Annotated in this window: 55 protein-coding genes (1 of these 55 only partly in view); 32 read left to right on the forward strand and 23 right to left on the reverse strand. The window is 56.9% G+C overall.

Annotation, left to right across the window (positions count from 1 at the left end; translation table 11 throughout):
- The first annotated feature begins 146 nt into the window (after window positions 1–146).
- Window positions 147–560 carry a c-type cytochrome gene (locus tag ACN0RL_RS08935; RefSeq protein WP_417515855.1) on the forward strand — a complete coding sequence of 138 codons (414 nt, stop codon included), beginning with the start codon at window positions 147–149 and terminating at the stop codon, window positions 558–560.
- A 60-nt stretch (window positions 561–620) separates the two neighbouring features.
- Here ACN0RL_RS08935 and rep read toward each other — a convergent pair whose 3' ends face one another.
- Window positions 621–2,639 (reverse strand): DNA helicase Rep, encoded by a 2,019-nt coding sequence (gene rep / locus ACN0RL_RS08940; RefSeq protein ID WP_417515857.1) that lies wholly within the window; start codon window positions 2,637–2,639, stop codon window positions 621–623.
- 143 nt (window positions 2,640–2,782) lie between these two features.
- Between rep and ACN0RL_RS08945 the strand changes: the two genes are divergently transcribed.
- From ACN0RL_RS08945 to rmf, 4 genes are all read left to right on the forward strand, one after another.
- Window positions 2,783–4,519, forward strand: coding sequence for a putative bifunctional diguanylate cyclase/phosphodiesterase (locus ACN0RL_RS08945; protein WP_417515859.1), 1,737 nt, complete (start codon window positions 2,783–2,785; stop codon window positions 4,517–4,519).
- A 49-nt stretch (window positions 4,520–4,568) separates the two neighbouring features.
- Window positions 4,569–6,941: a Tex family protein gene (locus ACN0RL_RS08950; RefSeq protein ID WP_417515861.1), complete on the forward strand. Its 2,373-nt coding sequence runs from the start codon at window positions 4,569–4,571 to the stop codon at window positions 6,939–6,941.
- Window positions 6,942–7,009: 68 nt separating this feature from the next.
- Entirely contained in the window at window positions 7,010–8,563 is a 1,554-nt protein-coding gene (gene gshA / locus ACN0RL_RS08955; protein WP_417515863.1) for a glutamate--cysteine ligase, read from the forward strand.
- A gap of 89 nt (window positions 8,564–8,652) precedes the next feature.
- Window positions 8,653–8,868 carry a ribosome modulation factor gene (gene rmf, locus ACN0RL_RS08960; RefSeq protein ID WP_417515865.1) on the forward strand — a complete coding sequence of 72 codons (216 nt, stop codon included), beginning with the start codon at window positions 8,653–8,655 and terminating at the stop codon, window positions 8,866–8,868.
- Between the two features lie 6 nt (window positions 8,869–8,874).
- Here rmf and ACN0RL_RS08965 read toward each other — a convergent pair whose 3' ends face one another.
- On the reverse strand, window positions 8,875–9,318 hold the full coding sequence (locus ACN0RL_RS08965) for a flagellar basal body-associated FliL family protein (protein WP_417515867.1): 444 nt from the start codon (window positions 9,316–9,318) through the stop codon (window positions 8,875–8,877).
- 114 nt (window positions 9,319–9,432) lie between these two features.
- Here ACN0RL_RS08965 and ACN0RL_RS08970 point away from each other — a divergent pair, with 114 nt between their 5' ends.
- Both ACN0RL_RS08970 and rsd read left to right on the forward strand, forming a co-directional pair.
- A complete protein-coding gene (locus ACN0RL_RS08970; protein WP_417515869.1) occupies window positions 9,433–9,939 on the forward strand; it encodes a disulfide bond formation protein B in 507 nt (168 codons plus the stop codon).
- A gap of 102 nt (window positions 9,940–10,041) precedes the next feature.
- Window positions 10,042–10,521 carry a sigma D regulator gene (gene rsd, locus ACN0RL_RS08975; protein WP_417515871.1) on the forward strand — a complete coding sequence of 160 codons (480 nt, stop codon included), beginning with the start codon at window positions 10,042–10,044 and terminating at the stop codon, window positions 10,519–10,521.
- A 91-nt stretch (window positions 10,522–10,612) separates the two neighbouring features.
- Here the strand turns inward: rsd and ACN0RL_RS08980 are convergent, their stop codons facing one another.
- From ACN0RL_RS08980 to ACN0RL_RS08990, 3 genes are all read right to left on the reverse strand, one after another.
- A complete protein-coding gene (locus tag ACN0RL_RS08980) occupies window positions 10,613–11,326 on the reverse strand; it encodes an FKBP-type peptidyl-prolyl cis-trans isomerase (protein ID WP_417515873.1) in 714 nt (237 codons plus the stop codon).
- 147 nt (window positions 11,327–11,473) lie between these two features.
- A complete protein-coding gene (locus ACN0RL_RS08985; protein ID WP_417515875.1) occupies window positions 11,474–11,857 on the reverse strand; it encodes a DUF4124 domain-containing protein in 384 nt (127 codons plus the stop codon).
- The gene (locus ACN0RL_RS08990) at window positions 11,854–12,411 is read right to left on the reverse strand and encodes a TIGR02444 family protein (RefSeq protein ID WP_417515877.1); all 558 of its coding nucleotides are present in this window, start codon (window positions 12,409–12,411) and stop codon (window positions 11,854–11,856) included. Before ACN0RL_RS08990 ends, ACN0RL_RS08985 begins: the two co-directional genes overlap by 4 nt.
- Before the next feature lie 46 nt (window positions 12,412–12,457).
- Between ACN0RL_RS08990 and ACN0RL_RS08995 the strand changes: the two genes are divergently transcribed.
- The gene (locus tag ACN0RL_RS08995) at window positions 12,458–14,437 is read left to right on the forward strand and encodes an ATP-binding cassette domain-containing protein (RefSeq protein WP_417515879.1); all 1,980 of its coding nucleotides are present in this window, start codon (window positions 12,458–12,460) and stop codon (window positions 14,435–14,437) included.
- An 8-nt stretch (window positions 14,438–14,445) separates the two neighbouring features.
- Here ACN0RL_RS08995 and ppx read toward each other — a convergent pair whose 3' ends face one another.
- The gene (gene ppx / locus ACN0RL_RS09000) at window positions 14,446–15,972 is read right to left on the reverse strand and encodes an exopolyphosphatase (RefSeq protein ID WP_417515881.1); all 1,527 of its coding nucleotides are present in this window, start codon (window positions 15,970–15,972) and stop codon (window positions 14,446–14,448) included.
- Window positions 15,973–16,183: 211 nt separating this feature from the next.
- Between ppx and trxA the strand changes: the two genes are divergently transcribed.
- Window positions 16,184–16,510, forward strand: coding sequence for a thioredoxin TrxA (gene trxA, locus ACN0RL_RS09005; protein WP_008169901.1), 327 nt, complete (start codon window positions 16,184–16,186; stop codon window positions 16,508–16,510).
- A 67-nt stretch (window positions 16,511–16,577) separates the two neighbouring features.
- Here trxA and ACN0RL_RS09010 read toward each other — a convergent pair whose 3' ends face one another.
- Both ACN0RL_RS09010 and ACN0RL_RS09015 read right to left on the reverse strand, forming a co-directional pair.
- The gene (locus ACN0RL_RS09010; RefSeq protein ID WP_417515883.1) at window positions 16,578–17,702 is read right to left on the reverse strand and encodes a molybdate transporter family protein; all 1,125 of its coding nucleotides are present in this window, start codon (window positions 17,700–17,702) and stop codon (window positions 16,578–16,580) included.
- A gap of 44 nt (window positions 17,703–17,746) precedes the next feature.
- Window positions 17,747–18,631, reverse strand: a complete 885-nt coding sequence (locus ACN0RL_RS09015; protein WP_417515885.1) for a substrate-binding domain-containing protein — start codon at window positions 18,629–18,631, stop codon at window positions 17,747–17,749.
- Between the two features lie 117 nt (window positions 18,632–18,748).
- Between ACN0RL_RS09015 and ACN0RL_RS09020 the strand changes: the two genes are divergently transcribed.
- The 7 genes from ACN0RL_RS09020 (at window position 18,749) to ACN0RL_RS09050 (ending at window position 24,287) form a co-directional block, all read left to right on the forward strand.
- Window positions 18,749–19,447, forward strand: a complete 699-nt coding sequence (locus tag ACN0RL_RS09020; protein WP_417515887.1) for an ABC transporter permease — start codon at window positions 18,749–18,751, stop codon at window positions 19,445–19,447.
- Complete coding sequence (locus ACN0RL_RS09025) at window positions 19,444–20,187, forward strand: ATP-binding cassette domain-containing protein (RefSeq protein WP_417515889.1); 744 nt, start codon at window positions 19,444–19,446, stop codon at window positions 20,185–20,187. Before ACN0RL_RS09020 ends, ACN0RL_RS09025 begins: the two co-directional genes overlap by 4 nt.
- Window positions 20,188–20,218: 31 nt before the next feature.
- On the forward strand, window positions 20,219–21,028 hold the full coding sequence (locus ACN0RL_RS09030) for a substrate-binding domain-containing protein (RefSeq protein WP_417515891.1): 810 nt from the start codon (window positions 20,219–20,221) through the stop codon (window positions 21,026–21,028).
- A 77-nt stretch (window positions 21,029–21,105) separates the two neighbouring features.
- Window positions 21,106–21,975, forward strand: a complete 870-nt coding sequence (locus tag ACN0RL_RS09035) for a formate dehydrogenase accessory sulfurtransferase FdhD (protein WP_417515893.1) — start codon at window positions 21,106–21,108, stop codon at window positions 21,973–21,975.
- On the forward strand, window positions 21,968–22,555 hold the full coding sequence (gene mobA, locus ACN0RL_RS09040) for a molybdenum cofactor guanylyltransferase MobA (RefSeq protein ID WP_417515895.1): 588 nt from the start codon (window positions 21,968–21,970) through the stop codon (window positions 22,553–22,555). Before ACN0RL_RS09035 ends, mobA begins: the two co-directional genes overlap by 8 nt.
- Entirely contained in the window at window positions 22,552–23,043 is a 492-nt protein-coding gene (gene mobB, locus ACN0RL_RS09045; RefSeq protein ID WP_417515897.1) for a molybdopterin-guanine dinucleotide biosynthesis protein B, read from the forward strand. The genes mobA and mobB overlap by 4 nt, the downstream gene beginning before the upstream one ends.
- Window positions 23,040–24,287, forward strand: a complete 1,248-nt coding sequence (locus ACN0RL_RS09050; RefSeq protein WP_417515899.1) for a molybdopterin-binding protein — start codon at window positions 23,040–23,042, stop codon at window positions 24,285–24,287. Before mobB ends, ACN0RL_RS09050 begins: the two co-directional genes overlap by 4 nt.
- A 12-nt stretch (window positions 24,288–24,299) precedes the next feature.
- On the opposite strand, the gene ACN0RL_RS09055 is transcribed toward ACN0RL_RS09050, so the two are convergent.
- From ACN0RL_RS09055 to ACN0RL_RS09070, 4 genes are read right to left on the reverse strand one after another with little or no spacing between them, the layout of a single operon-like run.
- The gene (locus ACN0RL_RS09055; protein WP_417515901.1) at window positions 24,300–24,776 is read right to left on the reverse strand and encodes a DUF6505 family protein; all 477 of its coding nucleotides are present in this window, start codon (window positions 24,774–24,776) and stop codon (window positions 24,300–24,302) included.
- Window positions 24,773–25,477 carry a biotin/lipoate--protein ligase family protein gene (locus ACN0RL_RS09060; RefSeq protein ID WP_417515903.1) on the reverse strand — a complete coding sequence of 235 codons (705 nt, stop codon included), beginning with the start codon at window positions 25,475–25,477 and terminating at the stop codon, window positions 24,773–24,775. The genes ACN0RL_RS09055 and ACN0RL_RS09060 overlap by 4 nt, the downstream gene beginning before the upstream one ends.
- 48 nt (window positions 25,478–25,525) lie before the next feature.
- Window positions 25,526–26,374, reverse strand: a complete 849-nt coding sequence (locus tag ACN0RL_RS09065) for an Mrp/NBP35 family ATP-binding protein (protein WP_417515905.1) — start codon at window positions 26,372–26,374, stop codon at window positions 25,526–25,528.
- A gap of 49 nt (window positions 26,375–26,423) precedes the next feature.
- Window positions 26,424–28,403, reverse strand: coding sequence for a 4Fe-4S binding protein (locus tag ACN0RL_RS09070; protein ID WP_417515907.1), 1,980 nt, complete (start codon window positions 28,401–28,403; stop codon window positions 26,424–26,426).
- A gap of 145 nt (window positions 28,404–28,548) precedes the next feature.
- Here ACN0RL_RS09070 and ACN0RL_RS09075 point away from each other — a divergent pair, with 145 nt between their 5' ends.
- The 9 genes from ACN0RL_RS09075 (at window position 28,549) to ACN0RL_RS09115 (ending at window position 36,022) form a co-directional block, all read left to right on the forward strand.
- Window positions 28,549–29,127, forward strand: coding sequence for a DUF3305 domain-containing protein (locus tag ACN0RL_RS09075; protein WP_417515909.1), 579 nt, complete (start codon window positions 28,549–28,551; stop codon window positions 29,125–29,127).
- A complete protein-coding gene (locus tag ACN0RL_RS09080; protein ID WP_417515911.1) occupies window positions 29,127–29,855 on the forward strand; it encodes a DUF3306 domain-containing protein in 729 nt (242 codons plus the stop codon). Before ACN0RL_RS09075 ends, ACN0RL_RS09080 begins: the two co-directional genes overlap by 1 nt.
- Before the next feature lie 108 nt (window positions 29,856–29,963).
- Entirely contained in the window at window positions 29,964–30,575 is a 612-nt protein-coding gene (locus tag ACN0RL_RS09085) for a TorD/DmsD family molecular chaperone (protein ID WP_417515913.1), read from the forward strand.
- A 41-nt stretch (window positions 30,576–30,616) separates the two neighbouring features.
- Complete coding sequence (locus tag ACN0RL_RS09090; RefSeq protein WP_417515915.1) at window positions 30,617–30,808, forward strand: twin-arginine translocation signal domain-containing protein; 192 nt, start codon at window positions 30,617–30,619, stop codon at window positions 30,806–30,808.
- Window positions 30,809–30,898: 90 nt separating this feature from the next.
- The gene (locus tag ACN0RL_RS09095; RefSeq protein ID WP_417515917.1) at window positions 30,899–33,784 is read left to right on the forward strand and encodes a molybdopterin-dependent oxidoreductase; all 2,886 of its coding nucleotides are present in this window, start codon (window positions 30,899–30,901) and stop codon (window positions 33,782–33,784) included.
- Window positions 33,785–33,799: 15 nt separating this feature from the next.
- Window positions 33,800–34,408 carry a formate dehydrogenase FDH3 subunit beta gene (gene fdh3B, locus ACN0RL_RS09100; RefSeq protein ID WP_417515919.1) on the forward strand — a complete coding sequence of 203 codons (609 nt, stop codon included), beginning with the start codon at window positions 33,800–33,802 and terminating at the stop codon, window positions 34,406–34,408.
- A gap of 84 nt (window positions 34,409–34,492) precedes the next feature.
- Window positions 34,493–35,665 (forward strand): formate dehydrogenase subunit gamma, encoded by a 1,173-nt coding sequence (locus ACN0RL_RS09105; RefSeq protein WP_417515921.1) that lies wholly within the window; start codon window positions 34,493–34,495, stop codon window positions 35,663–35,665.
- Window positions 35,662–35,790 carry a hypothetical protein gene (locus tag ACN0RL_RS09110; protein ID WP_417516106.1) on the forward strand — a complete coding sequence of 43 codons (129 nt, stop codon included), beginning with the start codon at window positions 35,662–35,664 and terminating at the stop codon, window positions 35,788–35,790. The genes ACN0RL_RS09105 and ACN0RL_RS09110 overlap by 4 nt, the downstream gene beginning before the upstream one ends.
- Window positions 35,783–36,022 carry a sulfurtransferase TusA family protein gene (locus tag ACN0RL_RS09115; RefSeq protein ID WP_417515923.1) on the forward strand — a complete coding sequence of 80 codons (240 nt, stop codon included), beginning with the start codon at window positions 35,783–35,785 and terminating at the stop codon, window positions 36,020–36,022. The genes ACN0RL_RS09110 and ACN0RL_RS09115 overlap by 8 nt, the downstream gene beginning before the upstream one ends.
- 12 nt (window positions 36,023–36,034) lie before the next feature.
- Here ACN0RL_RS09115 and ACN0RL_RS09120 read toward each other — a convergent pair whose 3' ends face one another.
- The 4 genes from ACN0RL_RS09120 to moaB are packed head-to-tail and all read right to left on the reverse strand — an operon-like array spanning window position 36,035 to window position 38,555.
- A complete protein-coding gene (locus ACN0RL_RS09120; protein WP_417515925.1) occupies window positions 36,035–36,484 on the reverse strand; it encodes a molybdenum cofactor biosynthesis protein MoaE in 450 nt (149 codons plus the stop codon).
- Between the two features lies 1 nt (window position 36,485).
- Complete coding sequence (gene moaD, locus ACN0RL_RS09125; protein WP_417515927.1) at window positions 36,486–36,746, reverse strand: molybdopterin converting factor subunit 1; 261 nt, start codon at window positions 36,744–36,746, stop codon at window positions 36,486–36,488.
- Window position 36,747: 1 nt separating this feature from the next.
- A complete protein-coding gene (gene glp / locus ACN0RL_RS09130) occupies window positions 36,748–37,959 on the reverse strand; it encodes a gephyrin-like molybdotransferase Glp (protein WP_417515929.1) in 1,212 nt (403 codons plus the stop codon).
- A 23-nt stretch (window positions 37,960–37,982) separates the two neighbouring features.
- Complete coding sequence (gene moaB, locus ACN0RL_RS09135) at window positions 37,983–38,555, reverse strand: molybdenum cofactor biosynthesis protein B (RefSeq protein ID WP_417515931.1); 573 nt, start codon at window positions 38,553–38,555, stop codon at window positions 37,983–37,985.
- 363 nt (window positions 38,556–38,918) lie between these two features.
- Between moaB and rho the strand changes: the two genes are divergently transcribed.
- The 3 genes from rho to ACN0RL_RS09150 all read left to right on the forward strand — a co-directional run bounded on the left by rho (window position 38,919) and on the right by ACN0RL_RS09150 (window position 42,931).
- A complete protein-coding gene (rho, locus tag ACN0RL_RS09140) occupies window positions 38,919–40,181 on the forward strand; it encodes a transcription termination factor Rho (protein WP_417515933.1) in 1,263 nt (420 codons plus the stop codon).
- A gap of 256 nt (window positions 40,182–40,437) precedes the next feature.
- Window positions 40,438–41,925: a 4-hydroxy-3-polyprenylbenzoate decarboxylase gene (gene ubiD / locus ACN0RL_RS09145; protein WP_417515935.1), complete on the forward strand. Its 1,488-nt coding sequence runs from the start codon at window positions 40,438–40,440 to the stop codon at window positions 41,923–41,925.
- Window position 41,926: 1 nt separating this feature from the next.
- Complete coding sequence (locus ACN0RL_RS09150) at window positions 41,927–42,931, forward strand: 2Fe-2S iron-sulfur cluster-binding protein (protein WP_417516096.1); 1,005 nt, start codon at window positions 41,927–41,929, stop codon at window positions 42,929–42,931.
- An 84-nt stretch (window positions 42,932–43,015) separates the two neighbouring features.
- Here ACN0RL_RS09150 and ACN0RL_RS09155 read toward each other — a convergent pair whose 3' ends face one another.
- The 6 genes from ACN0RL_RS09155 to ACN0RL_RS09180 form a co-directional block, all read right to left on the reverse strand.
- The gene (locus tag ACN0RL_RS09155) at window positions 43,016–44,257 is read right to left on the reverse strand and encodes a heme biosynthesis HemY N-terminal domain-containing protein (protein ID WP_417515937.1); all 1,242 of its coding nucleotides are present in this window, start codon (window positions 44,255–44,257) and stop codon (window positions 43,016–43,018) included.
- Window positions 44,254–45,345: a uroporphyrinogen-III C-methyltransferase gene (locus ACN0RL_RS09160; RefSeq protein WP_417515939.1), complete on the reverse strand. Its 1,092-nt coding sequence runs from the start codon at window positions 45,343–45,345 to the stop codon at window positions 44,254–44,256. Before ACN0RL_RS09160 ends, ACN0RL_RS09155 begins: the two co-directional genes overlap by 4 nt.
- Before the next feature lie 8 nt (window positions 45,346–45,353).
- The gene (locus ACN0RL_RS09165; RefSeq protein ID WP_417515941.1) at window positions 45,354–46,166 is read right to left on the reverse strand and encodes a uroporphyrinogen-III synthase; all 813 of its coding nucleotides are present in this window, start codon (window positions 46,164–46,166) and stop codon (window positions 45,354–45,356) included.
- Window positions 46,147–47,088 (reverse strand): hydroxymethylbilane synthase, encoded by a 942-nt coding sequence (hemC, locus tag ACN0RL_RS09170; RefSeq protein ID WP_417515943.1) that lies wholly within the window; start codon window positions 47,086–47,088, stop codon window positions 46,147–46,149. Before hemC ends, ACN0RL_RS09165 begins: the two co-directional genes overlap by 20 nt.
- A gap of 113 nt (window positions 47,089–47,201) precedes the next feature.
- Window positions 47,202–47,978: a LytR/AlgR family response regulator transcription factor gene (locus ACN0RL_RS09175; RefSeq protein ID WP_417515945.1), complete on the reverse strand. Its 777-nt coding sequence runs from the start codon at window positions 47,976–47,978 to the stop codon at window positions 47,202–47,204.
- Window positions 47,975–48,943, reverse strand: a complete 969-nt coding sequence (locus ACN0RL_RS09180; RefSeq protein ID WP_417516098.1) for a sensor histidine kinase — start codon at window positions 48,941–48,943, stop codon at window positions 47,975–47,977. Before ACN0RL_RS09180 ends, ACN0RL_RS09175 begins: the two co-directional genes overlap by 4 nt.
- A gap of 184 nt (window positions 48,944–49,127) precedes the next feature.
- Here ACN0RL_RS09180 and argH point away from each other — a divergent pair, with 184 nt between their 5' ends.
- Window positions 49,128–50,537 (forward strand): argininosuccinate lyase, encoded by a 1,410-nt coding sequence (gene argH, locus ACN0RL_RS09185; RefSeq protein WP_417515947.1) that lies wholly within the window; start codon window positions 49,128–49,130, stop codon window positions 50,535–50,537.
- On the opposite strand, the gene ACN0RL_RS09190 is transcribed toward argH, so the two are convergent.
- On the reverse strand, window positions 50,534–52,990 hold the full coding sequence (locus ACN0RL_RS09190) for an EAL domain-containing protein (protein WP_417515949.1): 2,457 nt from the start codon (window positions 52,988–52,990) through the stop codon (window positions 50,534–50,536). The two genes, argH and ACN0RL_RS09190, sit on opposite strands and share 4 nt — an antisense overlap.
- A 118-nt stretch (window positions 52,991–53,108) precedes the next feature.
- Here ACN0RL_RS09190 and ACN0RL_RS09195 point away from each other — a divergent pair, with 118 nt between their 5' ends.
- From ACN0RL_RS09195 to lysA, 3 genes are all read left to right on the forward strand, one after another.
- Window positions 53,109–55,979 (forward strand): class I adenylate cyclase, encoded by a 2,871-nt coding sequence (locus tag ACN0RL_RS09195; RefSeq protein ID WP_417515951.1) that lies wholly within the window; start codon window positions 53,109–53,111, stop codon window positions 55,977–55,979.
- A gap of 70 nt (window positions 55,980–56,049) precedes the next feature.
- The gene (gene lptM / locus ACN0RL_RS09200) at window positions 56,050–56,205 is read left to right on the forward strand and encodes an LPS translocon maturation chaperone LptM (protein WP_417515953.1); all 156 of its coding nucleotides are present in this window, start codon (window positions 56,050–56,052) and stop codon (window positions 56,203–56,205) included.
- Window positions 56,192–56,265, forward strand: the start of a protein-coding gene (gene lysA / locus ACN0RL_RS09205) for a diaminopimelate decarboxylase (protein ID WP_417515955.1). The gene runs 1,177 nt beyond the window's last position; only the first 74 of its 1,251 coding nucleotides appear in the window; its start codon is at window positions 56,192–56,194; the stop codon falls past the right edge of the window. Before lptM ends, lysA begins: the two co-directional genes overlap by 14 nt.

The following is a 56,265-nucleotide window of genomic DNA, read 5'->3' on the forward strand; positions in this document are numbered from 1 at the left end:
TGAAAGAGTCTCCACGCTTACGTAATGGCAATAAAAATGGTGGAAATCAATTTATGATTTTGCTATTCGGTTTTTTTGCCGGGGTTCAGTCGCTATAATGCGGCAACCAAAGATTATAACGCTCAAATGCGAGGTGCATTGTGAATATGAAGAGAGTCCTGGCTGTCGTATTGCTTGGTTTTGGCATTACTGCCGGCACCGTTCTGGCAAGTGTAGAAGACGAAATCCGCGCGCGCATTCAGCCGATTGGCGAAGTGTGCCTGCAGGGTGAAGAGTGTGGTGAAGCCGCTGCTGCGACTGAAACCGCCAGCGCCGGACCCCGTTCAGGCAGCGAAGTTTACGATGCTGTGTGCATGGCTTGCCACACCACAGGCGCAGCAGGTGCACCGGTGATCGGCGATACTGCTGCCTGGGCACCGCGTATTGACCAGGGCATGGAAACCCTGTTTAGCCACTCTATCAATGGTTTTAACGCTATGCCCGCCAAGGGTGGCTGCGCCAGCTGTCCGGATGAGGAAATCCAGGCTGCGGTGGAGCACATGGTGGCAGAGAGTCAGTAATCCAAGGGCTCTTGTCGTCAAAACCCCGCCGCGCGCGGGGTTTTGCGTTTATAGCGCCTTTTACAAACCCAGGTCACCAAGAAGCGCGCTCAGTGTCGCCTTGCCTTTTTTCTGGTTGGCCTCAATATCCAGATCTCCGGTGCCCTCCCAGCGCACGTCGTCTTCGGGAAGCTCATCCAGAAACCGGCTGGGGATGGTTTCGATCTTCTCTCCATATTGTCTGCGCTGGGCGGCGTAGGTCAGGGTCAGAGTCTCTTTTGCGCGGGTAATGCCCACATACATCAACCGCCGCTCTTCTTCGATATTACCTTCCTCAATGCTGGACCGGTGTGGCAGGATTTCTTCTTCCAGCCCCAGAATAAATACATGCGGGAACTCCAGCCCCTTGGAAGCATGAAGCGTCAGCAGCTGTACCTTGTCGCTGTCGTCCTCCTCTTCCCGCTGCTCCATCATGTCGCGCAGGATCAACTTGGTGATGGCGTCCTCTATACCCAGCTCATCAGCTGTGCCCTTGCCGTCGTCCAGCATCCGCTGGATCGAATCCACGAGGTACCAGATATTCTCCATGCGCCGCTCGGCCTGTTTCGGGGTGCCGGAGTTCTGGTGCAGCCATTCTTCGTACTCAATGTCGGTGAACAGCTGCTTGATGACCGGCACGGGGTTTTCGCCGTGCAGCCGCTCGCAGGTGGCGTCGACCCAGTGGGCAAAGCGCCGCAGCCGATCCAGACCTTTCTCTGTTACATGGGTTTCTGCGCCCATGTCGCTGAGTGAACGGAAAAGGCTGACGTTGCGAGCTCGAGCATAATGGCTCAGCTGCTCGAGGGTGCGTGGACCGATTTCGCGCCTCGGTACATTCACTACCCGCAGGAAAGCAGCGTCGTCGTCGGGGTTAATCAACAGGCGCAGATAGGACATGGCGTCCTTGATTTCATTTTTCGAGAAAAACGACTGGCCACCTGAGATGCGGTAGGGGATCTGGTAGGCCTGGAGTTTCATTTCCAGTAGCCGGGCCTGGTGGTTACCGCGGTAAAGCACGGCAAAGTCCCGGAATTCCAGCCCTTTCTTCAACTTCTGGTCGAGAATTTCGGTGGCCACCCGCTCGGTTTCGGCGTCTTCGTTGCGGCACCGGACAATCCGGATCTCGTCGCCTATGGTGTGGTCGCTCCACAGTGCTTTTTCGAACACGTGGGGGTTGTTGGCGATAACGGTATTGGCGCTGCGAAGAATGCGTGAAGTGGAGCGGTAGTTCTGTTCCAGTTTTACAATTTTCAGGCTCGGGAAATCTTCCTTCAGCTGGGCCAGATTTTCCGGCCTTGCGCCTCGCCAGGCGTAAATCGACTGGTCGTCATCACCCACAACCGTAAATGCAGCGCGCTCGGCAACCAGCATTCTCACGAGTTCGTACTGACAAATGTTGGTGTCCTGGTACTCATCCACCAGCATGTAGCGGATTCTCTTGCGCCATTTTGCAAGCACCTCCGGGTTGCTGCGAAACAGCTGCACCGGGAGCAATATCAGGTCGTCAAAGTCGACGGCGTTGTATGCCTTCAGGTACTCGCTATAATGCTTGTATACGATGGCAATGCGTTGTTCCCGCTCATCCGTGGCTTTACTGTATGCTTCTGTTGGCCCGCGCAGGGCATTCTTCCAGGACGAGATGGTCATCTGGACATCGTTGAGTTCATCGCCGGCATCGGCACTGGCCTCCCGAAGCATCAGATCTCGTAACAGGGCTTTTGCGTCTTCAGCGTCAAAAATTGAGAAGCCCGGATGGTAGCCGAGATGAGCATGCTCCTCCCGGATCATGTTCAGCCCGAGATTGTGAAAGGTGGATACGATCAGCCCGCGGGCCAGCTTGCGGTCGACAATCCGGCTCACCCGGTCTTTCATCTCACGGGCCGCTTTGTTGGTAAAGGTAACGGCCGCGATGTGGCGCCCCGGAATGCCAAGTTCTTCAATCAGATAGGCGATTTTCCGGGTGATTACGCTGGTTTTACCACTGCCGGCACCAGCCAGCACCAGAAGCGGGCCATCGGTGTAGCGAACAGCTTCATTTTGTCGCGGATTAAGTTTGTTCACAAATGTACTGCCAGAATGGATTGAGACGGGGGAACTTTCGGCAAGACAATAGTCTACACCAGCCCGGCTGTACCTTGTCGATCTATCGGCTATCCTTTTAAAAGAACAGACTTATTGCACACCCACACATGGATTTATGCTTGATGACATTGCCATTGGAAACGGTCGGACATGACCAGCTTCGCGTTCTGCTCCTGACGCCTGATTATGCCGATTTTCTTTGGCTTAGTTCACTGCTGACTGGTGATCCTGAATTGAGCCCGGACTCAACCTGGTGTCCGGACCTGGTGGATTGCGACGATCTTATCCGCAACGCGAAGTTCGATATCGTTGTCTGGAACTGCGTGTTTCATGGCGGGTCAGAAACCGCTTTTTTGCAGTATCTGGCTGTTGCCAGTGGCGGGCGCCCCGTTCTCGCGTTGAGTGCCGAAACGCCGCGAGAGCGCGCGGCGGAGTTGCTTTCTGGTGGTGCGGCAGATTATGTGAGCCGCCAGGAGCTTGATTGCTGGAGCTTTCGCAGGGCAGTCAAGTGCCTCTGGTATCGCGAGCAGCTGGCTAATTCAGCCCACAGCCAGCTGGGCCGGGGAGTCGCAAGCGGCTTTATTAACCGGGACCTGTTCTTCGACAGGCTTCAGCAGGCACTGCTCAGGGCTCAGCGGGGTAGCTATCGGCTGGCGTTGTTACACCTGAATATCGATGATTTCCGCAGCATCAATGAGTCCTTTGGCTACCAGAAAAGCGATCAGCTGATGATCATGGTAGCGGCTCAGGTTCGGCAGGGGTTGCGTCGTGTCGATTCCCTGATGCGTATAGGCGGCGACGAGCTCGCAATCATCATTGAAAAAATAGAAGACTCTCTCGATATTACCCAGATCATACGTAAAGTCGTCAGCGCTCTGGATGAGCCGGTAACGATTGATGGCCAGAACGTTGTTGTCAGCGCAAGTCTGGGTGTGGCCACCTACCCGGAAGCCGGAGAAAGTCCCGAAAACCTCATGCGCAGAGCTAACCGTGCCATGTTTGAAGCCAAAAGGGACCCGGGCACCAGTTACCGTTTCTACGATCGCCAGCTGCATATTTCCGCCGGTTACCAGCTCCGGCTGGAGGCCGACCTTCGTAATGCGCTCAGAGGCAACGAGCTGGAGCTGTATTATCAGCCAAGAATTGATCTGGCCAGCAATGAAGTGCGCGGCGTTGAGTGCCTTCTGCGTTGGAATCACCCTGAACGTGGCCTGGTGGGGCCGGACGAGTTTATACCGGTTGCCGAGCGCAGTGGCCTGATTGTTCCTATTGGTTACTGGGTGATCGAGCAGGCTTGCAAACGGCTGCAGGAGTCCGCTGAGCTCGGATTTCCCGGGCTGGTTTTCGCCGTTAATCTCTCGTTCCGGCAATTCCACGATCGCAAGATGACCGAGACTATTTTCCGCATTATCTTCAATGCCAACGTCGATACCAGTCTGCTGGAACTGGAGCTGACGGAAAGCGCCATGATGCACGATCCTGAATACGCACAACGCTGCCTGCGTGAGCTAAATCAGCTGGGTATCAGCTTTGCACTAGATGATTTCGGCACGGGTTTTTCCTCTCTGAGCAATCTGCAGCACCTGCCGATCTCGCTGGTTAAGATTGATAAGTCGTTTGTGCAGGCTCTGGGCGAATCTGCGGACGCCGAGCATATTATCCGGGCGATTATCAGCCTGGCGCACAGCCTCCAGATCAGTGTGGTTGCCGAGGGCGTTGAGACGGAAAGCCAGCTGGAGTTTCTGCGCCAGCAGCACTGCGATGAGATTCAGGGCTACTATTTTGCCCGCCCCATGCCATGGGCCGACCTTGTGCAATTCCTGAACAAGCGCGGTCAGGCTGCTTGCCTGCAACTGTAACCCGCTGTACCTTTGCTGCTTTATCAGAAACGCATCAGACAGAGGTTGCATGAACAGTATCTCCAGGCGCATAGCTGACGAACTCGGCGTACGCGAGCAACAGGTTAATGCCACCGTCGCCCTGCTGGACGAAGGTTCCACAGTTCCGTTTATTGCCCGATACCGCAAAGAGGTGACCGGCTCGCTGGATGACAGCCAGCTCCGCATGCTTGAGGAGCGCCTGCGCTACCTGAGAGAGCTGGAAGACCGTCGCGGCACCATCCTCAAGAGCATCGAAGAGCAGGGCAAGCTGACCGACGAATTGCGTGCCAGCATCCTGAGTGCGGATGCCAAGAATCGCCTGGAAGATCTTTACCTGCCTTTCAAACCCAAGCGCCGTACAAAAGCCCAGATTGCCAGGGAGGCGGGGCTGGAGCCGCTGGCTGACGCCTTGTACGGCGATCCGGACCTGGCACCCGAAGCGACGGCGGAAGGTTATATCAACGCGGACGCGGGTGTTGCAGATGCCAAAGCCGCGCTCGACGGCGCACGATATATCCTGATGGAGCGTTTTGCTGAGGATGCGGAGCTGTTGGGCGAACTGCGGGATCTGATATGGCAGCAGGGGCAGTTAAAAGTCACCGTGATTGAAGGCAGGGAAAACGAAGGCGCCAAGTTCCGGGATTACTTCGATCATGTAGAGCCCTTGAAGAAAGTGCCTTCGCACCGGGCGCTGGCGATACTGCGTGGTCGCAACGAAGGCATTCTTGCCTACACGCTGGTTGTGGGTGATGCCGATGATGACCGCCGCCAGCCACATCCTGCTGAACAGCGCATTGCTGCGCGCTGGAATATCCGGGACAAGGGTCGGGCCGCTGATAAATGGCTGTCAGAGGTTGTTCGCTGGACCTGGCGAGTAAAATTGTCGACGCAGATTGAGACAGATCTCGTGTCCCAGGTGCGTGAAGCGGCGGAAACCGAGGCCATCAACGTGTTTGCGGCCAATCTCAAAGACCTGCTGTTGCTGGCGCCCGCCGGACCACGTCCGACTCTGGGGCTGGACCCCGGCCTGCGTACCGGTGTGAAGGTGGCTGTTATTGACGGCACTGGCCAGGTTGCCGGCCATGGCGCCATTTTCCCCCATGCGCCCAAGAACCAGTGGGACAGCTCCATCGAAAAGCTTGCGGCCTGGTGCCGTGAATATCGTATTGAGCTGGTTGCCATCGGCAACGGCACAGCGTCCCGTGAAACCGAGAAGCTGGTGGGAGATCTGAGCAAGCGCTATCCGGAGCTCAAGCTGGCGCGCATTGTGGTGAGCGAGTCCGGTGCATCGATTTACTCGGCATCAGAGTTTGCCTCTAAAGAGCTGCCCGATCTCGATGTGACCATCCGCGGCGCCGTGTCCATTGCCCGCAGGTTGCAGGATCCGCTGGCTGAACTGGTCAAGATCGAACCGAAATCCATCGGCGTTGGCCAGTATCAGCATGACGTATCCCAGGTTCAGCTCTCCCGTAGCCTCGATGCCGTTGTTGAGGATTGTGTCAACGGTGTCGGTGTCGATCTGAATACCGCCTCCACGCCGTTGTTGGCAAGAGTGTCGGGGCTCAATCAGACCATTGCGCAGAATATTATCGAATACCGCAACCACAATGGCATGTTCCGTAACCGAAAACAGCTGTTGAAGGTCTCCCGGCTGGGCGAGCGCACGTTTGAACAAGCGGCCGGCTTCTTGCGCATCGCCGGCGGCGAGAACCCGCTGGACAGGTCCTCGGTGCACCCTGAAGCTTATGGGGTGGTAGAGAACATTGCAGCAAAGAACAATCGTAAGGTTGAAGGGATTATTGGCGATGCGGCGTTTTTGCGTGGTCTGAATCCACAGGATTACGTAACAGAACAATTCGGTGTACCGACCATCCGGGATATTCTCTCCGAGCTTGAGAAGCCTGGCCGGGATCCGCGCCCGGAGTTCCGCTTTGCGAGTTTTGAGGAAGGCGTGGAAACCCTTGGCGATCTCAAGCCCGGCATGGTTCTGGAAGGCTCTGTTACAAACGTCACTAATTTCGGGGCGTTCGTCGACATCGGCGTTCACCAGGATGGGTTGGTGCATATCTCGGCGTTGTCCAATACCTTCGTGAAAGACCCCCGTGAAGTGGTCAAGGCCGGGGATATTGTGAAGGTCAAGGTTATGGAGGTGGACATCCCCCGGAAACGGATCGCGCTGACGATGCGCATGGATGACCAGCCCGGTGAAAAAGCGGATTCAAAGCGGTCTGCTCCCGGGCGTGCAGCGAGTGGCCAGAGTGCCGCTAACCGCAGTGGACGGTCGGAGGGTAAGCCTTCAGCCAGGTCATCAGTGCAGGGCCAGAACAAGGGTGCCGATCAGGGCGCTATGGCCGGGGCGCTGGCTCAGGCGTTTGCGTCGGCCAGCAAAGGCAAACGTTAAGCGGTTTCAACTATTTCCATCAGCCGGTGTTGCTCACGAAGCGGCGCCGGTTGCAGCAGGAGTCAATCATGGCCGAATCCCGGCATTCTTTGTTCCGCCAGTTCGCTGCCAGCGACTGGAACGGGTTTCTGAAAGGGGTAGAAAAAGAAGGTTTGCGCGTTGACCGCAACGGTTTTATCGCGCAGACCCCACACCCTGAGGCTCTGGGTGCTGCGCTTACGCATCCGTCTATCACAACGGACTATTCCGAGGCCCTGCTTGAGCTGATTACACCGGTGTGCAGTAGCACAGCCGAGATGTTGGGGTCCCTGCGCAACATTCATCGCTTCGTTCAGCAGAATCTGGGAAATGAGGTTTTCTGGCCGGCCAGTATGCCTTGTGAGCTGGATGGCGACGCCAGCATTCCTATCGCGGAGTACGGCTCGTCCAACACGGGCCGGTTGAAGCATGTTTATCGTCAGGGGCTGGCGGTACGTTACGGGCGCATGATGCAAAGCATAGCCGGTGCTCACTACAATCTTTCGTTACCTGACAGCTTCTGGGACACTTGGCAGAGCGCGCTGGGTGACCAGCAAAGCATGAAAGATTTTAAATCCGAGCAGTACTTCTGGCTGATTCGCAATTTTCGCCGCCGAAGCTGGTTATTGATGTTGTTGTTTGGTGCTTCCCCGGCTCTGGATGCAAGTTTTGTTGACGGTGTGCGGCACAACCTCGGGCGATTTGATGAGCGCAGCTGGTATGGTGAGTATGCTACCTCGTTGCGTATGGGCGACCTGGGTTATCACAACAACGCCCAGTCGTCTTTGAACATCTGTTTCAACAAGCTCAGCACCTACACTCAGACACTGGACAGAGCCATTCATACCAATTGGCCGGCCTATGAAGCACTGGGCACCAAGCGTGACGGTAAATTTATCCAGATCAATACCAGCGTGTTACAGATTGAGAATGAGTACTACAGTGCGGTACGTCCCAAGCGCACTGCTCAAAGTGGGGAAAAGCCGATTCACGCACTTCACTCCCGCGGGGTTGAATATATTGAGGTGCGCTGTCTGGATCTGGATCCCTTCTCGCCTGTAGGCGTCAGTGAAGCGCAGGTCGACTTCCTGGATCTCTTCCTGCTGGATTGTTTGCTGTCTGAGTCGCCGCGAATCGACGATGCGGAATGCAGCATGCTGGACGACAACTACAAAGATGTTGTCGCCAAAGGACGTAATCGCGAACTTACACTGTGCCAGGGCGGTGAACGTACTCCCATTGGTGATGCAGCTACCGCCATACTGGATCGTCTTGAGCCGCTGGCGGAAATGCTGGATGGCTGGAACGGCGGTGATGTATACCGCAAGGCACTCTCGGCTCAGCAAGGTGTTCTGTCGGGTGATAGGCAGGTACCTTCAGCCCGGGTTATAGATGCCATGCAGTCCGCCGGGCTCGGTCATCGGGACTGGACCATGGAGATGGCGTTCAAACACCAGAACACACTCCGGAATGAAAGCATGGATGCCGGCGTTAAAGCTGACTTTATGGCGGCGACCAGGGGCTCTCTCGAAGAGCAGAAGCAAATTGAGGCCTCGGACACCCAGGAATTCGGTGATTTTCTTGCGCAGTATCTGCGCTCCTGACGGGCGTGTTTCACATAAGCCTAACAAACGTTTGTCACTTTCTGACGCTGGTGGTAACGTCATGTCCATCAGCATAAGGGAGAAGTGGTATGGCAAGGGATATGAAGCTCGGCTGGGATGTTGAGGCGCTGAACAAGGCCTACCGCCAAGGCTACATGGCAGCATCCATGGGCATGGATAAAACCCGCTGCCCGTATCGCGGCGAAGTTGTTGTAGCGGCCTGGGAGGCCGGCTGGGATGATGCAGGTGACGCTATCCGGGAAAAGCGCGCCTTGGATGATGACCTGTTTTCCCGGATTGCCTGAAGCCCACTATTTCTGCACGACAAACTCTGTAAACAGCACGCCGGTAATATTTTCACCGGTTTGCTGTTCCTCCAGCACCCCGTTTATTCTTGATTGCGCTTCTTCGCGCAGAGCCTTCTGGCCATCCAGTGTCGTCAATGTTGCTGTGTCTGTCTGTTCACCAAACAGCATTACAAGCTCGTGGCGAAGCCTCGGCATATGGGCTGCAACGGCAGTGCGGGTGGTCTGTTTTGAGGCTCTCAGGGTGACTGCTGCTTTCAGATAAGTCAGCTTGCCGCCCGGGCTGCCAACGTGGGTTACGAACGCTGGCTCCATGGCAATATAGTCTGTGATGCCTGCTTCTTCAGTCGTTTCCTCTTCAGCGTCGGCGGTTTCTTCCGCCCAGACCGTGGGGAGCACTGAAAACAGCAGGAATAAGCTGAACAAAACGAATTTTGGCTGAGGTGTCATAAGCTTGCAGTTAGTCATGGTTTAGGGTTTAGTGACAAAATCAGCAGCGTTTCCGCCGGATAAACCGAGAATAGCAGGCCCGGCGGAGCATTTGTGGAAAACCGGGGAAACTTTGTGAAAGGAAGAGCAATTTTTGCAGTTGTTTTTGTAGTCTGCGCCGGGTTGTTGGGTGTGGCATTTTACATGGAGCATGTGATGGGGCTGGAACCCTGTCCTTTGTGCTGGTTGCAACGCTTCGGCTTTATGGGGGTGGGTCTGGTGAGCCTGGTGGCAGCGTTGCATGGCCCCGGGCCGTTGGGGTTGCGCCTGTACGGGCTGCTGCTGGCCGTAACGGCTGGTGCGGGCCTGGGCATGGCAGGGCGCCAGCTGTGGCTGCAGAACTTGCCAGCTGATCTGGTGCCCGCCTGCGGCCCCTCTGTAGATTATATGCTTGAGGTACTGCCCTGGGCAGAAGTGCTTTCTACAGCGCTGAAAGGCACCGGCGATTGTGCTGCTGTGGTTTGGCGTTTTCTGGGGTTGAGCATTCCGGGCTGGACAGCCGTCTTTTTCACGCTGCTGGTGATTGTGGGCCTGGGCATGCTTTTTCACCGGGGAAAACCAAAAGGCTGGATCGCTGGCTGAAACGGTTGCGGCAGGCAGCGGGCATGGGGTAACTTAATCCTCACTTAACAAATATCAGCATCAGGTCTGAATGGCCGGATTAGCAAGCGGAGAACAGGCGTCATGTTGGAAAATTGCCGAAATGCCAAAGAGCGTTGGGGTGGCGTCAGCGAACTTATCGATCGTTGGCTCAAAGATCGCCAGGAGCTGCTCGTTCACTACTGCGATTTATCCGGAGAGAGTGATTTTTCGCAAACAGAAGCCTTGAAGCAAAAATTCGTCCGGCTTTGTGAAGTGCTGGTGGATTATGTCTCTACAGGTCACTTCGAGATATACGAACAGCTGGTCAGAGAAGCCCGGGAATTCAATGATGGCGGGCTTGAGCTGGCGGCAAAGGTTTATCCGCGCATTGCGCAAACCACAGAAGTGGCGCTCAATTTCAATGACAGGCTGGGTGAAAATGAGCTTTCTGAACAGGATGTAAAAGCGCTGTTTGATGAGCTCTCCCGGTTGGGTGAAACGCTGGAAAGCCGCTTCGAGATGGAGGATTTTCTGATTGAACACCTCCACAATGTGCATGCCGACAAAGTAGCGCCCGCCTGAATCTGGTCTGAGCGGATATTAAAAAGCCTCAGCAGCGGTGACGCTGGCTGAGGCTTTTTTACGACTTCAGGCAGGCTGAAGCAACGTCTTCTTAGTTGGTGCCCGGGTTGATGGCCAGCAGCTCCACGTCAAAAACCAGAGTCTCGTTCGGGCCGATAGCACGGTTGCCACCCGGGCCGTAGGCCAGATCTGACGGGATATAGAGCTTGTAACGGGCACCTTCGCTCATCAGTTGCAGGCCTTCGGTCCAGCCCGGAATAACCTGGTTCAGGGCGAAAGTTACAGGCTCGCCGCGTTCACGGGAGCTGTCAAAAACCTCGCCGGACAGCAGTTCGCCGGTGTAGTGAACCTGTACAGTGTCAGTGGCACCTGGTTGCTCACCGTTGCCTTCTTCCAGTACTTCATATTGAAGGCCGGATTCCGTTGTCTCGATACCATCGCGCTCGGCATTTTCCGCAAGGAAGGTTTCTCCGGCATCCAGATTTTTCTGGGCCAGTTCTTCTATCTGTTTGCCTTGTTCTTCCTGCAGGGATTGCTGGTATTCCATCAGAGCCTGCTGAATTTCTTCACGGCTCATGCGTTTGGTTTCTTCATCGCCGGCGTGGCCATGCTGAATACCCTGAAGAAACTGATCCATCTGCAGATTCGGCAGGTCGTTATTCATCCGCTCGCCGAGTACCAGGCCCATACCATAGCTGACCTTCTGGTCAGTGGAGTCCAGCTTAGGGTCTGCCGGAGCCTCTGGAGGAGTTGAACAGCCGGCAACCATGCCGGTTATCGCCAGTGCAAGCAGCGTTTTTTTCATTACAGCATCCTTTTGGTTCAGTAAGGAGTGGGCAATAACCCACGTATTGTGTTTTTCAGAAGGGAAAAGGTAGCGGGTTCAGAGCGCAGATTCCACTGAACATCTGTTAAGGCGCAACAGTTATCCCGAGCAATCGCCGAAATGCGCTCAGCTTCCATTGCTTCCAGCGCTTGGGCCGAGATAAAAGGGCGCACTGTATGGCGACTGCCAGTCGGTCTCCGGATTGGGTGCTCTGGCAGGAGGTCTGTTCTTGTCAGCCCTTTCAATGGCCAGGGTGTTCCAGGGGCCTTGTTCTGGCGGTTGGTCAGCGTAATGCCAGTTGCCATCGGTATCCTGCCACTTGAACACGATATCCGGGCCGTCTGTCGGAATCGGGGACGGTACCAGCCCTTCAAAGGCAGGTATTTCAGGCTGCGTGTCTTCTGCAACCGGCTCAGATGCCTGGTCAGGGTCATTCAGGCCAAAGAACATCAGCAGTAACAGCAGACCGAGCGCGGGAAATGAGAGCCGGACGAGCCATTTGATCATCATGGCTGTGTGTGTCCCTGTTGAAAGGCGATGAGAACATCGCACAGTGTGCTCAAAAGCTGCCTGGTGGTCACAGTTGTACCGGATACCGGTGCAGCAGCAGCGAGATTGGGGCGGATCAGATTTTCACGTTCATCCATGTTGCTCTGTTCCGGGTTGGGCGCAGTCAAAGCCTGCCAGGCCAAAGCCAGCTCAATGCGTTCTGACTCCAGTTCAAGACTGGCCAGATTTGTGCGCAAACCGTTGTATGGAGCTTGCGCTTTTGGCAATGACATGCGAATCATGCGCAAGCTGCCGGTTACACGATCGCGCCACTCTGTTACCTTAGCGTCCTCGATTCCGGTGTACGCCCTGCCGTTCAGTGCAAGCCATCCGGCGCATAAAATTCGTGTTACGCTCCAGCCCTCATTTTGAAGAGCCAGACAGGTTTCCTGCGCCGTCGACTGCTGCCAGAATGTCAGTGCAAACTGCCAAAGTGGATTGTCGGGTTCCACGTGCGCCGGCAACTCCATGGCTTTTAAAGGTAAATTCGGGTTGGCTTCCAAGCTGACCGACATGAGCACTGAACCATCCCTGACCATTTCACGTTGAATATATGACGACATGTTAACGATAACCGATCTCAGTTTACAACGGGGTGGCGTCTGGTTACTAGATTCCGTCGCTCTGACGGTGCAATCCGGCCAGCGAGTCGCAATTGTAGGCGCCAATGGTGCCGGTAAAACCAGTCTCTTCCAGCTGCTGCTCGGGCAGTTGTCGCCAGAGCAGGGCAGTGTGTCACTTCCCGGTGGCTGTCGCATTGCTCATATGGCCCAGGAAGTTGAGGCAACAGCGCGAAGTGCCAGAGACTTTGTTCTCGACGGCGATCTTGACTTGCGTCGACTGGAACGGGAACTCCAACAGGCTGAAGCCCGGGGCGATGACAACGCGGTTGCCCATATCCATGGTGAGCTGGATGTACACGAAGCCTGGTCTGCCGGCAGGCGCGCCGAGTCTTTGCTGCGCGGGCTGGGTTTTCAGAATGGGGACCCGGACCGGCCTGTTTCGGCATTTTCAGGTGGCTGGCGGATCCGGTTGAATCTTGCTCAGGCACTGATGCGGCCTGCGGATCTGTTATTGCTGGATGAGCCTACCAACCATCTTGATCTGGATGCCTGCCTTTGGCTGGAAAACTGGTTGCGCCGTTTTGAGGGCACTCTGCTGTTTATTTCTCACGACCGTGATTTCATGGACCGGGTTGCAACCCACGTGGTTCATTTTGACAGGCGTAAGCTGGAGCTTTACACCGGTAACTATTCCGCGTTCGAAGTCCGGCGCAGCGAGCGGCTGGCCCAACAGCAGGCAGGCTTCGAACGTCAGCAGGCGAGAATAGCGGAAATCCAGCGATTCATTGACCGGTTCAAAGCCCAGGCTACCAAGGCGCGACAGGCGCAGAGTCGGGTAAAGTCACTGGAACGGATGGAAAAGATTGCCCCTGCTCATATTGATTCACCCTTCAGCTTTGAGTTTCCGGTTTCGGACAAAGTATCCAACCCGCTGCTTTCCATAAGGCACGGTCAGGCCGGGCACGGTGAAACCGTTATTCTCGATAATATCAACCTGACCCTTCTGCCAGGCAGCCGTATTGGTTTGCTTGGACCAAACGGTGCAGGAAAATCCACCTTGATGGATGCGCTGCTGGGGCAGGGTGAAGATGGAGCAGCAAGCACGCTGCTGTCCGGAGAGCGAACCTGTGGCGAGCATTTGGCCATAGGCTACTTTGCCCAGCATCAGCTGGAATCCCTTGATCTCGACGCAAGCCCGTTCCTGCATCTGCAACGGTTGTCGCCCCGGGCTTCTGAGCAAAGCGTTCGAAACTTTCTGGGCGGTTTTGATTTTCATGGTGATGAGGCTTTAAGCCCCATTCGCTCTTTTTCCGGTGGTGAAAAAGCCCGTGTTGCTCTGGCGGTTATTGCCTGGCAGAAGCCTAACCTGCTGTTGCTAGACGAGCCGACTAACCATCTTGATCTCGAAATGCGCCAGGCTTTGACTATGGCTCTGCAGAATTTCGAAGGCGCCATCGTGGTGGTTTCCCATGACAGGCATCTATTGCGAAACACCGTTGATGAATTCTGGCTGGTTAACGACGGTCGGGTCGCTGAATACCAGGGCGATCTTGAAGATTATGAACGCTGGCTGGCGGATCGCCGCAAGGACGACGCCGAGGCGCCGAAACGGCAGTTGACCGGGAACGGCAGTGCCGATGCCAGCATGACAGCTTCCGGGCCAGAAACCGGCGTCGGAGAGAGTGCTGAAGACCGGAAGGTGCGCAAGCGCGCAGAGGCGGCTCTCAGGCAGAAGCTGAGCCCATTCCGGAAGAAGCAGGCGGCACTGGAAAAGCAGATGGAATCATTGAACGAAACTTTGAAAGGCCTGGAGTCAGATCTTGCCGATCCGGATTTGTATGGTAATGAAGCCAAAGCCCAGTTAAAGGAGCTTTTGGGTAAACAGTCCAGAGCCAAAGCCCAGCTTGAGGATATCGAAGCACAGTGGCTCGATGTCAGCGAAACGGTAGAAGCGATGGAAGAGGAACTGGCGGGTTAACGAATTCGTTAGCCGCCGGCCAGTTCAAGCACAAAATTCTGTTTGGCCAGGTAGTCCTGTTCGTTCATCAGATCCGCAAGCGTCAGTGGGCGCTCATCAAACCAGCCCTCGGGAAAGGTCAGTAAAAGGCCGTTTTCCCTGGGCTGAAGCGTGAAGGCCGGCGGCGGCTCCATGTTCCGGGAGTGCTGAATCAACACAGCAAGCCGAACCAGTATGCAGAGGTGTCGCAAACGCTCCCTGTCATTCGGATCTATTCCATCAAAGATGGAAGCGATAAATTTTCGCCTGTGGCCACGCACCAGAACTGCCAGCTCCAGCTGGGCCTGTTGTGTGAAGCCCGCCATGTCGGAGTACCGAAGCAGATAGGCGCCGTGCTTGTGATACTGGCTGTGCGATATGGTCAGGCCAATCTCATGCAGCCGGCAGGCCCAGCGCAGGACCTCCTCGTCAGGAACCGTATCAATGCCCCAGTGGCTTGCAATCTGTTCCCACGCTGCAATTGCCGTTGCTTCAACTGCAGCGCCCTGGCTCGGATCCAGGTGGTAGCGTTCCTGAAGAGCCGAGATACTTCGTTCCCGCACATCTTCGTGCTGGATCCGCCCGGCAATGCCATACAGCAAGCCTTCTCTCAGTGCGCCGTCAGTGAAGGTCATATCCTGTATGTTCAGAGACTGAAAAGCCCCCATGAGGATAGCGAAACCGGCAGGAAAAATATTCTGACGATCCGGGCGTAGCCCCAACTCGCCCAGTTTTTCAACGCTGCCCATATCCACGAGCCGCCGGCGCAACTCTTCCATGGCACTCCAGGTAATTGTGCCATCGGTTATCTTGAGAGTCGCCAGCACCGTGCTGATGGCTTTGATTGAGCCGGACGCACCCACTGCGCTTTGCCAGCCCACTGAGCGGTAATGCCTGCGGATACTCAGGAGCTCCTGTTCGGCATGGGTGATGGCATTGTCCATTTGTTTACGAGTGATCCGGCCATCAGCAAAATACCGGTTCCTGAAAGAGACGCAGCCCATGTGCAGACTTTCCAGCTCCTGAGGCTCAAAGCGCTGGCCGATGATCAGCTCCGTACTGCCACCACCGATATCGATCACCAGGCGGCGCCCCGAGTCATCAGACAAGGTATGCGAGACGCCCAGATAAATCAGCCGGGCCTCTTCCCTGCCAGCAATAACCTCCACCGGATACCCCAGCACCTCCTCGGCCCGGGCTATGAACTGGCTGGCATTGCGTGCCACCCGGAGCGCGTTGGTGCCGACTATCTGAACACCTTCCGGTGGTGTGCCATTGAGGCGCTGGGCAAACCTGCGCAGGCAATCCAGGCCACGTTCCTGGGCTTCCTCGGTCAGACAGTTTTCAGAATCAAGGCCGTCGCCCAGCTGCACTTTCTCGCCCATTTTTTCCATGGTGCGAATTTCGCCTTGCACCAGCCGGGCAACAACCATGTGGAAACTGTTTGAGCCCATATCAATAGCTGCCAGCATATCTGGCGGAGTAGACGCATTTTCGGCAGAAGGGGTGGCCGTCACTGTGATCAGAATCCTGTGGGATGAACGTGCGCGTACTATAAGCGATAATCCCCGGATCTGTCAGTAAATGCCCGGATTTGGCGGTGGGCGAAAGCCGGCCAAATTGAGTTGGGTCAGAAGGTCGCAGATGCAAGCTGGTGGATCTACCGCTTCACATCTGCGGGATCAATCGCGTAAAGTAGGCGTCAAAGCATTAATCAGGAAAAATGAAATGAGCGGAAATATTGTAAACGTAACGGATGCATCCTTCGAACAGGACGTGCTTCAGTCTGACGTTCCCGTGCTGGTAGATTACTGGGCTGAGTGGTGTGGTCCCTGCAAAATGATTGCGCCGGTACTCGAAGAAATAGCCGACGAATACGATGGCAAACTGAAAGTCTGCAAACTCAACATTGATGAAAACGAGCAGACACCGCCCAAGTTCAATATCCGTGGTATTCCGACCCTGATGCTGTTCAAAAACGGCAACGTCGACGCTACCAAAGTGGGCGCACTGTCCAAATCCCAGCTCGCGGCATTCCTGGACAGCAACCTCTGATTGCATCCTGACTGCCTGAAAACCGCCCTTGGGTCATGCTCTTGGGCGGTTTTTGTTTGTGGTGGCTCTACGCAATCTTTTGCCTGCGTAGCCATGCGGCCCGAACGGTCTCCGAAGCGACTCCGGCCAGAAGCCCGAAAAACGGGTCGAACCAAACGGTTACCAAAGCTGTTATGGCGATAACGGGCCAGCAGGACTTTTTTGCTGTCCACAGGCGTTTGGACAATGCAAGTTCTGCTGCGGCCACGAATAGCAGAGCTCCGAGGCCGGCCATCGGAATGGCTGCAATCATTGAGAGCCCGCCCGGTATCACTGCAATCAGAAGTAAACCTGTTCCCAGCATAACGGGCGCCATGCCGGTCCGGGCGCCGAAGCGATAGTGCGCAGCCACACCACCCGCTCCGTGACACATGGGTAAGGCACCGAGCGGCACCATAAAGAGGTTCGCCAGGCCGGTAGACATCGACAGCCGGGCTGGCGAAACGCGGTGCGATTGCTCGCCAAAGTAGTCCTCAACCACCAAAGCCGTCAGTACAACGGCATTGGTTATCGTGAGAGCCAGCTGGGGTAATACCAGCATGGAAATCGCTTGTTGCCAATCATCCATACCCGGTAACTCAGGCAGTGAGAGTGCGGGCAAATCCACTACAGGAAGCGAGAGCCCCGGCGCCCCCAGAATTGTTCCGATCGCTATAGACCCACCAAGCCCTATAAGCGCTGCTGGCCAATTCGGCAACAGTTTCAGGGTAATGCCCAGCAGTACCAGCGTGACCACGCCCAAAGGCAAGGACGTGGCCATCAAACCGAGACTCATGTTGGCCAGCATCAGCCCCAGTCCCAACTGAAGGCCGCTTAACACCGATCTTGGTATGAGGCGCGCTGCCCCGTTAATCCATCCGGTGGAGCCGAGAAGCAGCAAAATTGCCCCGATCAGCACGCCACTGGCGATCAGGCTCTGGGAACTCACCTGAGTCGTAAGCAACAGTGCAGCAACCGCTTTCATGGGCTGCACTGGTATCGGCAAGCGGTAATACAGCCCTGTTGCGATGTAGAAAACGGCAAACCCTGCCAATACCGGTATGGGTGCCAGACCCGCAACCCCGATAGCTCCCAGACCCAGAGGAATCAGGGTGCCAAGATCACCCAGCGCGCCACTGGCATCCTTTACCAGAATTTCTCGCTTTGAAGGCATGCAGGTTCCCGATTGATTCGTCTGTTTGTTGTTATTAGAACTGTTCAAGCGTTATAAACGACTTTACCCAGCTCGCTGATGTCGTAGCCACCAAGCGCTTCGGCGCGCTGAACGAAGCGCTCGCTTCTGGTAAACGACAGTAAACGCTGTAGCGTCGGCTCAAAGTAGTGACGCCTGCGCATGGCCAAGTCGAAATACTCCTCCTGCAGAGGAATAAAAGCCAGCCCCTGGCGCCGCGCCGCAGCTTCAATTCCCACGCCGATATCCGCTTCGCCCTGGCGAATAGCCAAAGCAAGATCGTCCTCGCTGAGCGAAGGATGAGCGGCCCATGTAAGCTGCGTGGTATCGATGCGGTGGCGGGTGAGCAAGCTCTGCAGCAAATGGCTGACGCCGGCATCGGGCTGGCGATGCGCGATACGTATGCCGGGGCGAGTGGTATCCTCAAATCGCGTGAGTTGATGAGGATTATCGGAGGTTAAAAGAAGCCCCTGCTGCCGTTTTGCCCACCGAATCAGCACCAGATCGCGCATTCCACTCAGTCCCAAGGTGGCGGGATCGTTGTAACGCCGGGTTTCAGCGTGCCAGATATGCATTCCGGCGAGCATCGCGCGCCCTTCGATCAACCGTTGCACGCCATCGCCGCTTCCCTGGCACAGCAGCGCCAGCTCCGCGCCGCTTTCCTTCACCGCCCACTCCAGCAGCGGATCCTGGCTGCCAGCCAGGATCGGCGGTGTGGGAGAGCTGACAGCGTCGTCGCCCTCCAGGTGGTTCATAAGCCAAAGGTCGATACGCTGGCGCGGAAACAGAAGTTTTCCTGTCACCCGCACGCAGGGAATAACGCCCTGGCTGACCAGGTCATAGATCTTGCGCTCTTTCAGGCGCAGATATTCGGCGGCCTCGGCTGTCGTTAGGTAAGTGGGAAGGGGCATCGCTTTCTCCTGGTGTCCGGCAAAGCGCAAGACTGTTTATGACTGCATATTTTTCAGAAGGCTGTGCAAAGCGTAGTTAGAAACGCCACGATGCTCAAATAATAAGGAGACGCAGCTTTGGAAAATAATGCGTTCTATGTGGCGCTCTCGCTACTTCTGAATCTCGACGCCTCGCTATTCCAGATCGTGGCGCTTTCGCTGAAGGTGTCCCTCATGGCGGTGATCATAGCTGCTGTGCTCGGCTTTCCCCTGGGCGCGGCTGTAGCGCTGTGGCGCTTCCCCGGGCGCGGCGGGGTGATAGTCATGCTCAATGCTCTGATGGGGCTACCCCCGGTGGTGGCCGGGCTTATGGTGTACTTGCTCCTTTCTCGCGCCGGCCCCCTGGGGGAATTTGGGTTTCTGTTTACACCGGGCGCCATGGTGATTGCCCAGGTGGTGCTGGTGTTGCCGATCCTCGCCGCGCTGTCGCGCCAGAAGGTCGAAGAAATGCTGGGTGAATATCGCGAGCAGTTCGTTTCTCTGGGTATGTCACGGGCACGAATGATGCCCACTCTGCTGTGGGACGCACGCTTTGCACTTTTGACCGTTCTGCTTGCCGGTTTTGGCCGCGCCAGTGCCGAGGTAGGCGCGGTGATGATGGTCGGCGGCAACATTGATGGGGTTACCCGGGTTATGACCACCGCGATCGTGCTGGAGACCGGCAAGGGGAACCTGCCCCTGGCCCTCGGGCTGGGTATTGTGCTGCTCACTCTGGTTCTGCTGATTAATGCCGGCGCCTACATGGTAGGTGAAGTAACCAGAAGGCGCATAGGATGACTTCATTGAACGCCTCGCACTTGTCCGCATCCGTTCTTCTAACGCCGCCAGAATTGCGCTTTCAGGAGGTTGCCTTCAGTAACGAGGACAAACTCCTGCTGGGCCCTTGTTCATTCACTCTGGACGGCATTGGTCCTACTTTGGTGATGGGGCCTAACGGTGCGGGTAAGAGCCTGCTACTGCGACTGGCCCATGGTTTGCTGTCGCCTACCCTGGGGCAAATCTCCTGGTCAGGTGGGGAGCGCCCCCGCCAGGCTATGGTATTCCAGCAACCGGTACTTTTGCGCCGCTCAGCGGTGGCCAATCTCATGCACGCCTTGGCCGTGAATCACGTCCCGCGCAGGGAACGTATGAAGCTTGCCCTTGACGCTCTCGAGCGGTTTGGCCTGGCGGCCTGCGCAAAAACACCCGCGCGGGTGCTCTCCGGAGGGCAGCAGCAGCGCCTGACTCTGGCGCGCGCCTGGGTGCTTTCCCCCCAGGTGCTGTTCCTTGATGAACCCACCTCTGCGCTCGACCCGGCAGCGATCAGAGCCGTAGAGGCCGCAGTGCTCGAGTTTCACCATCGGGGAACGCGCATTGTGATGACCACCCACGATATCCATCAGGCCCGGCGCCTTGCCGGAGATGTACTTTTCCTGTCCGGCGGGAAAATACGAGAACACACTCCCTCTGAAGTTTTTTTTGACAAACCCGTCTCACGAGAGGCGCAGGCGTTTATCGCAGGAGAACTGGTCGAATAGTCCGGTTTTACATTTAAAAGGAGAAAACAAGATGAAAAAGACGCTTAATCTGGTACTCGCAGGTGTAACCAGCATGGGCCTGGCCTTCGGAGCCATGGCCGACGATTACATTACTCTGGCTTCGACCACCTCAACCGAAAATTCCGGGTTGTTTTCATCGATTTTGCCGAAATTTGAAGACGCCACGGGCATTGAGGTCCGGGTTGTGGCAGTGGGTACCGGCCAGGCGTTTGAAATCGCCCGGCGTGGTGATGCCGACAGTCTGTTGGTACACGATACCGCGGGCGAAAAGCGGTTTGTGGAAAACGGATTTGCTTCCGAACGTGTCGACATCATGTACAACGATTTCGTGCTGATTGGTCCTGCCTCTGACCCGGCTGGCATCGCTTCCGCAAAGACGGTGGCCGAGGCGCTGGCAGCAATCGCCAAAACCGAATCCCCGTTTGCTTCGCGAGGCGATGACAGCGGCACCAATCGCGCCGAGCTGCGGTTGTGGAAAAGCGCGGGAATTGATGATCCCGATGGCGACTGGTATCGGGAGCTGGGCAGCGGCATGGGACCCACATTGAACACCGCAGCTGCAATGGATGCTTACGTAATGTCGGATCGTGCTACCTGGGTGGCTTTTGGCAACCCGCAGAACCTGACTCTGCTGTTTGAGGGTGACGAAGTGCTGTTCAATCAGTATGGCAGCCTGCTGTTGTCTGAACAGAAGCATCCTCACCTCAAGCACGACCTGGCCGAACAGTGGCATAACTGGTTGATTTCGGCCGACGGCCAACAGGCCATCGCCGACTTTAAAGTGGACGGGCAGCAGCTGTTTTTCCCGAATGCCAAATAGGCTAATATCTGGCACTATCTATCAGTGATCCTCCAGATATTCCACCAGGGGCCGCCGTCAGGGCGGCCATTTTCATCATGACAATTGATCTTATACTTCCCGATCCTGAAGACCCCCGCTTGTCCCGTGCCGTTGAGGGTATAGACGAAAACGGCCAGCAAAAATCCATCAGCGTGATTGAAGAGCGCCCCCTGACGATCTACCTGAACAGTCAGGAGATTGTGACGGCCATGACTATTGGCGATCATCCGGAGTATCTGGCCCTCGGCTTTCTGCTGAATCAGGGCATGCTGAAAGCCAGCGATCAGGTCACCGGCATCGATTTTGACGAAGAACTGGAAGTTGCCGTTGTGCGCACGGCGGGCGTTACCGACGTTGAAGCCAAGCTGGAAAAAAAGACCCGCACCTCGGGCTGCGCGGTGGGCACTGTCTTTGGCGATATGATGGCGGGGCTCGAAGGGCTGTCGCTGCCAGATACCCCTGTGCACACCAGCTCCTTTTACGATCTCTCCTATCAGATCAACCACACGCCCAGCCTGTATATGGAAACCGGCGCCATCCATGGCACGGCCCTGTGTCAGGGCCGACAGATCCTGGCCTATATGGAAGATGTCGGGCGTCACAACGCTGTCGACAAAATCGCAGGCTGGATGCACCTCAAAGGCATTTCGGCGGCCGACAAAGTTCTTTATACCACTGGGCGCCTGACCTCCGAAATGGTCATTAAAACCTCGTTAATGGGTATTCCGACGCTGATCAGCCGGTCAGGCTTTACTGCCTGGGGTGTTGATATTGCTCGTCAGGTCGGGCTGACACTGATCGGGCGGATGCGAGGCAAAAAATTCACTTGCCTGAGCGGTCAGCATCGGCTGGTGTTCGATCAGGACTTGTCGCAGGTGCCGGATGAAGACAAGAAAGTGCGGCGAAAAGGGGCAAAGCATGACTGATTGCGCCGTTATTCTGGCCGGTGGTCAGGCAAACCGAATGGGGGGAGGCGATAAAGGCCGCCTGATGCTGGGCGACCAGTCGCTCATTCATCGGGTGATCGAGCGGATAACGCCGCAGGTTTCCCCGGTTATTTTGAACGCCAACGGCGATCTGAGCCGCTTTGACGATCTGGGGCTACCGGTCGTTGCCGATTCCATTGAGGGCTTTGCAGGGCCGCTGGCGGGCATTTTGGCGGGCATGGATTGGGCCGCCGAGCAGGGCCATGAGTGGTTGATCAGCGTGGCGGCCGATACGCCGTTTTTCCCGCTGGATCTGGCTGAGCGTCTGGCCGGTTATGATACCCCGGTGGTGCTGGCGGCTACGCCAGACCCGGAGCGCGGCCGACTTCCACAGCCCACCTTTGGCCGCTGGCAGGTGGCCTTGCGCCACGACCTTCGCGCCGCCTTGAACGAGGGTGTGCGCAAGATTCGCCAGTGGACCATGGCGCAGGGGGAAACCCTGGTGGTGTTCAACGAAGGCGACTTTTTCAACATCAATACGCCGGAAGACCTGGCCTGGGCGGAGCAGCATCTCAAGTGAACGTGATCGGCATTGTAGGCTGGAAAAACTCCGGCAAAACCACCTTGGCCAGCGCGCTGATACGCGAGTTGACCGGCAGGGGCCTGACGGTCAACTCGATCAAACACGCCCATCACGGGGTGGACGTGGATCAGCCCGGAACCGACAGTTACACCCATCGCGATGCCGGTGCCCGCGAGGTGATTCTTGCAGGCGGTCAGCGTTTTGCCATCATGCACGAACTGCAGGGCGCACCAGAGCCCAGCCTGGATGAACTGCTGGAGCGTCTCGGCCCCTGTGACTGGGTGATTGTGGAAGGCTTCAAGACTCACTCACATCGTAAAATCGAGGCGCGCCGTCTTGAGAGTGCGGGCACGCCGCTGTTCAAGGACGATGCGAGCATCATCGCCGTTGCCACAGACTACGATGTGGATTTTCAGGGCCCGGTGTTTGACATAAACCAGGTGTCTGCCATCGCAGACTTTATATTGGATACCCCATCGCTATGACCAAGCTTCGCAACGACTGTTTTGCGCTTCCTCCCGGGGTGAATTGGACGCCGGTTGAGGAGGCGCTGGAGCGCTTGCGCGCGCGCCTTCACCCTGTAGTGGAGGTGCAGCGTTCGGTGCCTTTGGCTGAGGTGAACGGCCGCATTCTGGCGCAGGATGTTCGGGCCCCCCGAGCCCATCCACCCAGCGCAAACTCGGCGGTGGATGGTTATGCCTTCGCCGGACCTATTACCGAGGTGCCCAGCGTGCTGCCTTTGGTGGACGGTCGCAGCGCCGCCGGAGAGCCCTATCTGGGCGAAGTGCCCAGGGGTCAGGCCATCCGCATTCTGACCGGCGCGGTGATTCCAAACGGCACGGATACGGTGGTGCTCGAAGAAGACTGCGAGATTGAAGGCGGCCAGCTACACCTGAACGGCACCTTGAAAGCCGGGGCCAACGCTCGCCAGGCGGGTGAAGACATCAAGGCGCAAGATCTTATTCTTGTTGCAGGTACTCGGCTGACGCCAACACAGATCTCGGTGCTGGCCAGCGTGGGCGTTGAGTCTGTCGATGTGTATGAGCGTTTGCGCGTGGGCGTGCTCTCCACAGGCGATGAGGTCAAACCCGTGGGTGCGCCGGTCACCGATTGGCAAATTTACGACGCCAACCGCCCCATGCTCAGCGCCATGGTGACGCAGCTGGGCTATGAACTGGTGGATCTTGGCCACGTGCTGGATCGCCCGGACGAAGTCAATGCGGCGCTTGCGCGGGGCGCACAAGAGTGCGATTTGATTTTGACCAGCGGCGGTGTGTCGGCCGGTGATGAAGATCGGGTCTCGGAAGCTTTGAAAAAGCACGGAGAGATCAGCAACTGGCGCATTGCCATCAAACCTGGAAGGCCTTTGGCGCTGGCTGTGTATCAGGGCACGCCGGTGGTGGGTTTGCCCGGCAACCCGGTGGCAGCCTGGGTGTGCGCATTGCGGTTTGGCGCGCCGGCCATGGCGCTGCTGGCAGGTGGTGAATGGTTTGAGCCGCAGGGCTACTGGGTGCCAGCCAATTTCTCCAAAAACAAAAAGCGCGGGCGCAGTGAAATGCTGCGAGCTCGGGTTCGGGATGGGCAAGTTGAGGTGTTCGGCTCCGAAGGCTCCGGCCGTGTGACCGGCCTGGCCTGGTCCGAAGGGTTGGTGGAGCTGGACGAAAGCGCCATGGAAATCGAGCCCGGCATGCCGGTGCGCTTTATTCCCTATGGCAGCTTCGGGCTCTGATTCGGGCTGTGATCAGTCGACGCTGCCGTGCACCGCAAAGGCTTCCAAGGCCGCGTCTTGCGGTGCCTGGGAGCGGTAGGTTTCTTCAACGCCCAGTTCCGACAGCGTGCGGCTGACCATAAGCAGGGTGTTCTCGTCAAAGTCCTCGCACATGGTGCGCATCTGGTCGATTTCTTCGCACGCCACGGGGTAGGCGGCGTCGATATCCGGCGCCCCGTAATGGTCAACAAAGGTTTGCGCCAGCGTGCGGCGTATCTGCTCCAATTCCGCGTCGGTGATTTTGCTCACGCCGACAAAGCTGGCCCGGCCGCCAGACTCAATGCTGTACCAGCCGTTGCTGAACGCCTGCCTGGCTTTGCCCTTGAGGTTGGCCTCAGTCCAGTTCGAATACTCAAAGCCGCCTGAAATCGCCCATTCGCCGCTGGGTGCGGGGTTCTCGAAAACGTTTTGGTCGGATATGTCCAACTGAAGGGTTCGGGCCAGTTTCATACGCGCTCCGCAAATTCAATTAAGCTCAAGGTTTCGGTCATCACATCCTGACGCAACAGCATTCGGCCTTTTTCATCCAGGCCCACAAATAAACCGGGTCGCGGCCGCTCAATCTGCTTGCCCATCGTATCGCAGCGCGGCCGCCACTGGTTGTGGATCCGGTCAAAGCCCTCGTCCATGAAATACGTCAGCCACAGCAGCGTGTGCTTGGACCAGCTTTCCAGCAGCGCCATGGGTGTGATGTCAGTGCAACCTTCGTCATACAGGCAGGTTTCATCCGGGTTCTCTCCGGGCTCGTCGCCTTTGGGAATGAACGGCACATGAATACCAATCACCAGCCAGTTAGGGCACACGTCGGGGTCTGACACGTCGGAGGCAAACCGAACGCTGCCACACAAGGCGCCATTAACCTTGATTCGATCCGGCCATTGAAAAAACACGGGCACTTCCGGTGGCGCCAGCGCGCCCAGACTTTCGGCCAGCCCGATTTGAGCCACGTAGACGGCCTGAATAGCAAGTTCCAGGGGCGTTTCCGGCGCTAAGACCAGCGCGGCCTGTAAGACGTCATCGGCCTCTGAGTAAAACACCGTACCGGAATCAACGCCCGCGATGGCTTTACTGACCGCTTTGTCGAAAGGGTCGGTGTGTTTTGACACCACTTCACCGGTCAATAAGGGCGGGAACTGGGGTGTGTGTATCATGGGCGGGCTCTGGCGGTTATTGGGTGGCTCTGGGCAGTTATAAAAAGGCTATTGAATGGCTTTGGCGTATAAGTCAGAGGCTACCAGTTCATCGGCGATGCGCTGGAAAGCCTGCGCCTGGGGGCTCTCGGGTTTAGAAACCACAATTGGCACGCCGCCGTCTGATCCGATGCGAATATCCAGGTCCAGCGGAATCTCGCCCAAAAACGGTGCGCCCAGTTTTTCTGCTTCTGCCCTCGCGCCGCCGTGCCCGAACGGGTGGTGCTCTTTGCCGCAGCCGTCGCACACAAACGAGGCCATGTTTTCGATCAGGCCAAAAAGCGGCACTTCCATGCGTTTGAACATGTCGATACCTTTACGAGCGTCCATCAGGGCGATGTCCTGAGGCGTGGACACCACAACGGCGCCGGCCACGAAGAACTTCTGGCTCAGGGTCATTTGCACGTCGCCGGTGCCCGGTGGCAGATCCACCAGCAGCACATCAAGCCGGCCCCACTCCACCTGATTCATCATCTGCTGCAGGGCGCCCATCAACATGGGGCCGCGCCAGACAATAGCTTCGTCTTCCTGGGTCATCAGCCCCAACGACATAAGGGTGACGCCATGGTTTCTCAGGGGCAGTATGGTGCTGCCGTCCGGGCTTGACGGGCGGCCCGACACCCCCAGCATGCGCGGCTGGCTGGGGCCGTAAACGTCTGCATCCAGCAGGCCGACTTTGAGACCTTTTGAGGCCAGCGCCACCGCAAGATTCGAGGAGACGGTCGACTTGCCAACACCGCCCTTGCCCGAGGCAATAGCAATAATGCGATCTACGCCCCGAGGATTCTTATCCTGGGGTCTGGGCGCATCCGTGCCAATCAGGTTCGGTTTTTTGCCAACTTCGGTGTACTCAACCATGGTGTGTCCTGTTGTTTTTAGCTGTCCAGAATCTTAACTGTCTAGAATCTTAGCTATCTAAATAGTCATCACTGGTGCGGATTTTGGGCCGAATACCGCCCGCCATGGGGGCCGTTTCCCCGTGGAACTGGGATTTAACCCGGCAATCGTCACACATTTTGATGAGCTGGAGGTTATCAGAGTTTTTATACATCCAGTGTTGGTTTTCCAGCTTTTCAACAATGCGGTTAATGGTGCTGGCCACGCCAAAAGGCACGCCGCATTTGATGCACTCAAAAGGCTCCTCTGCGTGCAAGGTTCGGGTGCTCAGCGCGGCCTTGGACACGTCCAGCTGCGGCACCAGATTGATGGCGGTTTCCGGACAGGTGCTTTCGCAAATGCCGCACTGGACGCAGGCGTTTTCCGTGAACTGGACTTCCGGGCGGTCCGGGTGGTCGCCCAGGGCGCCGGTCGGGCACAAAGACACGCAGGCCAGGCACAGGGTGCATTTGTCGGAATCAATGTTGATGGCGCCGTAAGGTGCACCCGCGGGCAGAGGAATCGGCGTATCAACGGAGTCGGACATGGCCGCCACGGTGACGCGCGTAATATCCCGGCGACCGCCGACCAGCAGCACTGGCTCGCTGACCCGGCCTGCGTTTTCACCAGGCTCGCACAGCTCAATAGCAGATACTACACGGACGCGGCTGGGCGAGTTGCGGGTACCTGCGACCAGTGCCTGGGCCAGCTCCACTTCCGATGCCAGGGTACGGCGGTCCAGTTCGGTGTCAGCCAGAAGCAGCACTTCGGCGTAACCGGCGCCAAAAGCCGCCATGATCTCGGCGTGACCAATTCGGTCGATGTGCTCCAGCGCGATGGGCAGTAAGTCGTCGGCCAGCCCGTCGTCATAGCGCGCCAGATTAGCAATGTCTTCTGTGCCCTTGGTCAGAGAATGAAAGACCAGGCGCGGGGATTCGTGGGTGTGCTCCCGATACACCTTGGCCATCACTTCGGCCACCTTGGTAATGGCTTCGAACGAGGTTTCGTTCATGGTAATGGCCGAGGTGGGGCAGACGGCAACGCAGGTGCCGCAACCGGCGCAAATGTCTGAATCAATCTGTATGAAGTCCCCGGCGGAGGAAATAGCCTCGGTGCAACAGACATCCAGGCAGCGGGTGCAGCCGGGTTTACTGGCCCGTGAGTGGGCACACAGGGATTCTTCCAGTTTGAAGTAGACGGTTTTCTCAAACTCGCCCACCCGCTCCCGAGCGGTTAAAGCAATGCGTTCAAGCTCGCCGGCTTTTTTCGGATCGGCCCAGAAATAACCGTTGCGTTTTTCATGGCTCGGGAACGCAGGTGCGCCACCGCGCAGGTCGATAAACACATCGCACTCGCTGCGGGCGGTCACCTTGGCCGTGCCGTAACCCAGCTCGCCACGTCCGGCCGGGTGCAGGGTTTGCAGATTGGCAAACTCCAGTTTGAAGTTACCCAGTGCGCCATAGGCGCTCGTTAACTTGCCTTTGGCGACATCGTAGGCGGCAGACGGCAGTTGAATGGGGCCGGCATCGTTCACAATACAGGTTACGCCCAGTTCGTCCTGCACCAGTTCGGCCATCCTGACGGCCTGTTCGGTGGGGCCGACAATGCAGCAGATGCCGTTGGACACAATGGACTTGGTCGGCGCCGTGGGTGCGGGCAGTTGCGCGGCAGCCATCAGCGCGGCCTGCTTGGCATGCTGGCGTTCGGGTTTGGCTTTGGCGCTGCTCCAGCCCGCCCGATCGCGGATGTCGAGAGTTTGCAGGGGCGCGGCATGGCCGGTTTCGGCCAATACGTCCTCAGACAGGCGCTCGAACAAGGCCGACTGCTGCGCGCAGGCAATAAGCACCTGATTGCTGGCGCCCAGGTGTTCGGCGGCTACGCCTATGTCTGTGCCACACAGCTGATCGACAACGACCACCTGCTCGGCGTCAGCGGCTTGCTGCAGCGCCTTTGAGTTGAACGTCTGGGTTTTGTCACAGCTGCATAAAAGCAGTGTTTTTTTGGCCGTCATCAGAGGTTTGACCCTTTCGTTGTTTTTTTAAACTGCTCTCATCGTATTTATCCCCCGAGAATGCCATAGCCATATACGTTTGCACAGTTGGATAATCGGAGTGGCCCTGCTATTTTGAGGCCATATTACAAGAACGAGAATCGTCATGAGCAATCGGACAGAAGATTGGAGACGCGAGCTGGAAGTCGGTGCCGTTGTTCGCCGCACCGCCGGAGTCACACGATGGGCCAAAGATATCTGGACACCGGTGGCGGTCATACCGGGCGCGCCCCAGGCTTTCTGGAAAGAACTGGTGCGGGACGGGGAAGTGGTGGACTACCATGCAGGTACCGTCACCATGGAGTTGTTTCGTGCGGATGTTGAGGGTTATCTGGTCTCCCTGAATATGGCGTCGCCTTCGATTTGGATCGTGATGGACAAAGACGTATCGAGCCAGTCGCCTTCCGGCTGGGTCGTGAGCACCATAACCGCCAGTGCCCATGAGGCGCTGGACTCCCTCGACAGCGGCGAAAGTATTGTGGAGGCCGTGCCTATTCCGGAGTCACTGGCAGCCTGGATCAAAGAGTTTGTGGATAAGCATTATATAGAAGTGCCTTTCAAAAAACGCCGTCGCACCGAAATTCGCACAGACGGCGTTGAAGATGCCAAAGGCGACCCCCGCATCCGTCAGGAGAGCGATGTTTACCGCTCGCCGGGCGCTATCAAAAAACCGAGGCTGCAATAATGGCTGAATCCCGTTGGCAGCGTTGGTCGCGTCAAAAAGCCGAGGCCGCGCAAAAACAAACGTCTTCCAAGCAGGCGTCTTCAAGGTCAACACCTTCAGAGCCGGTACCTCCATCGGCGCCTGCTGAGCAAAACGACCTGTCGCCCGAGGTTCAGGAGCTTGCCGTTAACGAGAGCCTGCCAGAACATGAGGTGCTGGCGAAATATGGCCTGCCGAACCCGGATGCCATAGAGCTGGGTACAGACATCACCGGTTTTATGGGCAAAGAAATTCCCGAGCTGCTGCGCCGAAAAGCATTGAGAGCGCTGTGGAGGTCCAATCCCGTACTCGCGGTTCTGGATGGTCTTAACGATTACGACGAAGATTTTACCGACGCGGGCCTGACGGTCAAAGGCGCTAAAACGATCTACAAAGTCGGGCAGGGCCTCATCGACAAGACCAAAAAAGTGGATCAGCAGCTTGAAGAATTGACGGGCGATGAAAGGGTTGCGCAAACAGCGCCCGACGCCAGCATCGATAAGGTGCGGCCTCCCGATCCGGCGGACGCCCTCGCAGCACAGTCTGCCCGGGAGCAGGCCGCCAGGGCCAATCAAGTGAAAAAGGCTGAGAGCCTGGAGAGCTTGGAGCGTTTAGACAGCGAAAAAGTGCAGCATCCAGAAAAAGAACAAAATCAACCGGATGAGGATCAAGCGCCGCGTTATCGGCCGAGAATGTACTTTGAGGATTAATGGCGCAGGTAACGGTAATGAACCAATAGTCGCAAACCGTGTCTATTATTGAATTATGTGTACTAGAATACAGAGTCTGACATTCAATAAAAATTAAAGGACTTCGATTTGAACGACACCGCGGATACGCTCTGCCCACGTGCGGTTGCTGAAGAAGACCGCGCCAGGGCGCAAATCTACCAGCTGCTGGGTATGTTGCTGTCAAACCCGCCTTCAAGCGAATTGCTGAGCGGTTTGGCGTGCCTGCAGGGTGACGATAGTCCTCTGGGTGCGGCTTCCAAAAATGTGGCTGCGCTGGCAGAACGCACCAATCCTTTTGACGCCGAGCGCGAGTACAACAATCTTTTTGTCGGTGTGGGGCGCGGTGAACTGCTGCCCTATACTAGCTATTACCTCACCGGATTTTTAAACGAGAAGCCCCTGGCTCAACTGCGCACAGATTTGATGGCTCGGGGCATTCGGGCTCGCAGCGATGTGAAAGAGCCGGAAGATCATATTGGTACCTTGTGCGAGATCATGGCGGGCATCATTACCGGTGAGTTCCCCTGCGACAGTGATTTGCCGTCGCAGAGAGCATTTTTTGATGCCCATTTAGCGAAGTGGGCAGGCTTGTTTTTCAAAGATTTGGAAGAGGCGCAAAGTGCCGTTTTTTATGGTCCTGTGGGCTCGCTGGGTCGAGCTTTCATGACGATAGAAGCCGATGCTTTCGCTCTTCAATAACCGGAGCCTTAAACGCTCTTTAACCCATAGGGAGGTGTCCAATGGACAACCCGAAGCGTGAAAACAGCCGTCGCCGGTTTTTGAAACTGGCGGCAGCGGCAGCTCCGGCTGCTGTTGCAATGACGGTTGCACCGAACGCCGCAGCAGAAGTCGTCTCACAAGACGCACCGAAAAGCAGCGGCCTGCGTGATACGGAACACACGCGTAAGTATTTCGAATCGGCTCGCTTTTGAGGATGCGTGAATCGTTCACGGTTGCGTGATGCCCATGAATGATTCACACCTCCGAGAAAACGGGAATAATAATAGAGAGAGGTAAGAGACATGTTAAGGAAGAAGACCAACGGGGTTGCGAAAGGCCCCCGTGCAGGCTCCTTGCTTTCATCTCTCGCTGCCAAAACGCTCGACCGTCGCCAGTTCCTGGCAGCGTCTGGTGTGGCAGTGGGTGGAATGGCGGCTTTGTCGCTGTCGCCGGGGCGGGTTGAAGCTGCACCCCCTACGGCCGGTGGCGGTGAAGTCGTCCGGAAAAAATCCGTGTGTACGCACTGCTCGGTAGGTTGCACCGTCGAAGCCGAAGTTCAGAACGGCGTTTGGACGGGTCAGGAACCGGGTTGGGACAGTCCGTTCAACTTGGGCGCCCACTGTGCCAAAGGTGCAGCGGTCCGCGAGCACGCTCATGGCGAGCGTCGTCTCAAGTCGCCCATGAAAATGGTCAACGGCCAGTGGCAGAAGATTCCCTGGGATCAGGCCATCAATGAAATTGGCGATAAAATGCTGCAGATCCGCGAAGAAAGCGGCCCTGATTCGGTGTACTGGCTTGGCAGCGCCAAGTTCAACAACGAGCAGGCGTATCTGTACCGCAAATTCGCGGCCTACTGGGGCACCAACAACGTTGACCACCAGGCACGTATCTGTCACTCCACCACGGTCGCCGGCGTAGCCAATACCTGGGGCTACGGAGCCATGACCAACTCCTACAACGACATCCACAAGTCGAAGGCTATTTTCATCATTGGCGGCAACCCCGCAGAGGCGCACCCGGTGTCGCTGCTGCACGTGCTCAAGGCCAAGGAAGAAAACAACGCCCCCTTGATTGTGTGTGATCCGCGCTTTACCCGCACGGCGGCGCACGCCGATGAATATGTGCGCTTCCGTCCCGGCACTGACGTAGCGCTGGTGTGGGGCCTGCTCTGGCACATTTTCGAGAACAAGTGGGAAGACAGAGAGTTCATCCGCACCCGCGTTTGGGGCATGGATGAAATCCGTGAAGAAGTAAAACGCTGGAACCCGGAAGAAGTCGAGCGGGTCACGGGTACGCCGGGCGCTCAGCTTGAGCGCGTCGCCCGCACCCTGGCCAATAACCGCCCGGGCACGGTGATCTGGTGTATGGGTGGTACCCAGCACTCCAACGGCAACAACAACACTCGGGCCTACTGCATTCTGCAGCTGGCACTGGGCAACATGGGCGTAGCGGGCGGCGGTACCAATATTTTCCGCGGTCACGATAACGTACAGGGCGCAACCGATCTGGGCGTGCTGGCGGACACTCTGCCCGGCTATTACGGCTTGAGCGCGGGGGCCTGGGGCCACTGGGCGAGGGTTTGGGAAGAAGACTCCGATTGGCTGAAGAGCCGCTTTGCCGTGTGGGACAAAAACGGCAAATCCAAAGCGATGATGAACGAAAAAGGCATTCCGGTATCGCGCTGGATTGACGGCGTTCTGGAAGCCAAGGAAAACCTGGAGCAGCCGGATAACACGCGGGCCATGGTGCTTTGGGGCCACGCCCCCAACTCCCAGACCCGTATGCTTGAAATGAAAGAAGCGATGGAAAAGCTGGATTTGCTGGTGGTTGTGGATCCGTACCCAACGGTGTCTGCAGTGCTGCACGATCGCAAAGACGGCGCTTATCTGCTGCCCTCCACCACCCAGTATGAAACCCGGGGTTCTGTAACCGCCTCGAACCGCTCTCTGCAGTGGCGCGAAAAAGTGATTGAGCCGCTGTTCGACTCCAAGGTGGATCACGAGATCATCAAACTGTTTTCGGACAAGTTCGGGTTCTCTGATCGTATGTTCCGCAACATCGCCGTTGAGGGCGACGAGCCGGTGATTGAAGACCTGACGCGGGAATTCAACCGGGGCATGTGGACCATTGGTTATACCGGCCAGTCTCCCGAGCGAATGAAGAAGCACATGAAGTATCAGCACCACTTCGACCGCACCACGCTCCGTGCCAACGGCGGCCCTTGTGATGGCGATGTGTACGGTATGCCCTGGCCTTGCTGGGGTACCGCTGAGATGAACCATCCGGGAACACCGAACCTGTACGATCTGTCTCTGCCGGTATCTGAAGGTGGTCTCACCTTCCGCGCCCGGTTCGGGGTTGAGCGTAACGGTGAAAACCTGTTGGCTGAAGGTGTTTACTCGAAGAACTCGGACATCAAGGACGGCTACCCCGAATTCACCATGCAAATGCTGATGGACCTGGGTTGGGACGGTGACTTGACGGCGGAAGAGCGTGCCAGCATTGATGCGGTGGCGGGCGCTTCGACCAACTGGAAGACCGACCTGTCCGGCGGTATCCAGCGCGTGGCCATCAAGCACGAGTGCGCGCCGTTTGGCAACGCCAAAGCGCGAACCGTGGTCTGGAACTTCCCCGACCCCGTGCCGGTCCATCGCGAGCCGCTGTACACCACGCGTCGGGATCTGGTGGCAGATTATCCGACCTACGAGGACAAGACCTTCTGGCGTGTACCAACGCTGTATGAGTCCATCCAGAAGAAGGATTTCAGCAAGGACTTCCCCATCATTCTGACCTCCGGACGCCTGGTGGAATACGAAGGTGGCGGTGACGAGTCCCGGTCTAACCCCTGGCTGGCGGAGTTGCAGCAGGATATGTTCATCGAGATAAACCCGCGGGATGCCAACAACCTGAACATCCGCGATGGCAAGGACGTTTGGGTGTCCGGGCCGGAAGGCGGGCGTATCAAAGTGATGGCTATGGTAACCGAGCGGGTAGGTGAGGGCGTCGCCTTCATGCCTTATCACTTCGGTGGGCACCTTGAGGGTAAGTCGCTGCGGGATAAGTACCCCAAAGGCGCTGATCCCTACGTACTGGGTGAATCTGCAAACGTTGTTCAAACATACGGGTACGACTCGGTCACGCAAATGCAAGAGACCAAAGCCACCCTGTGTTCGATCATGCCGGCCTAACAAGAGGTGTAGACCATGTCACTTAATGGACAAGCACGCGCAAAATTCCTTTGCGACGCCGAACGCTGCATCGAATGCAATGCCTGCGTGACGGCCTGTAAGAATGAAAACGAAGTTCCCTGGGGTATCAACCGCCGCCGCGTGGTGACCATCGAAGATGGTAAGCCAGGCGAGCGTTCGATCTCGGTAGCTTGCATGCACTGTTCAGACGCGCCATGCATGGCCGTTTGCCCGGTGGACTGCTTCTACCAGACTGAAGACGGCATTGTGTTGCACTCCAAGGACTTGTGTATCGGTTGTGGATACTGCTTCTACGCCTGCCCCTTCGGCGCGCCGCAATTCCCGCAAGCGGGTAATTTTGGCAGCCGGGGCAAGATGGACAAATGCACCTTTTGTGCAGGCGGCCCCGAAGAAGACAACTCCGCAGCCGAGTTCGCTAAATACGGCAGCAACCGTATTGCCGAGGGTAAGTTGCCTCTGTGCGCGGAAATGTGCTCGACCAAAGCCCTGTTGGCCGGTGACGGCAACGAGGTGGCGGACATCTATCGCCAGCGTGTTGTGAGCCGTGGTTTTGGCTCTGGCGCCTGGGGATGGGGCACAGCTTACGAGAAGAAGGGCGCGTAAGTTCGCTCGATACTTCCGGGGCCTTAGGCCCCGGAAGTGATTCAGGCAAACACCCCTTCTTGCAGTATCCGCTGGAGCCTTCTGATGAATATAAAACTTTTGGGTGCCGCCATGTTTGTCATGGCGACGCTGCTGTTAAACCCTGTCTGGGCGCAAGATGCGCCACCGGTTGATCGAACCGCAACCGGTGGGGCTCAGACCCTGCAAGACATTATGGCTCGTCAGCAGCAGCTGAAGCTTGACGAGTCGTTTCGTTCGGAAAACCTGGGTGATCCTGCTAATGCAGCAGCCATCACCAATGAGCTAGGGACGCGGGGCGGTGTTTCTGATGCCGATACCTACCGTTCTATCCGCTACAACGAATTCGATGCCACCACGCAGTCTAGAAGTCCGGCTGCCGACGTTTTGATCCAGGACGGAGGAATGACCTGGTATAAGCTGCGCGAGGGGCCGATCATCACCTATGGTGGTGGCGCGCTTCTGGCTTTCATCGCCCTGCTGGTGGTGTTTTACCTCATTCGCGGCAAAATCATGATCGATGGCGGCCCTTCAGGCACCACGATCCAACGATTCAAAGCCATCGAACGGTTTGGTCACTGGCTGTTGGCCGGTTCGTTTATTGCGCTGGGTATAACCGGGCTCATTACCCTGATGGGGCGGAGTTTCCTGATCCCCGTGATGGGGCCTGACGCCTTTGCGACTCTGGCAGCAGGCTCCAAGTGGGTTCACAACAACATTTCCTGGTCCTTTATGCTCGGTCTGGTGATGACGTTTGTTATGTGGGTGGCGCATAACATTCCTGACAAGCTGGATTGGCAATGGCTCAAGGCGGGCGGCGGTATTTTTACCAAATCCCATCCTTCTGCAAAAAAATTCAACGCCGGGCAGAAAATCGTTTTCTGGACCGTTATGGTGTTGGGCTTCTCGGTCGCTCTTTCCGGCCTGTCTCTGTTGTTTCCGTTTCAAATGCCCATGTTTGCCGAGACCTTTAGCATCATAAACAGTGTCCTCGGAACAGACTTTGCTACGGTACTGACACCCCACGAAGAGATGCAGTACGCCAATATCTGGCACTCGATCGTGGCTTTCGTAATGATGCTGGCCATTATTGCCCACATCTATATTGGCACCGTCGGTATGGAAGGTGCGTTCGATGCTATGGGTAACGGGCAGGTTGATGTGGAATGGGCGCGTCAGCACCACGATCTGTGGGTCGCTGAGGTTGAGGCCAAGCAGGGTAAAGGAGAGTTGTCGTGAAGGTTATGATTTCAGCATTTGTCGTATCCCTGCTGATTGCCTCCGCCGCCCCGCTGGCTCTGAATCAGTTCGGGTGGTCATCGGCTGAGCAGGGAAGCAGCGACATGAGCGTGCGCCTTGACTGATCAACCACAAGCACACCAGATCGATGCGATCGGTTTGGTGTGTCCTCTCCCCATTTTGCGATTCAAAAAGCGCACGCAAGGCTTGCCCAGCGGCACCAAGGTCGAATTTCTGGCCGATGACCCGACCAATCGCAGGGACATGCAGGCGCTGTGCAAAATAACCGGCCACAGGATTGAATGGGTCAGGGAAGAGGAGGCAGGCGTCCTCCGCTATTGCATCTGTCTGGCATAACGGAAGTTGTTGCTACTTGTCCCAGGCTTCTCCGCGGGCGACGTCAGAGGCTTTTTGCTCGACCCAATGCTCTCCGCTTTCGGAAAGCTCCTTCTTCCAGAAGGGCGCAGATGTCTTCAAAGCATCCATAATGAATTCGCAAGCCGCGAATGCATCCCCTCGATGGGAACTGCAAACACCTACAAAAACAATTTGCTCCTGCAGCAACAGTTTGCCTACCCGATGAATCACCCGCGCCTTGCGAACGTCCCAGCGCCGTGATGCTTCGTCGATAAGGCCCGCAATCACCTCTTCTGTCATTCCCGGGTAATGCTCAAGAAACAACCCCGATACATCCTGCGTATCGCCGCTATCGCGCACCAGGCCTGTAAACGTAGCAATGGCGCCCGTGCCTGCACCACTGTCTCGCAGAGCCGTATACTCAGCGCCTGAATCAAAATCTTCAGTCTGGATACTGATCATGTCAGCCCCCTGTTACTGGCGGGAAAAAAGCCACTTCGTCACCAGCCTTCAACGGTGTGCCGGGTTTCGCCATCGCCTGATTGATCGCAATCATCACCGGCTGGCTGCCTTGTAGTTGAGCCCAGGGGCCGCCGCGGCTCGCCAGCGCTGCAAGAAGATCGCCGGCGGTCTGATCCCTGTCTGCCGGCAACGTGAGTTGCTCAGTATCCAACTCCTCCCGGAGACGGGCAAAAAAACGAACGGTAATGGTCTGGTCAGTCATATCAACTTAATAACTCGGTAAAGGGGTAGTAAGTTAGCAGATCACCTTCAGCAACCAATGTGTTTTCCGGAACCACGGCCAGGCCATCGGCCCAGCAGGCAGAGCTCAGCACACCGGAACTCTGGTTCGGGTATGCATTGATTTCCGTCTTGCCTTCAACAGATTCAATGCGTGCACGGACAAACTCCCTGCGTATAGAAGGTGATGTGACGTTAAAGGCGGCGGGTACCTGCTGGCCCACAGGGTGAATCCTCAAACGGCCCTGGCAGGTGCGTATGTATGGCATGCCTACAATCAGAAATGTGACCAGCACCGTAGCCGGGTTGCCAGGCAGACCCAGTACCGGTGTGCCTTTGATTGAACCGAACGCCAGGGGCTTGCCGGGTTTGATCGCCAGGCGCCAGAGCGACAGCTCTCCGGATTCTTCCAACACCGCCCGCACATGATCTTCCTCACCCACGGAAACCCCCCCGCTGGTGATGACAAGGTCCGCCTGCGACGCGGCGCGCTCGAGTGTTTCCCGGGTCACATCCCGGGTGTCCCGTAACGTCTCACAAAGCACGACCTCGCAACCTACATCGGACGCCAGGCCAAGCAGGGTGAAACGGTTGGTGTTATAAATCTGACCCGGCCCCAGCGGAGTGCCCGGGTCGACCAGCTCATCACCGGTCGACAGAATCGCAACTCGCAGTTTTTTCACCACGGCAACTTCAGCCACACCTATTGAAGCCAGAAGCCCCATTTCCTGGGCACGGATTTTCGTACCTTTTCCCAGGGCCAGACTGCCTTTCGCCAGATCCTGGCCGCGCCGGCGGATATTCTGATCTGTTTTTACATCAGCATTGATCAGAATGCCGTCGTCAGTAGTCTCAACCCGCTCCTGCATAATGACAGTGTCTGCCCCTGCCGGAACTTCCGAGCCGGTAAAAATGCGGGCAGCGGTCCCGGGCTTCAGCGGGCTCGGAGCCGAGCCTGCGGGGATCCGGTCAGATACCGGCAGCGCCCGGCCGGGTGCATAATCTTCGGCGCGCAGGGCATAGCCATCCACCGCACTATTGTCAGCCGGAGGCACATCCGCGGGCGTCTGATAGTCCTGCGCCAAAATTCGGCCGAAGCTTTCGGTTAGCGGCAGGAATTCGGTTGCCGTAATCACCGGAGCCTTGCCCAGTATATGAGCAATGGCTTCTTCGACCGGCGTCAGATTGGCTGTCATGGTGGTTGTCTCCGTGTTCAGAATTAACGTGTGGCGCGCTTTCCAATGACCTGTTGCAGACGCTCGACCGCCCGCTCCGGCTTGCGGCCAACCAGAGCCGAGAAATTACAGGGGCCGTGGCGACTGTCCAGTTGCGTGTTCAGAATGCCGTTCCAGCCTGTGCGGCATGCTCCCGTGGAACCCGGTAGACAGAAAATTGCGGTATGGTTGGCAAGGCCGCCAAAGGCTCTGGACTGAATGGTAGAGCTGCCAATTTCCAAAGCGGAGAGGCGCCTGAACTCTTCGCCAAAACCTTCAATGTTCTTGTCCAGCAGCGGTGCAACTGCTTCCGGTGTGCTGTCGCGCTCGCTGAAGCCGGTACCACCCGTAATGATGATCACATGAATATCCTGATCCGCGATCCATAACGACATCGCTGCGCGAACCAGATAAACGTCATCCGGCAGGATGCGCCGTGAGATAAGCTGATGACCGGCCTCCACCACACTATCTTCAAGAAACTGGCCTGAGGAATCCTCATCAAGGCCGCGGGTATCGGAGACCGTAAGAATCGCGATATTAAGTGGTTTGAGGTCGTTCGTGGGTTCAGTGCTCATGGGAAGGTGCTCCGAAAATCACAGGGGAAATTTTGGCTACTAGTATCCCTTTCAGTGGCAGTTAATGGAAGGGAGTAACCCATCAGGGGGAGGCGCGGGGCCTTGCTTATGGGCTTTCGGGCGCAAGATTGACGTTTATTTGGCCGCTGGACTTGACATTAGCGGGTAAGGTAGCAGATTATCGTTCCTGCCTTGCAAACGGTTGTGCCCACTCTACTGGCTTCAGTATTTTATCCGGATTTTTTCTACACCGGTTGCGTCACCCGGCCAGCACCTGTTTCAACAACTAATTAACTGATATGTTCAAGGCACCCCTGTCATTCCAACTTCCGTTTAATTCCATTCCTGAAAATCTAATAACCTATGAATCTTACTGAACTCAAGCAGAACTCCATGCCCGAATTGCTCGATATCGCGCAAGAAATGGGCCTCGATAACCTGGCACGTTCGCGTAAACAGGATGTTATCTTCACTATATTGAAGAAGCATGCCAAAAGCGGCGAAGACATTTATGGCGATGGCGTGCTGGAGATTCTGCAGGATGGTTTCGGCTTCCTCCGCTCCGCGGACGCCTCCTACCTGGCCGGGCCGGACGACATTTATGTCTCTCCCAGTCAGATCCGCCGCTTCAACCTGCGCACCGGCGATACCGTTGCCGGCAAGATCCGCCCGCCCAAAGACGGCGAGCGTTACTTTGCCCTGTTGAAAGTCAGCGAGATCAACTTCGACAAACCGGATAACGCCCGTAACAAAATCCTGTTTGAAAACCTTACGCCGCTGTTCCCTGATGAGCGCATGCAGCTGGAAACCGGTAACGGTAGCACTGAGGACCTGTCATCCCGCGTGTTGGACCTGGTTGCCCCTATCGGTAAAGGTCAACGTGGTTTGATTGTATCGCCACCCAAGGCCGGTAAAACTCTGTTGATGCAGAGCATTGCCCAGTCTATCGCTCGCAATCACCCTGAATGCCACATCATTGTGCTGCTGATTGACGAGCGTCCGGAAGAAGTGACTGAAATGCAGCGCACCGTGCGCGGCGAAGTAATTGCTTCTACCTTTGATGAGCCACCTGCGCGTCACGTTCAGGTTGCCGAAATGGTGATCGAAAAGGCCAAGCGCCTGGTTGAGCACAAAAAAGACGTGGTTATCCTGCTGGATTCCATCACCCGTCTGGCTCGAGCCTACAACACGGTTATTCCGTCCTCCGGTAAAGTATTGACCGGTGGTGTGGATGCCCACGCTCTGGAGAAACCCAAGCGCTTCTTTGGTGCCGCCCGTAATGTAGAAGAAGGTGGCAGCCTGACAATTCTTGCAACGGCTCTGGTGAACACAGGTTCCAAAATGGACGAAGTGATCTACGAGGAGTTCAAGGGTACAGGCAACATGGAAATTCACCTGGATCGTAAGATTGCCGAGAAGCGTACCTATCCGGCAATTAACATCCGCAGCTCCGGTACGCGTCGCGAAGACCTGCTGATGAGCGAGGCGGATATCCAGCGCGTCTGGATCCTGCGCAAGCTTCTGCACTCCATGGACGACGACACTGCGGCCATCGAGTTCTTGCTGGACAAGCTGAAAGATACCAAGACCAACGACGAGTTCTTCCAGTCTATGAAGCGTCGCTAGAGCTAGAGTCTTGGCGCCTCAGGGTTTATGGGGCGGGCAGTACCGGGGAGACCTTCCCCGGACACGCCGTAAACCCATCCCTGGGGGCTCGGCATTGCCATCCCTGGCAATGCACGGTCCGGGGAAGGTCTCCCCGGCACTGCTGATCTAATTTTGTGCGCGCATTTTTGCAATCGCCCCTCATCTTGTTTTGGTATCCAGCCAGAACCAATCTGTCCGAATCCACGTACATAGCCGGAGCTAACCGGAGCAAAACATGAAATACAACGACCTGCGGGACTTCATTGACCAGTTGGAGAAACTGGGCGAGCTGAAGCGCATCTCAGTGGAAGTAGACCCCCATCTGGAAATGACTGAAATCTGCGACCGCACGCTGCGGGCAGGTGGACCTGCGTTGTTGTTTGAAAACCCCAAAGGCTACGACATGCCCGTTCTCGCCAACCTCTTCGGAACTACCAGAAGGGTCGCATTGGGCATGGGGCAGGAAAACGTAACCGCACTCCGGGACATTGGTAAGTTGCTGGCCTATCTCAAAGAGCCGGATCCCCCCAAAGGCTTCAAAGACGCTATCGAAAAGCTGCCGCTACTCCGGCAAGTGATGCGCATGAGTCCGAAAGTGCTCAGGTCTGCTCCCTGCCAGGAAGTGGTGATCGAAAAAGACCAGGTCGATCTTTACCAGATACCTGTACAGCACTGCTGGCCTGGAGATGCAGGGCCGCTTGTGACCTGGCCGCTGGTCATTACCCGCGGGCCCCATAAGGAACGCCAGAACCTGGGAATCTACCGACAGCAGGTGATTGGCCGTAACCGGCTGATCATGCGCTGGCTGAGCCATCGCGGCGGAGCGCTGGATTTTCAGGAATTTCAGAAAGCGAATCCCGGCAAACCCTATCCGGTAGCCGTAGCATTGGGCGCAGACCCTGCCACCATTCTGGGTGCCGTAACGCCGGTTCCTGATTCGCTTTCCGAGTATGCCTTTGCAGGCTTGCTCCGGGGTAGTCGCACCGAGTTGGTGCAATGTGGTCTCAGTGATCTGCAGGTGCCGGCCAGTGCCGAGATTGTTCTGGAAGGCTTTATTTACCCCGACGATCTCGCGCCCGAAGGCCCGTTCGGAGATCACACCGGTTACTACAACGAAGTAGACGAATTTCCGGTGTTCACTGTTGAGCGGGTCACCCACCGCAAAGATCCGATTTATCACAGCACCTACACCGGCAGGCCGCCCGATGAGCCGGCCATTCTTGGTGTGGCGCTGAACGAAGTTTTTATCCCGATTCTGCAGAAGCAGTTCCCTGAAATCGTAGATTTTTACCTGCCGCCAGAGGGCTGCTCGTATCGTCTTGCAGTGGTGACCATGAAAAAGCAGTACCCCGGCCACGCCAAGCGGGTAATGATGGGCGTATGGTCTTTCCTGCGTCAGTTCATGTACACCAAGTTTGTGATTGTTACCGATGACGATGTGAATGCCCGCAGCTGGGAAGATGTGATCTGGGCCATTACGACCCGGATGGATCCTGTCCGTGACACCATGCTGGTTGAGAACACGCCTATTGATTATCTGGATTTTGCTTCGCCTGTATCTGGTCTGGGCTCCAAAATGGGAATGGACGCAACCAATAAATGGCCGGGTGAGACAAGCAGGGAGTGGGGCGAACCCATTGCCATGACCGACGAGGTGAAGCAGCGGGTAGATGAGCTCTGGGATAGCCTGGGGATTGAAACTTCGTCCGCTCGCCCCGACTGATATGGGCAGTGAGCCTTGGTGGGTACGCCTTGAACCTTCCGGAGTCCGTTACGCGTCAGGCACAGGCAAAGATTTATTGAGTGCTGCTGCCGGTGCGGGTATCGCCGTTCCGTTCGCTTGTAAAAATGGCGTGTGTGAGCTCTGCGAGGCGCGACTGCTGAGAGGCTCCGCTCTGAACACCCGAAACCAACAGACGATTCCCGTCGGCGCGCGGCTGATGATGTGCAGGACCGTTGCGCTCGACCATCTTGAAGTGGAGATAAGTGCCGTTATGGCAGCAGGAAAGAACGAGCCCCGGAAATTTCAGGCCAACGTCGTGGATGTGCGCTCTATCAACCACGATGTGTATCGGGTTGAGCTTCAGTTGCCCCGGCGGCGGGAGCTGTCTTTTCATGCGGGCCAGTATCTGTCAGTAAACCTGCCGGATGCTGAACCCTGTTATTTTTCCATTGCCAGCAGTCCTTCGGATCAAAATATCGAACTGCATATCCAGGCTTCTCCGGAATGGGTATCTGCGCAAAAAGTTATTGATGCGCTGACTTCCGGTGAAACCGTCAGCCTGGATTTACCCCATGGTAAGGCGTGCATTGCCAGCGCACCGGAAAAACCATTGTTGCTGATCGCAGCAGGCACCGGCTTTGCGCAGATGAAGAGCCTGGTGGATTATCTACGCGGTACGTCTTTTTCTCAGCCGGTCAAACTGTTCTGGGGCGTGCGGCGTCATGAAGACATGTACCTCAGGTCCATGGCTCGCCAGTGGGAGCAGGAATGGTCAGGATTCACGTTTCAGCCTGTGGTCGGTGATGACGAGGACAATGACTGGAGTGGGCATCACGACCAGCTTGTGCGCGCGGTGCTGGCTTCCGGCGCGGATTGGAAGAACGTGGAAGTGCACGCCAGTGGCTCGCCTACTATGGTTTACACGCTGATGGACGCCTTGATAGAAGCCGGTTTGCCTCCGGAAGGATTTTTCTCCGACGTGCTGGAGTATGCACCCCGGAGCTAGAATGAAGCAGGTGCCGGATCCGTTCTGGCACCTGTAACGCCCGGCCTTTTTCTTTCAGCTGAGCCTCGCGAAACTGTCCTGCAATCAGGCCTTTGGCATGGGTAGTCTCGGAAGCCCGTTATCGTTTGCGAGCCCCTGCATCATCAGTTTGATACTCACTTCTTCGTCGCCCATGTGCGCGCTCAGGCGGCTCAGTTCTGCGAGAGCTTCCCGGCTGCGGCGCAACCTCAGGCTGGTCTCGAAATACTCCCGGGCTTTCCCCCAGAGTTCATTGCGCAAGCTCAGCCGGCCAAGTGCCAGAAGCAGCTCGGCGTTGTTGGGCCGGTCTTTTAGCCACTGTTCGGCTGCAAGAAGCTGCTCGTCTGGTTTTTGCCCTTCAATCCGGCCATAAAGGTTGACCAGTTCATCGCTCCAGTGGTTGTGCAGAACTTTGCGTAACAGAGTTTCGGTCTGATCCTCATCACCGAGATCGGCCAGCAAACGCGCATAATCCGCGATGGTTTTCTCGTCTCTGCGCAGAAAGCCTGGCAGCTCATCCCAAAGGCGGGTGAGTGGTTCCAGTGATGCTCCCGGGCTCTCTTTTTGTTGGCGTCGGCAGTCTTCAGCCGCCCTTTCAAGCAGGTTATGCCAGACCTGCCGCTCAAGCTCCCCAAGCTCGGACTCCTGAAGCACACTGCGCTTGCGCAGCTCTGGCAGCAGTTTCGAAAGCTCCCGCCAGTCCTCAAGACGAAGATAGGTGTTTTTCAGCAGCTTGAGTACAAAGGGGTGGTGTGGCGATTGCTTGCGCAGGCGCACCAGTGTTGCCAAAGCCTGTTCAAGGCGGTTGCCGGCAAGCTGCAGCTGGGCCTGAGTGAGGCCCACGGCCATATCCGAGCCCGGTGTGCTTTCAAACGCCTTGCGCAGCAACTCATCCACGGCTTCGTGATCACCACACTCAAAGGCTGCCTGCGCCGCAGCCAGGTAGTTAATGAGTGGCGTGTCGGCGTTGCTGGCCGCGGAGGTCAGCATCTTGCGGGCCCTCGGCCAGTTCCCTTCCGCCAGCGCCAGCAGCCCCTGAGTGGTGCGCCGCCGTGCCCTGCGTTCCTTGCCGCGGGAAACCCAGGTGGCTATAAGTCCGGTGCCGTGTCGCATGCGGCGAAACAGGCTGATGGACAGTACAATCAATGCAACTACTGCAACGAGCAGGACAAGGCCTACCCAGAAGTTGGTCTCGACCAGGTAGTTACCCAGGCTGATGCGAATGTATCCCAGGTCGTACTGCAGCCCGAGCGAGAGCCCGGTGCCGATTAACAGCGCAAACAGAACGATCAGAAGCAGGCGAATCATGAATCATCGCCTCCATTGCCTTTGTTCAGCCGGCCTGCGAGACGCTCCTTGAGCAGCTCCAGAGATTTACTGATGTCTGGCAGGTCCGGTGCGACATTTCGCGTTGCAAGCTCTGCGAGGGTGCTGCTCAGCGCACTTACTCGTGGGTTGCTTGCGTCATACCAGTCGTCAACGGCTGCCTGGGCCTTGATCAGCGCGCGCTCATACAGTGGCTGATTGCCCCTGAGTACGGCCATTTCTGCTTCTTCCAGCATCAATTGCAGGTTCAGTCGCGCATAAGCGCTTTGATCCGGTGACAACAACGGCTTGACCGATTCATCCAGCCGACGAACCACAACCACCTGCATCAATGTGGATTTGAACTTTGTCCAGGCTCTGACCAATATGCCGGGTTCTCCGCCTTCCCCCGGGGCAGCATCAGACAGCGCGTTGCCAACGAACCCGGGAGCCTGCTCGCTGATGAGCGCCTGATCAGTCAGCTGGTGTACGCTGTCGATGGCGGCCTCAAGAGTAAGGTAAAGGCCGGTTCTGTCAACGCTGGTGATGCCCCTGAGCGCCAGGATTTCCCGTGCCAGCTGCTGCCGTACCGGGTAAACGCCAATGTCGTCAGACTCGGTCAGTACCTCGTCAGTGGCTTCGAGCGCGGAAAGAGCACCACGGATGTCTTTCTCGATCAGCAGTCGCTGGTTGGCAATTCGTAGCAGGTACTCCGCCTCTGCCAGTAGCCAGTCAGTGCGGGTGCGATTTCCGGCCTCCAGCAGTTCGCGGGCGTTGTGATCGATCTGTCGCTGCTGGGTGGCGATCAACTCCCTTTGGGACGTCAGCTTGTCTTCCAGGGACTGCAGGCGCTGGCCTTGTTGGCTGCCACGATCGCCATAGAGATTTTCAAGCTGGGCAGTATCCTGTTTCAGGCTATCCAGTGACTGCATCGTCGCCTGGTGAACGTTCCATTGCTGCCAGTTCCAGAAAGCCAGCACGGCAACACTGATCAGCGCAATGATGGCGATAACCCAAACCGGCCAGACTTTCTGTCGGGAGGGTTGCTCTTTAGCAATCGGTGCGGGTAATTGTTTTGTTGTTTCAGTCACGGGCGTCCTTACTTGGCTTTTCCGGAGCCACCGTCCCGGCCTGCCAGTTGTTCAGCGACGGCGGCCACGATGTCATTATCGGCAAGGCTTCCTGGTATACACGGAGCATTGAATCCCGCCGTGCGAGCCTGATCGGCAATACGCCGGGCGGGCACAATGACGGGTCTGTCGTTTAGATTATGGCTGCAATTTGCACTTAGTGCGATGAGATTGTTCAGGGTTTCTCCAGAGAGCGCAATAACAGCATCTGGCGCGAACTGATCCAGAGCCCTGTGAACCTCCGCTGCGGTGTAGTCAGGGCAGAACCTTCGATACAGAGGTAATACAGTAACGCGAGCGCCGCGTTCCTCCAGCGTTCTTCGGGTCAGCTCCCGTCCTTCCTCGCCCCGGGCCACCAGCACCCGCTCTCCCTCTAAATGTGCCAGAGCCGGCAGTTCCAGCAACGCCTCACTGGTCCAGCCGTCATCGGGCTTGTGTGGCCTCAGTCCATACTCTGCAAGTGCTTTGGCTGTGCCGGCTCCCACGCCATACCAGTTCAGTCCGACAGGTAACTGGGGCCACCAGGTGTCCAGTTCTTCCAGTAACAGGCGGGCGGCATAGGGACTGACAGCAATAACATGGGAGAATTCGTCGAGGCTGAGAAGGGTGGTCCGCCGCTCCGGGGTCTCTGGCAGCGGCTCTCTTTGTACCAGCGGAAACACATGCGTCTCAGCGCCGGCGGCCTGAAATTGCAGGGCCAGCCGTGACGCTTCCGGTTCCGGCCGGCAAATCAGAATGCGTCGGCCGGCCAGATTGAGGGGTTCAGTGCGGAGTGTGGCCATAAATTTCAGCCAGTATTTTATCGGCACCCAAGGCGAGAAGGTCTTCCGCCAGTTCACGACCCAGGCGCTCGCCTTCGGCTCTGGGGGCGCGGCCTTCTACACGAAGGATCTGTGTGCCATCAACAGCGCCTACCAGTCCGCGCAACCAAACGGTGTTGTCATCTTCCAGTAGTGCGTAGGCTGCGATAGGAACCTGGCAGCCACCTTCAAGGCGACGGTTGAGTGCCCGCTCTGCTTTTACTCGATCGGCCGTGTCGGCATGGTTCAGCGGCGCAAGCATGGCGCGCAGTTCGTCATCATTGAGGCGGCACTCAATGCCGAGAGCGCCTTGGCCAACGGCAGGCAGGGAAACAGTGTCTGGCATGGAGTAGCGGATACGGTCGTGAAAGCCCAGGCGCTTCAGGCCGGAGCTCGCAAGCACAATCGCATCGTAGTCGCCGGCGTCGAGCTTGGCCAGGCGAGTGTTCACGTTGCCGCGCAAAACCCGGATTTCCAGATCCGGCCTGTAGGCACGAAGCTGTGATTCCCTGCGCAGGCTTGCTGTGCCTACGATGGCGCCTTCGGGGAGGGCGTCCACGTTATCGTAATGGTTGCTGACGAATGCATCTGTCGGGTCTTCCCGTTCGCAGATGGCAACCAGCCCCAGGCCTTCAGGAAACGCCATGGGTACGTCTTTCATGGAATGAACTGCCAGATCAGCACGGCCATCGAGCATGGCTTCTTCCAGCTCCTTTACAAACAGGCCTTTACCGCCGATTTTGGCCAGCGGAACATCGAGAATCTTGTCCCCTTGGGTTTTGATCTTGACCAACTCCACAATCACGTTGTCGTGGAGCCGCTCCAGTTCGGCCTTGATGAATTCTGCCTGCCATAACGCCAGGGCACTGCTACGGGTTGCGACACGAAGGGTTCGTTTGGACATGATGCTCACTGTCAGTTCTGAAAAATGTTCGCCAAGGTTACCTTGTGGCGTCGTAAAAGTCCCGTGGGTGCCTGCTTTAGATCGCCTGCTGTTGCAAGGTTTGCCGTACCCTGTCATATCTGGCCTGGTTGTTGCCCCTGCAGCCATTGGCGCACGTTGCTAGCGTGCCGGCGGCTTACCTGAAGCTCGCCGAGATCGTCCCTGAGTGACACCAGGCTGTGGCCCTCCGGTGTGCGTTTCAATGCCTGAATAAAACGCACACCGACGAGGGTGTTTCGGTGAATCCGGAGCAACTGGCGCGGATAGGCATTTTCCAGTTCTTTCAATGTGTAGTCGGATACGGCCTCGCCACGGGAGTGATGAATGGTTACGTATTTCTGATCTGCCTGGCAATAGCGGATCCCGGCTATATCGATCAGCTCGGTACCCCTGTGGGTACGAACCGCCAGTTGCTCGTCATCTGAAGTGACCTGGCCCGTGTTGTGGTCAGACAATTCGCCGGAAAGTGCTTGCAGTTGGACCTTGTTGACTCTCCCGGCTCGTGCAAGGGCTTCTGCCAGCGCCTGCTTGCGCACAGGCTTCAGCAGGTAGGCCAGGGCCTGCACATCAAAAGCCTGAATTGCGTAGCTGTCGTAAGCCGTGCAGAAAATGATGGCCGGTGGGCTGCTGAGTCTGCTCAGGTGCGCGGCGACTTCCATGCCGTCAAGGCCGGGCATGCGAATGTCGAGCAGCAGGATATCCGGTTGCAGCTCTGCTACCCGGGCAAGCGCTGCATTGCCATCCCCGGCTTCACCGCAAACCTGGTAGCCCGGTAAGTCCTCGGCCAGTCGACGGAGGCGTCCGCGGGCCAGAGGTTCGTCGTCAACAATCAGGATCTTCTGTCTTGTCATGGTTGCTGTGTGGTTTTTGGTAGCCTCAAGGTAACCGTATAGACGTCGCCCTGATGGCTGTGTTTGAGAACGGCCGGCTCCCCGAAAAGGGCCTGCAGTCGTGCCTGTATATTGCTCAGGGCCATGCGGTTTCCGTTATGCAGGTTTCCATTACCATCCGGCTTGGGGTTTTGTACCAGCAGGTACACAAAGTTTCCGCGTGTTTGTGCTTCTATTCTAACCGTACCACCCTCCGGACGGGGCTGTATGCCATGATACACCGCGTTCTCTACCAGCGGTTGCAGTGTCAGTGGTGGAATGGACTGGCGGCCCAACCCTTCGGCAATGTGCCATTCCAGCTTCAGGCGCGGGCCCAGGCGCAGGGCTTCGATAGCGAGGTAACGTTGGCAAAGCTCAAGTTCCTTTTCCAGCGGGATAAGTTGGTCGCCGGTGCGCAGGCTGGCGCGGAAGAGTTCGGACAAGTCCAACACGGCCTCTTCCGCCTGCTCCGGGTCTGTGGCAATAAGGCTGGCGATGGTGTTCATGCTGTTGAAAAGGAAATGCGGTTGTATGCGAGCCTGCAAAGCCGCGAGGTGGGCCTGCATTTCCGCTTCACGTTGCTGTTGCCATTGGTGCTGCAGATAAAAATAACGCAGTATTATCAACACAATCAGCAGAGCCAGTAGCAGTTTTTTGGCAATCGACTGCCAATCAATGATCCCCGGCTGAGGGTGCAGAACATTGTCGGCAAACAGGCTGAACGCTAGCACGTCCAGCAGCACGATGGCTGCGATCGCAAGGGTGGCGCGGGGAACCGATATGCGGGCCAGCTTTTGCCGCAGCAGGCAGATAAGAGCAGCACTGGTGAGGGTGGTCCATTGCACGAACAGCGACAGGAGCGCGAAATAATTCCAGTCGATCCAGCTGTCGCTGGCCTGAACGATCGCCAGAACCAGCACCAGCAGCTCGCTGGTAATCAACAGCATAAAAACAGATCGCACCCGACACAGGTCCGGCACGAAGAATTCCTGTGTGATGACTGTTTTGCCCCCGCGCAGGGGAGTCTCTTTTGTACGGGTCAGAATGCTATACTCCCGCCACGTTCAATGTACCCTTAATATACCCAGTTCCCGCAAGATAATGCCGGGCTGCCAGCAGGAAAGATAGACCATGACGGATCAGAAAAAACCTGACCAGGCCACAACCTCAGAAAAACCCTGGGGCGGACGCTTCAGCGAACCCACCGACGCATTCGTGGAACGCTTCACTGCTTCTGTAGGATTTGACCAGCGCCTGTATCACCACGACATCACCGGCTCCATCGCTCACGCGACCATGCTCGCCGAGGTTGGTGTTCTGACGGTGGAAGAACGCGACAGCATCATTGATGGCCTGAACGGCGTAAAGGCAGACATTGAAGCGGGACGCTTTGATTGGTCTGTCAGCCTTGAAGATGTCCACATGAACATAGAAGCCCAGCTGACCAATCGTATTGGTATCACCGGCAAGAAACTGCACACCGGCCGTAGCCGTAATGACCAGGTGGCTACGGATATCCGGTTGTACCTGCGCGATGAAATTGATGTGATTGCCGAGGAACTTCGGCGCCTGCAGTTGGGCCTGCTGGATCTTGCCGCGCGCGAAGCCGATACCATCATGCCCGGTTTTACCCACCTCCAGACCGCGCAGCCGGTCACTTTCGGACACCACCTTCTGGCCTGGTATGAGATGCTGGTTCGTGATGCCGAGCGTCTGCAGGACTGTCGCAAACGGGTGAATGTCATGCCGTTAGGTGCAGCAGCTCTGGCAGGCACTACCTATCCGATAGACCGGGCCATGACGGCCAGACTGCTGGGCTTTGACCGACCTTCAGAAAACTCCCTGGACTCTGTCAGTGACCGGGATTTCGCCATTGAATTCTGCAGCTTCGCGGCCTTGCTGATGACGCACATGTCCCGCTTCAGCGAAGAGCTGGTGTTGTGGGCCTCAGCGCAGTTTGATTTTATTGATCTGCCTGACCGCTTTTGCACAGGCTCTTCCATTATGCCGCAGAAGAAAAACCCGGATGTGCCTGAGCTTGTTCGTGGCAAAACCGGACGGGTGACTGGCCATCTGATGTCCCTGCTTATGCTGATGAAAAGCCAGCCCCTGGCTTACAACAAGGATAATCAGGAGGACAAGGAGCCTCTGTTCGACACGGTCGACACCATCAAAGGCTGCTTGAAAGCCTACGCCGACATGGTCCCGGCTATTCGGGCCAAGGCCGATAACATGCGCGTGGCGGCCAAACGCGGTTTCTCCACAGCGACGGACCTGGCGGACTACCTGGTCAAGAAGGGTATGCCGTTCCGGGATGCCCACGAAGTTGTGGGTAAGGCCGTGGCTTTTGGTGTCGCTGAGGAGCGGGATCTTTCAGACATGACGATCGACGAGCTGAAACGCTTCTCTGATACCATCAATGACGATGTATTTGACGTGCTGACCCTGGAAGGCTCGGTTCAGGCCCGCGACCATCTTGGTGGCACGGCCCCTGCTCAGGTGCGGGCGGCGGTGGCTCGTGCTCGCACGTCGTTGGGCTAGCCGCCAATGCGTCCGGTGGCAAGGTCGACGGCCATCGGCACCAGTTCTGCCAGGGGTTTGGGCGGGCACAGTCTGAATCCCTGGCCGTAGTGGATGCCAAGCGTTCTGACCTTTCTGAGAATGTCATCGTTCTCGATAAAGGTTGCGACCGTTACTTTCCCTGAACCCTGTGCAATCCGGTGTAACGCTTCCACCATGATCTGCTGCACCGGATCGTCTCCCAGCCTGAGCATCAGGCTGCGATCCAGTTTGATGATATCCACTGGTAGTTTTGAGGCCATGTTAAAGCTTGCCACGGAGGCGCCGGCGCCATCCAGCGCCACGCGGCAACCAATGCGGTGCAGCGCATCACACAAGACGGTAACCTCATCAGGGTGCTGGGTAGCGTGGGCTTCGCGTATTTCGAGGCAGAAACATTCTGCTGGATAGTTTGAAACCCGCAGTACAGACTCCATGAAATCTGCAAAGGTGTCGTCCAGAACGCTGGCAAGGGAGAGGTTAAAGCCGCAATATTTCAGTCTTGGCTCCAGCAAACGGTGATCACCCAGCCAGGTGAGTGTTTGCAGTATCACCTGCCGGTCCAGTCGTTTGGCTAGATCAAAACGCTCGGCGACCGGGAGAAACTGGTCTGGTTGTAGCCATCGCTCCCGTCCGCCATTGCCGGGAATGCGACAAAGAATTTCGATACGGTCGCCCCAGGTTGCGCTGGCAACCGGTTTCAGTGACTGGAATTCAAGTATCAGAGCTTGTTTATCCAGAGCTTTACGAATCTGGTCGACGTATTCATTGCCGTCACTGGCATCTGTCTTTGGGCGAGAGTAGTGAGCCGTATGAACCCGGTTGCGCCCGGATGTCTTCGCGTCGTGACAGAGATCTGCGGCCTGCCCCAGCAGTTGCTCCGGCTCCGCGGACGTGTTTTTGTCCATGATCAACAGGCCGCCACTGGCGGTTGTTTGTAGCTGACTTCCTTGCCACTGAAAAACAAAGTTGCGGATCAGGTTCAGCGTGTCATCTGCGATTTTTCGCGCTGCAGGCTCAGCGCAGTTCTCGATGAGCATCGCAAAGGTGTCGCCGGAAAGCCGCGATAACGTATCCTGTGGCCTGCTGCGAACATCGAGGCTGCTGGCCAGCTCCCTGAGATAGCGGTCGCACGCACCACTACCTGCAACACCGCTGATATGACCGAAGCCGTCGAGATTAAGGTATAAGAGGCTGTTACCGGCCGATTCCCCGTGTTTCTGTTCCTTACTGCGCTGAAGACGGGCGGTGAACTCTCTTCGATTGGCAAGCCCGGTTATCGGGTCGTGCCGGTACCGATATTCGCTATCACCGTTGTTGCTGGCGCGGCTGCTGGTATCACTGGCGACAACGACCGCACCAGTGGTTTCGCTTTTGTCGCTGCTCGGGCTGTCAGTGAGGCGCTGATAATGGAACTCATAAATCGGCCATTCACCGCTTTGTTGGGTGATTGGCATATCGACAACAAAGCTGTCCTGTTCAAAGGCCCGTCGCCAGAGCTGCTCAGCCAGATGTCGCTCATTCGGGTGTTTTTCCAGCAACTTGCTCAGGTTGTCGCCAGCCCGGGGAGTTGTGCCGAAAATGCTGGCGAAAAGTCTTGCGTAGGGCGCGTTACAATGCAGCAGGTTCAGATTTTTGTCGACCGCTGCTATGAGCCCCGGGCTTGCGGCAGTCGTGGCGTTCAGAATCTGTTCGGCCCTGGTGCGAGCCTCATCACGCTGCATTTCACCTGTGTGATCAACCAGGGTGCCACCGAGTTTACGGACCCGGCCACCTGATTTGAGAGCGCGGCCGCTGAGGGTGGCACGGATCCGCCTCTGGTGTGCCGTAAGAATGTCCAGGTCAATTTTAAAGGGTGCTCCGGTGCGCGCGCACCTGCGAAACAGCGCCCGGATGCGTTCCTGGCCGTTCTGACAGTAAAACAGGGCCTGTTCGGGGCTCATGTCAGTGCATGGTTGTAGCTCAAGCAAGCGGTACAACCCTTCGGTCCAGGTAATCTGGTTGCTCGCAATGTCCAGCTCCCATATTCCGAACCCGGCAGCGCTTTCGGCGGAGCGCAACAGACGCGGGTCTATGGCGGAACTGTCTTGATGGGTGATCCGGGCGCTGGCGGCCTCGTCGGAATCGCGCATGCTGACGCGCAGTGAAATGCTGGCGGTATAGAAAAAACCTTCTTTATGGCGGAAGGTGACCAGCACATTCTGGCCACTCTCGATACGGTGCCGGTTTACAGGTGCAAAGGGATCGTCCTCCCTCGAGGCCAGAACCCTGTGTACCACACCACCGACCAGCTCGCTGGCCTCATATCCGAGCACGGCTTCGGCATTCTGGTCTGCAAACAGCACCTTGCCTTCATCGTCAATACGTAACAGGGTGGAGCGACCGTTAGCGCTGGATGTATCAGCACGATACCGTTGTATGACAAATTCTTTCACTGGGCCCAGCCTCGGGTTTTCGGGAGTGCAATCCGCTTTTATTTTTCTGATGGTTTTGCCACGCTGAGTTCATCATACTGATAAATAAACCGGAAAGAACCTCTCTCCCGGAGCCGCCTTGACCGTTCATGCCAAACCGATTGCCCTGGACTTTGATGAGGGCATTGACCGCAAAACCCTGCGTCGACTGCGGGACAGGTTTCTCGTGGTTAATCGTCAGCGCTGGGAAAGGGCTCACTCATCGCTCACTTATCGGCAACAGGTAGTGCTGGAGGTTTTGCCGCTGGTGTTTCACACCAATCACCCGGCGCTGCCCGGCTATCTGGACGTCGACTGTCCCTACGGACTCAGCCACTACGAGCCGGATGCCGAAACTCTGGGGGCCGCACGTCGCCTGGCCCGTACCTTCAGCGTTCGGGATGAAGGCAGGCGGCGGGCGGATCTCGAAGCCCTGTTTCTGATGGGTAGTCCTGGCACTCTGGGGCACTCCGTGGCCAGCGATCTCGATGTCTGGCTGTGCCATAGGGACGATCTGCAGGAGCCTGGCATCCGTTGCCTGGAGCGCAAAGCAGGGAAACTTACCGAGTGGGCGTTGTCTTTTGGCATTGAACTGCATGTGTTTGTGTTCTCTGCAGCTGAATGGCGTGAAGGCCGGCCGCGCGCCGAAGTGAGCGGTGAAAACTGCGGTAGCGCTCAGCATTATCTTTTGCTGGATGAGTTTTACCGTACCGGAATCCATCTGGGGGGTTGTTATCCGCTTTGGTGGCTCATTCCCTCAGAAAAAGAAGACTGCTACCGGGAGTGTGTAAACAGGCTGGTGGACTTCCGCTTTATCCGGGACGACGAATACATCGATTTTGGCGCTGTGCCCGCCATACCGCCCAGCGAATTTCTCGGCGCCGGTGTGTGGCAGCTCTACAAGGGTATTGATGCGCCCTGGAAATCTATCCTGAAGCTGTTGCTTATTGAATGTTATGCACAGACTCAAGATCAGCCGGTTTTGTCGCGGACGTTCAAACAGGCGGTTTTCAGTGGTACCACCAATGTCGATGTTCTTGACCCCTATGTAATGTTGTATCAGCGCCTGGAGCATTGGCTGACAGCCGCGGAGGCGGGAGCAAGGCTCGATCTGGTACGCCGGAGTTTGTACATTAAAGCGGGGCTGCCGCTGACCCGAATCGGAACGCCGGGCGACCGGGGTGCGGAGCCCTGGAGAGTACGGCTGCTGAGAGAGCTCGTGGCTGGCTGGGGTTGGCAGGAAAAGCAGGTTCAAGCGCTGGATAATCGTCAGCTCTGGCGGGCCGAAGATGTTTCTTCCCTGCGTCGTGTGGTGGTGTCGGAACTGACACACAGTTACCGGCTGCTCTCGAAAATGGCTCGCGATCATGGTGAGCAGTCGGCGATCAGCACCAGCGACATCAGCCTTCTCGGGCGCAAACTTTATGCAGCATTCCAGCGCAAGGCCGGTAAGATTGAGCAGATTAACCCCGGTCTTGCTCCGTCGTTGGCGGAAGAGAATCTGGCGTTTCATCATCAGTCCGAACAGGGCGGCGCAGGGAGCGGCTGGCTACTCTACCGTGATCTGGAAGACCCTTCGGATGCCTTCTGGCAGCCGGTTATTCGGCGCTCTGGCAACCTTGCTGAACTGGTTGCCTGGTGTTATTGCAACGGCTTGCTGACCCGGTCTACCCGCCTCAACGTCCGCTCCGGGCAGGGCGTTGCATCCATCAGTGAACTGCGGGAAATGCTGGATGCGCTTTCGGGTTTTGTGCCGTTTCCAGTGACGCCGGCGGATCGTGAAGCGCTTGCTCGCGGCGTTCGCCCCCTGCGCAACCTCCTCCTGGTCAATGTGGGTGTTGATCCACAGGCCCATCTTACCGAACGCGGGCTGCACAAGCTGAGTGCCAGGCATGATTCGCTGGGTTTCAGTGGCGGGCGTGAGAACCTGGTTGTCACGATTGACCAGATCACGCTTAACAGCTGGCACGAAGTCAGTCTTCAGCATTATGCCTCCGGCGATACGCTGATTCAGTGTCTCAAGAACGTTCTTGCATCGGTTGCTCTTGATCCCCGCTCAGTTCCTGGCATTGAGGTGCACAGTCACAAGCGTGGACATGGCAGCGCTATTGCGCGGCGGGTGCAGGAGCTGTTTGCTGATGTGTTGCGCCAGTTTTTCGCTGGTGGTTCCGGGCCGCATCCCCTGCGTTACGTCATCGAAATGGATCAGCGGTATTTTCTGCTTGAGTTCAGCGGTGCGGAGCCGGGATTTATTGCCCTTGAAAGCCGGGATGCCCTCATGGAATGCCTGGCGCAGCCCCGTGACCTGTATCTCCCCGTCATTTTTGACCGCCACGCACTACTGGAAGAGCCTGCGTTGCGCGCGGCGTGCCAGGCCAGTGAGCCGGACAGCATTCAGGTCTTTTATGCTCTTCGTGGCGAGCGGGCGCAGATATGGGTCATTGACGAGCGCGGTTCACTGTTCAGTTGGGGGCAGTCTGCCACCAGCCGCCGCTATTTTCTGACACCTCTGCTGCGCTTTCTGGAGAACCTGGTGGAGCGGCGCACCCTCCGTAACAGCGAAATGCCTGTCGCTTTAGCCGGTGTGCGGTGCTACGAAATGCTGGCAAGTGATGGGCTATGGCGCCCGGAGTACCGGCCACAAGTTGATTCCGGAGCTGCGCTGCCTGGGCTGGAGGTGCAAGCAGTGGGCGTGCAGGAGGGTGACAGCCGCGTTCGCTTTGATCTTTACTGTGGTGAGCAGGAATTCACGGTGCTGCAATACGGTGACCAGCTGATCCCCGCCGTTGCTCACTATATTCATTCGCTGCGCCAGAGCCGCGAGCGTTATCCGGTTTATCTGACGGATGTGCATCTGCCTCATGACCTGGATCCACGGGTTTACCAGCAGGATATACAGACCAGCCAGTACCTCTACTATCGCGCCGCGCTGGAGGATGCACTGAACCGTGAACTGGAGGCGTTTCGGTAGCCCGACACCCTCGCCGTGCGTGCCACAGGTCAGGTATACTTTGCCAATTACAAACTCAGGGGTGGCAAGCATGCGCGCGTGGACACTGCCAATCATGATTCTGGTTGTGGCAACGGCACTTGGCGGCTGTGGCCAGAAAGGGCCTTTATACCGGGAGAACCCGGAAGTGTCAGCCATGCCGCACCAGACTCCGCTACACGATCAGGAACCTAATGGATCATTTTAACTACCGTGACGGCGAGCTTTATGCCGAAGAAGTGGCCGTTTCTGCGATTGCCGAACGCTT

Origin of the sequence: Marinobacter sp., from assembly GCF_048259445.1 — a bacterium.
Classification (GTDB): Bacteria; Pseudomonadota; Gammaproteobacteria; order Pseudomonadales; family Oleiphilaceae; genus Marinobacter.

Bases quoted from the DNA above. Each gene is read 5' to 3' on its own strand.
- ACN0RL_RS08935 (WP_417515855.1), top strand. From the start codon at position 147: ATGAAGAGAGTCCTGGCTGTCGTATTGCTTGGTTTTGGCATTACTGCC.
- ACN0RL_RS08945 (WP_417515859.1), top strand. From the start codon at position 2,783: ATGACATTGCCATTGGAAACGGTCGGACATGACCAGCTTCGCGTTCTG.
- ACN0RL_RS08950 (WP_417515861.1), top strand. From the start codon at position 4,569: ATGAACAGTATCTCCAGGCGCATAGCTGACGAACTCGGCGTACGCGAG.
- gshA (WP_417515863.1), top strand. From the start codon at position 7,010: ATGGCCGAATCCCGGCATTCTTTGTTCCGCCAGTTCGCTGCCAGCGAC.
- rmf (WP_417515865.1), top strand. From the start codon at position 8,653: ATGGCAAGGGATATGAAGCTCGGCTGGGATGTTGAGGCGCTGAACAAG.
- ACN0RL_RS08965 (WP_417515867.1), bottom strand. From the start codon at position 9,318: ATGACACCTCAGCCAAAATTCGTTTTGTTCAGCTTATTCCTGCTGTTT.
- rsd (WP_417515871.1), top strand. From the start codon at position 10,042: ATGTTGGAAAATTGCCGAAATGCCAAAGAGCGTTGGGGTGGCGTCAGC.
- ACN0RL_RS08980 (WP_417515873.1), bottom strand. From the start codon at position 11,326: ATGAAAAAAACGCTGCTTGCACTGGCGATAACCGGCATGGTTGCCGGC.
- ACN0RL_RS08985 (WP_417515875.1), bottom strand. From the start codon at position 11,857: ATGATGATCAAATGGCTCGTCCGGCTCTCATTTCCCGCGCTCGGTCTG.
- ACN0RL_RS08990 (WP_417515877.1), bottom strand. From the start codon at position 12,411: ATGTCGGTCAGCTTGGAAGCCAACCCGAATTTACCTTTAAAAGCCATG.
- ACN0RL_RS08995 (WP_417515879.1), top strand. From the start codon at position 12,458: ATGTTAACGATAACCGATCTCAGTTTACAACGGGGTGGCGTCTGGTTA.
- trxA (WP_008169901.1), top strand. From the start codon at position 16,184: ATGAGCGGAAATATTGTAAACGTAACGGATGCATCCTTCGAACAGGAC.
- ACN0RL_RS09010 (WP_417515883.1), bottom strand. From the start codon at position 17,702: ATGCCTTCAAAGCGAGAAATTCTGGTAAAGGATGCCAGTGGCGCGCTG.
- ACN0RL_RS09015 (WP_417515885.1), bottom strand. From the start codon at position 18,631: ATGCCCCTTCCCACTTACCTAACGACAGCCGAGGCCGCCGAATATCTG.
- ACN0RL_RS09025 (WP_417515889.1), top strand. From the start codon at position 19,444: ATGACTTCATTGAACGCCTCGCACTTGTCCGCATCCGTTCTTCTAACG.
- ACN0RL_RS09030 (WP_417515891.1), top strand. From the start codon at position 20,219: ATGAAAAAGACGCTTAATCTGGTACTCGCAGGTGTAACCAGCATGGGC.
- ACN0RL_RS09035 (WP_417515893.1), top strand. From the start codon at position 21,106: ATGACAATTGATCTTATACTTCCCGATCCTGAAGACCCCCGCTTGTCC.
- mobA (WP_417515895.1), top strand. From the start codon at position 21,968: ATGACTGATTGCGCCGTTATTCTGGCCGGTGGTCAGGCAAACCGAATG.
- ACN0RL_RS09050 (WP_417515899.1), top strand. From the start codon at position 23,040: ATGACCAAGCTTCGCAACGACTGTTTTGCGCTTCCTCCCGGGGTGAAT.
- ACN0RL_RS09055 (WP_417515901.1), bottom strand. From the start codon at position 24,776: ATGAAACTGGCCCGAACCCTTCAGTTGGACATATCCGACCAAAACGTT.
- ACN0RL_RS09060 (WP_417515903.1), bottom strand. From the start codon at position 25,477: ATGATACACACACCCCAGTTCCCGCCCTTATTGACCGGTGAAGTGGTG.
- ACN0RL_RS09065 (WP_417515905.1), bottom strand. From the start codon at position 26,374: ATGGTTGAGTACACCGAAGTTGGCAAAAAACCGAACCTGATTGGCACG.
- ACN0RL_RS09070 (WP_417515907.1), bottom strand. From the start codon at position 28,403: ATGACGGCCAAAAAAACACTGCTTTTATGCAGCTGTGACAAAACCCAG.
- ACN0RL_RS09075 (WP_417515909.1), top strand. From the start codon at position 28,549: ATGAGCAATCGGACAGAAGATTGGAGACGCGAGCTGGAAGTCGGTGCC.
- ACN0RL_RS09080 (WP_417515911.1), top strand. From the start codon at position 29,127: ATGGCTGAATCCCGTTGGCAGCGTTGGTCGCGTCAAAAAGCCGAGGCC.
- ACN0RL_RS09090 (WP_417515915.1), top strand. From the start codon at position 30,617: ATGGACAACCCGAAGCGTGAAAACAGCCGTCGCCGGTTTTTGAAACTG.
- ACN0RL_RS09095 (WP_417515917.1), top strand. From the start codon at position 30,899: ATGTTAAGGAAGAAGACCAACGGGGTTGCGAAAGGCCCCCGTGCAGGC.
- fdh3B (WP_417515919.1), top strand. From the start codon at position 33,800: ATGTCACTTAATGGACAAGCACGCGCAAAATTCCTTTGCGACGCCGAA.
- ACN0RL_RS09105 (WP_417515921.1), top strand. From the start codon at position 34,493: ATGAATATAAAACTTTTGGGTGCCGCCATGTTTGTCATGGCGACGCTG.
- ACN0RL_RS09120 (WP_417515925.1), bottom strand. From the start codon at position 36,484: ATGATCAGTATCCAGACTGAAGATTTTGATTCAGGCGCTGAGTATACG.
- moaD (WP_417515927.1), bottom strand. From the start codon at position 36,746: ATGACTGACCAGACCATTACCGTTCGTTTTTTTGCCCGTCTCCGGGAG.
- glp (WP_417515929.1), bottom strand. From the start codon at position 37,959: ATGACAGCCAATCTGACGCCGGTCGAAGAAGCCATTGCTCATATACTG.
- moaB (WP_417515931.1), bottom strand. From the start codon at position 38,555: ATGAGCACTGAACCCACGAACGACCTCAAACCACTTAATATCGCGATT.
- rho (WP_417515933.1), top strand. From the start codon at position 38,919: ATGAATCTTACTGAACTCAAGCAGAACTCCATGCCCGAATTGCTCGAT.
- ubiD (WP_417515935.1), top strand. From the start codon at position 40,438: ATGAAATACAACGACCTGCGGGACTTCATTGACCAGTTGGAGAAACTG.
- ACN0RL_RS09150 (WP_417516096.1), top strand. From the start codon at position 41,927: ATGGGCAGTGAGCCTTGGTGGGTACGCCTTGAACCTTCCGGAGTCCGT.
- ACN0RL_RS09155 (WP_417515937.1), bottom strand. From the start codon at position 44,257: ATGATTCGCCTGCTTCTGATCGTTCTGTTTGCGCTGTTAATCGGCACC.
- ACN0RL_RS09165 (WP_417515941.1), bottom strand. From the start codon at position 46,166: ATGGCCACACTCCGCACTGAACCCCTCAATCTGGCCGGCCGACGCATT.
- hemC (WP_417515943.1), bottom strand. From the start codon at position 47,088: ATGTCCAAACGAACCCTTCGTGTCGCAACCCGTAGCAGTGCCCTGGCG.
- ACN0RL_RS09175 (WP_417515945.1), bottom strand. From the start codon at position 47,978: ATGACAAGACAGAAGATCCTGATTGTTGACGACGAACCTCTGGCCCGC.
- ACN0RL_RS09180 (WP_417516098.1), bottom strand. From the start codon at position 48,943: ATGCTGTTGATTACCAGCGAGCTGCTGGTGCTGGTTCTGGCGATCGTT.
- argH (WP_417515947.1), top strand. From the start codon at position 49,128: ATGACGGATCAGAAAAAACCTGACCAGGCCACAACCTCAGAAAAACCC.
- lptM (WP_417515953.1), top strand. From the start codon at position 56,050: ATGCGCGCGTGGACACTGCCAATCATGATTCTGGTTGTGGCAACGGCA.